Raw genomic sequence first — 55,300 nt, forward strand, 5'->3', positions numbered from 1 at the left:
TGCAGGACTACAAGCGGCGCATGGGGTGGTCGTTTCCCTGGGCGTCCTCGAATGGCGGCGAGTTCAACTTCGACTTCAACGTCTCGTTCACCGAAGCGCAGCAGCAGGAAGGCATCGATTACAATTTTCGGGGCGAAGCGCCGACCAGTGATGCGTTCCGGTGGCGTCCCGGCGAGGAAGGCGGCGGTGACGCGGCCGAGGCCAAGCTTGCAGCCATGTGCGGCGTCGACGCGCCCGCCTATCATCGCGACCGGCCGGGCATGAGCGCATTCGTGCTCGAGGATGGCGTCATCTACCACACCTATTCCGCCTATGCGCGCGGTGTGGACGCCTTTTTCGGCACCTATCGCTGGCTCGACCGGGCACCCAAGGGGCGCAACGAAACCGGCATCTGGTGGCGCCGGCGCGACGAATACGACAAGGCCTGAGCCTCCCGAATGGCAGTGACGATAGTTCGGCCGCGCGCACCGGTCGAGGCGTGCGGCCTTTCTCGAAAATGCGCACCGACTTTTGAAAGGATTGAGACAATGAGCGAACTGACAACCGGAACGCGGGAAGAATGGTTGACAGAACGGCTGAGGCTGCTCGAAGCGGAAAAGGAACTGACCCGCAAAAGCGACGAGGTTGCGCGTCTACGACAATCGCTGCCGCGCGTAGCGATCGACAAGGAGTACGTCTTTCAAACCGTCGACGGGCCAGCCAACTTGGCGGACCTGTTCCGGGGCCGCTCGCAACTGCTCGTCTACCATTTCATGTTCGGGCCGGATTATGGGGCAGGATGCCCGTCCTGCTCGTCCATTGCCGATGGCTTCAATGGCATTGTCCCGCACTTGGAAAACCATGATGTCGCCTTCTGGGCGATCTCGCGGGCGCCGCTGGAAAAGCTGCAGGCCTACAAGCGCCGCATGGGATGGAGCTTCCCGTGGGCCTCGTCGAACGGCAGCGATTTCAATTTCGACTTCAACGCCTCCTTCACGGAAGACCAGCAGCGCGCCGGCGACGCCATCTACAATTTTGAGCCATATGGCGCGATCTCGTCTAAGGCCACACCGGAGGCCCCTGCAAAACTGGCGGCGATGAGCGAGACGGATGCCGGAACTTATGCGCGCGAGCGCGAAGGAGTCAGTTCATTCGAATTGGAGGGCGGCAGGGTCTACCACACCTATTCAGGTTATGCGCGCGGCGTCGATGGCCTGTGGGGCATGTATCAGTGGCTCGACCGGGCGCCGAGAGGACGGAACGAGAGCGGTGTCTGGTGGCGCCGGCACGACGAGTACGACAAGGCCTGAACGGGATCAGTGCCGTGACGTCCATATCTCCGGCAAGGGCGCCTCGGTCTCACAAACATGGGGGCAGTCATCCTGGGAGGGCCGCCTCCCATCCGGGTTGAGTTCGCCATTCGAAAATCGGGCGTCCGCGGAAAACGCACCGGGAGTAAAGAAATGACACACATGCTGGGCAATAAAATCGGACCACCAGCCGTCAACAAGCTGGTCGCCGCAACGGCGTGGTGGCTCCGTCTCGCAGCGGCCCCGACATTCGCCCTCATGGCGCTTTTAACCGCTGCTTTCACCGATGGCCGGTTAGCCGTCATCTGTTCGGCCGCGGCAAGCGCGACGCCGATCGATGGCATGGTGCTCATGTATCTCTTGATGAGCGCGTTTCATTTGCCTCCCTGGCTGGTACTGATGGCCGGTGCGCGCAATATCCCCGAGGCTCGGTGAGCCCACTACGTGAGGACGATTGTAACATGAAACAAATATCGCCTCACCGAACGGTCGCCCAGAAAATGGGTGTGAAAACCGGCGGCCGAGCATATTTTGTGAACGCTGCTTCCGACGTGCTTGCGGCCATGTCACTGCCGCCGCTGGAGATCGTCAACACGGCAAGAGGCTTGTTCGACCACATCCATGTCTTCGTGGCCAACCAGGCCGAGCTCGACGCGGAATTCTCGAAGCTCAAGCCGCATCTCGGCGAGCGAGGCGCGCTGTGGGTGTCCTGGCCGAAATCTGGAAAGCTGGGAACCGATCTCAAACTACCCGAGGTCATACGCATCGGCTATTCGCATGGCCTTGTCGAAAGCAAGACCCTGAGCGTCAATGACATCTGGGCGGCGATGAAGTTCACCCACCCTAAAGCGGGTAAAACCTATTCGAACAGCTACGGGAGTCTTCCTCCCGATCAATGACTTGGCTATGTTCCGGGTGGCAGTTCACCACCATACCAGAAAGGGCCGCAGCGCCCGCGCGGTGACGCAGGCAGGTCAACCGGCCAAGGCCAGGCGGTGCTTTGGCGTCTCACGGTGCCAAGGCATATCGTACCCGGCCGGCCTATTGGCGACCGGCCACCAGCTGTTCCGCAAACTTGATGCAGGGTTGGCAGATCTGATGTCCACCCGCCGAAAGGCGCGGTGGCTCCGCTTCGCAGCGGCCCCGTTGTTCGCACTCATGGCACACGCGTTCGGCCCGCTGTTCCAGTTGCCGTAGGACGACAAGTAATTACGGAACCGTAGATGGTGTGACATTCAAATCGCGCCATATTTGTAACTCCCAGCGTTTAACCATCGGACTCTACAATTGCTCCACGCAGAGGGCAGCTCCGAAAGAAGAGAATATCTCCGGGAGAGTGGTTGAACTGGAGAACGGCATGCGGGAAGCGAGGCCAGAAAGTATTTTGATCCCTGCGAAGCTGGTTGACGGCAATTGCGCTTGCCATTGTCATCTTCGCGATCGTCAGCAGCGAATTGCTGCCTATTAGCTTGCTGATGCAAATGGCGCGTTATGTCGGCATTTCTGAAGGTCCGGCCGGCCAGACGCTAACATTGACCGTTCATTTTGTAAGTCTCGCGGTGCCGGTAGCCGTACTTGCCATCGAGTGTCTCGTCCGAAGGCTGATCATGTCGGACGTGTGCCTGATGCTGATCGCATCCAACATGCCGAGCGCTTTCCGGGCGCCGTTGCCGACCTAGCCAAATGGATTGTGGATGGCCGGCTGATCTACCGCGAGGACATTATGGGAGGCCACGAAACCGCGCCTGCGGTTCTACAGGGATTATTCGACGACCGGAACATCGGCATGCAGCTTATGCGTCCTTGCGACCCCAGTGAGGTGCGAACATGATCGGCCGGTCTCCAATGGATCTCCGGCGCCTGCGCTATGTCATAGCAGCGGCGGACACGGGAAGTTTTCGGAAAGCGGCTTCGAAGCTCAACGTACAACAATCAACCATAAGCCGCGCGATCCGACAGCTTGAAGACCAACTGGGCGTCTCGATCTTCGAACGGAGTCGAACGGGAGCTCGTCTGACGGAGGCAGGCCGTCGACTGCTGGAGGAAGCGCGCACAGCGGTCGAACTCCTTGACCTGGCGGCGCTGTCAGCAGGAGAAGCTGGACGTGCAGAGACTGGAATCGTTCGTGTCGGCATAATTTCCTCACTTGCCGCGGGCTTTCTGCGCGAGCTTCTCTCCAGCTATTTCTCAAAGCATCCGAACATAGATGTCGATATCCAGAATGGCCGCCGTGATGAACATATCACCGCTGTCCAGCGCCGCTGGGTCGATGTCGCGATTCTGGCGGGCGTGAGCGATGTCGAAGGGTGTGACACGGTCGTCTTGTGGGAAGAACGCGTTCACGTAGCGCTTCCATCAGATCACAGGCTTGCCAATCGTAAGCAGGTCGATTGGCCGGACCTGTTCGAAGAGACTTTTATCGTCTCCAGAATGGGACCGGGACCCGACGTCACTGACTTCATTCTTCGGCGTTCGGCCAGTCTGGGCGTGATGCCAAATGTTGTCTACAGAGCGGTTGTTCAGGAGACCCTCCTGCACCTCGTCGCGTTGGGACAAGGCATCACGCTTGTCTCGAGTGCTTGGATGGCGGTTCAACTGCCCGAGTTAGTGCTGCGACCATTGAGCGGGTCAGCTTCGGTCGTCCAGTTCAGCGCTGTATGGTCGACTCAGAACGACAACCCCGCTCTTCGCTGCTTCATCAGTGTGGCACATGTTTTGTCTGGTCGTGTACGCCGTGGTAATTCCGACTGGGTGCGGCATTCGGTATAAGGGCGGTAGTGTCGGAATGAGCGTGGCGTGTTCAAAATGACCGACAACGCCGGAAGCGCATGCATCCGATAAGCTGACCGTTCCGATCTGATCCTTGTGGGTGCTACGTTATATTCAGGCGGAACGCCGTCCTATCAACTTGGACCATCACGTGACGGCTCTGACCGCCTCGGCGTTTCGCATCGCTGATGATCTTTCCTGGCCTTGGCGAATCCCCGATCCGTCGCCATGAAGCGCGCCAGCATGGGTGCGATAAGTTTGGCCGGTTCATTCTTCTGTCCAGTCTCACGAGCCAGAACGTCAGCATAGGCTACGAGATCCCGGTGGACGTCGGCGGATAGTTCGATGTTCAGCTTAACGGGCTTGTCGTCGGGAATTGCGCCGAGTTTCAGCTTGGTCATGGATCAGCTCCGATAGGGTTCGAGGATGAGGTCGCGCGTGACCATGACGCGGACCGGAAAGCCGGGACGAATGGTCAGGGTTGGCGGAATGGAAATCTGACGGCGCACGATCTCATCACCGGCGCGGCCGACTGTATCCTGTGTCCCCTCGCGAATGGCGCGGGCAATATCACTCTCATTGTCGGTGCCAAGCTCCACACCGATATTGAGGACGGTGGCGAGACCGGCCGCCATGAACAAGCGGCCCCAATGATGATCGACGCCGTCTTCGAGCCCGGCGTAGCCGGCTTCGTCGGCGCCGGGCTGGCGTTCAAGAGTAATGGAGCGGCCATTGGGCAGGATCAGCCGGGTCCATACCAGAAGCACCCGGCTCTGCCCGAAGGCGACGCGGCTGTCATATTCGCCGATGAGACGCGACCCTTGCGGCATCAGGAGGAAACGCCCGGTCGGACTGTCATAGACATGGGATGTCACCTGGGCGGTAATCTGGCCGGGAAGATCGGAGCGAAGGCCAGTAACAAGTGCCGCCGGAATGACCGCGCCGGCTTGGACAACATAGGGGCTTGGCGGATCGGTGAGCCGGTCGGTACTCGTCGTGCGGCGATCGACAGGTTCGTCGAGAAAGGCCTCGCGCCGTTCCGTCGCGTCCGGCGCGGTGGAAGCCGCATTGGCAGGAAAGAATGACTCGGCGGTGGGCGGAGCGGCAGCCACTTGCGTGGTTTGCGGCTGTGCCTGCACGGTGGTGCTGGCTTCGGCAAAGAGTTGGCTGAGGCGGGCCGCTTCCATTTCCTGGGCGCGGCGCTGTTCCTCGGGATCGGCGGCCGGGGTGGTGACAACTGGCGCGGGGACCGGCTCGCCGCGCTGCCGGGCCGACAGGATCGGCCGTCCGAGTTCGCCAGGCAGCGGCGGGCCGAGCTGCGGCACATCCGTGTAATCCGCCGGCAGGCGCGACAGGCCTTCAGCCTCCTGAATGCGTTCCGTGGAATAGAGCTCTTGCGGGCCATCGACAGGCTCGAGGTCCTGCAGGGCAACGATCAGGATGGCGCCGAGCCCAAGACCGCCCACCGTTCCCAGAACCATGAGCGTCCGGCGTGAGAGCCGCATGACACGTGGCGGATCGGCGCGCAGTCTCAGCGACGCAGCGATGTCCTTCCCGTCTTCGATCTCCGGCCGTTCCTCTGTTTTCTCGCTCATTAGCGGCCTCCACCAGAAGAATGGTGTGCGGCTACGCTCTGCCGCACACCGTCGGTGCGGACGATCCGTACCCGTTTCTGTTCGTCGCCGAGGCGTAGCTCGGCGGCGGCGAAGAGCCGGTCGACGATCATGTAGTTGCGGCGAATGCGGTAATTGACGAGCTGGCCTTCGCCTTCGGGCCCAATGACAAAAAGCGGCGGCATTTCCCCCTGACCGACCCCGCGCGGAAACTCGATGAAGACCTGCCGCCCGTCATCGAAAGCGCGCCGCGGCCGCCAGGGCGCGCGGTCGCCTTCGATCCGGTAGCGGAAGCGCAGAGAGTCGAGCGCGACATCGCGTTCGATCGGCAGCGCGGCCTCAGCCTCGACATTACGTCGCCTGAGGGCGATCAGCGCGTCCTCGGCATAGGTCCAGGAGACCGACGCCATATAGGCGGACGGATTCGCCCTCAGTTCGAGATGATAGGTGCGCCGGTCGGTGTTGATGACGAGATTGGTCTGGAGATCGGGCCGTGTCGGTTTGACGAGGATATGGATGCGCTGGGAATCGCCCGAGCCGCTCTGCGTATCGCCGATGATCCAGCGGGCGGTGTCGCCGGCGGCGATCGGACCGGAGCCGGTCAGCTTCTCGCCGGGTTGCAGGGCGATGTCGGTGATCTGGCCTGGCGAGGCATAGACCTGATAAAGCGCACCCTCGCTATACGGATAGAGCTGGACGGCATTGATGAAACCGTCGCGCACCGGCTCCATTCGGGCGGCGGCGTTCGCCTCGGTCACGCGTTCGGCAGGATCGGCGGATTCCGGTTCTTCTTCCTCGCCATCGACCGGCTTGAGCTGTCCCGGCAGGGGCAGCGGTTCGGTTCGCTCGACGATCCGCACCGGCCGTTCCGGTTCCGGGAGAAGCGTCGCTTCGATGGCGGGTTCGTCATAGGCGATTTCCGGCGGCTTGAAGGTCGCGCATCCCGACAAGGCGGTGGCGGCCAAAAGGACGGCGATGGAGGCTTTGCGAGGCGGACGTGTTCTTGTCATTGGGCAGTCTCCCGGGACCAGTTGATGGCGTTGACGAAAATGCCGAGCGGATTCTTGCGCAGGCGCTCGGCGTCGCGCGGCTGTTGCAGGACGATGGTGAGAATGGCGGTCCAGCGTTCGGTCGCGGCGAGTTGCCCGTTCGTGTAACGGCGCTCGAGCCAGGCGACACGGAAACTGCTCTCCGAAGCGCGGATGACGCTTGAGACCTCAACCGAGACCTGCGTTTCGCCGACCTCGGCGAAGGGATCGTTCACGCGGGCATAGTCGTTGAGGGCGACCGCCCCTCTGTCTGTGGTGAAGTCATAGGCGCGCAGCCAGTTCTGGCGCAGCACGACGGGGTCGGCGGGGATCTGTCGCACATTCTCGATGAAACGCGACAGATGATAGGCGATCTGCGGGTCTGTCGGGCGGTAGTCTGCGGTTGCGGGCGCTACGGCTTGCGCCGCGCCGAGCCGGTCCACTTCGACGACATAGGGCGTGATCGTCCCTTGCGTGGATTGCCAGGCCAAGGCTGCGCTGAGCCCGGCCGACAGCAGCAGGCACCCGAACGCCATCAGCCGCCAGTTCCAGGCCTGGACGCGCGCCGAACCGATCCGTTCATCCCAGGCCTGGGCGGCTTTCTGATAGGGCGTGACGGGCTCGGGGGTCTTGGAATAGCGAACGCTCGGGCGACGGAACATCATGATTTCTCCGAAAGGCTGACAGCGGTCCCGCCGCCGCCATGATCGCCGGAGCGAACGACATGGGCGGCGGTGGTGGCGCCGTGGTGAAGGGTCTGCTGGTGTTTCATGCGGCGGGCCCAGGCGGGCGGCCCGCTTGGTGATCCTGGCGCGGACGCCGACCTTTCGGGGGCGTTGGTGAACCTGCCGCCGGTGGACTCGAAGGCGGCGCGCGAACCGGACCGGTAGCTCTCGCTCATCGAGCGGCGGAGCGGACTCGTCGCGGCACCGACACCGGCCTGTCCGACGCCGGCTATGCCTGCCGCGACACCGGGAGCGCCGCCGCCAGCGGCCGTGCTGCCCACGCGGTAGGCGGTCGATGCCCCGCCGGCCAGCGCCGCGGTGCCACGAGCCCCAGCGCCTGCCGCACCGGCGGCAAGCTTTGCGCCCGCCACGCCACCCATTGCCATGCCGCCTGCGGCGAGACCGGTTCCCACCGCGGCGCCAGCGCCGAGCTGTGGTCCGCCTGAGACGATCCCGTTGGCGATGCCGGGGCCGAAAATGCCGAGCGCCAGCATGGAGAGCGCGGCGAGCACGATCGCCATGGCGTCCTCGATGGTCGGCTCACCTGCGAAGCCTGCGGTGAACTCGCCGAAAATGGTCGAACCGATGCCGACGATCACGGCGAGCACCAGCACCTTGACGCCGGACGAGATCACCAGCCCGAGCACGCGCTCGGCCATGAAGGCGGTCTTGTTGAAGAGACCGAAGGGCACGAGGATGAAGCCGGCCAATGTCGCCAGCTTGAACTCGATCAGGGTGACGAAGAGCTGGATCGCCAGAATGAAGAAGGACAGGAGAACGACGAGCCAGGCGAACAGCAGGATCGAGATCTGGATGAAGTTCTCGAAGAAGGAAACGAAGCCCATCAACTCGGCGATCGAGGCGAGGATGGGCCGACCGGCCTCGAGGCCGATTTCGGCGATGCGGCCGGGCTGGAGAAGCTCGGTGGCGCTCAAGGCTCCGCCCGATGCTATGAGGCCCAGCCCGGCGAAGCTTTCGAAAACGATGCGGGCAAGCGTGTTCCAGTTACCGATGATGTAGGCGAAGACGCCGACGAAGAGCGTCTTCTTAATGAGCCGGGCGAGGATGTCGTCGTCGGCGCCCCAGGCCCAGAACAGCGCGGCGAGCGTCACGTCGATGACGATCAACGTCGTCGCTAGGAAGGCGACGTCGCCGCCGAGCAGACCGAATCCGGAGTCGATGTAGGAGGTAAAGACCTGCAGGAACCGGTCGATGACGCCAACGCCCTCCATCGTCTATTCCTCCTCGGTATTGTCGGCAGGCAGACCGAGGAAGCGGCGACGATGCTCGGCCCAAGCGGCGCGGCAGGTCGTGTCGGTGTTCATATCTTCCGGGGTCATCGTCCGGCACCGCGTCAGCTCTTCCTGCAATGGATCGTCGCCCGCCGACGGCTCCACCGGCACTTCTGGTGCGGCAGTGTTCGCCAACTCGACGGCTGCGAAGAGCGCCGTGAGCGCGCCGAGACCGAAGGAGACGAGCCGAAGAATACGGTCGGGAGAGCGGCGCATCGGTCCCTACCGGAACATGGTGACGGTGGTCGGCGCGTAACCGCTTCCATAGTCGAGGAAGCGATTAAGGTTCTCGCGGGCCTGAGCCTCGGCGGAGGCTCGGCGAGCCGCATCCAACGCCTGCGCGCGGTTCTGCGCGGCGATGGCGGCAGTCAAATCCGTTATCTGCTGGCTTTGCAGCGCGAGAAGCTGATTACCCGCCTGCGCCGCCTGCAGGGCGCCGGTCGCGCCCTGGCTCTGGGAGACAAGGTTGCTGAGCTCGGCGCGCGTTCCTTCGATATTGTCGACGACGCCCGCCTGAACCTTCAGGGCGTCCTCGTATCCGGCGACAGAGGTGCGCCAGCGCGCTTCAGCGTTGGCGATCATGTCGGCGAAATCGCCGTTCGCGGCCGCGTCGCCATACTGCTCGTTGAAAGCGGTCTCGATCTCGGAGACCTGATAGGCGATGCTCTGCGCCTCGTTCAGGAGATCCTGGGTGCGGGCGATCGTGGTCTGAAGCTGGGCGAGCGAGGAATGCGGCAGGCTCGCAAGATTGCGCGCCTGATTGATCAGCATCTGCGCTTCGTTCTGGAGCTGCTTGATCTGGTTGTTGATCTGTTCGAGCGTCCGGGCGGCGGTCAGCACGTTTTCGGCGTAATTCGACGGATCGAACACGATGTCGCCGAAGCCGAACAGTGCATGGGCCGGTTGCACCGGCGCGAAGGCGATGGCGCCGATCATCATGAGGGCGGCGAGTTTCTTACGCATCTGTATTCTCCTTGGTTTGAGGTGAAGGATCTGGATCGGGGACCGGGCCGAGCAGTTCGACGGCCCAGTCGAGTCCGCATCGGGTGAGCCAGGCGGCGGCGAAGCCGTCCCGCCCGTGTTCGGCGAGGATGTCGGTGATGGCGGCCTGGTCGGCCTTCGACGATGCGGCGGTGAAGGCGAGCGCGACCTCGCCGAGACCGAGCGAGAAGAGCCGATTGCCCCGTCGGGACTGGCAGTAATAATCGCGCTTCGGCATGGCCCGCGCGACGATCTCGATCTGGCGCTCGTTGAGACCGAAGCGCCGATAGATGTCGGCAATTTGCGGTTCGAATGCGCGCTCGTTCGGTAGAAAAGCCCTGGTCGGGCAGCTTTCGACAATGGCGGGCGCGATGGCCGAATTGTCGATATCGGCGAGCGACTGCGTGGCGAAGAGGACGGAGGCGTTCTTCTTTCTCAGCGTCTTCAGCCATTCGCGGAGCTGACCGCCGAAGGTGCCGTCATCGAGTGCAAGCCAGCCTTCGTCGACGATGATCAGGCTCGGGCGTCCATCGAAGCGCTCCTCGATCCGATGGAACAGATAGGCGAGCACGGCAGGCGTTGCGGCCGAGCCGATCAGCCCTTCGGTCTCGAACGCCTGAAAGTCGGCGGTTCCCAGTTCCTCGGTCTCGGCGTCCAGCAACCGTCCGAAGGGGCCGCCGAGACAGAATGGCGCCATCGCCTGTTTGAGCTCGGTCGACTGCAACAGAACCGAGAGGCCCGTCAGGGTGCGTTCCTCGACCGGCGCCGAGGCGAGCGAGGTCAGCGCCGACCAGAGATGATCCCGCGCCACCGGATCGACAGTGACGCCTTCGCGCGCGATCAGGCCGGACAGCCAATCCTGCGCCCAAGTGCGCTCGCTCGTCTCGTCGATATTGCGGAGCGGCTGGAGTTGGACGGCCGCCTCATCCTCCGACAGCGCCCCGGCGAGATCCAGCCAGTCGCCGCCGCAGGCGACGGTTGCACAACGGATCGAGCCGCCGAAATCGAAGGCGAACACCTGTGCGCCGGGATAGCGGCGGAACTGCAGCGCCATCAGCGCCAGCAGCACCGACTTGCCCGAACCGGTGGGGCCGACGACCAGCGTATGGCCGACATCGCCGACATGGGGTGAAAAGCGAAACGGGGTCGACCCTTCCGTCTCGGCGAAGAAGAGCGGCGGGCCGTCCAGATGATCATTGCGCGCCGGCCCCGCCCACACCGCCGAGATCGGGATCATGTGGACGAGATTGAGGGTCGAGACCGGCGGCTGGCGGACATTGGCGTAGAGGTGGCCGGGCAGCGAACCGAGCCAAGCCTCGATGGCGTTGACGGTTTCCGGCATGCAGGTGAAATCGCGACCCTGTATGACCTTCTCGGCCGCTTTCAGCTTGGCCTCGGCGACCGCTTCGTCCTCGTCCCAGACCGTCAGCGTGGCCGTGACATAGGCGGCGCCCGCCATGTCGGCGCCGAGCTCCTGCAGGGCTTCGTCAGCGTCGGCGGCCTTGTTCGATGCGTCCGAGTCGAGCAGCGTCGAGGCCTCGTTGGTCATCACCTCCTTCAGGATCGCGGCGATGGATTTGCGCTTGGCGAACCACTGTCGGCGAATGCGGGTGAGGAGCCTGGTCGCGTCTGTCTTGTCGAGGCAGACGGCGCGCGACACCCAGCGATATTCAAAGGCCTGGCCGTTGAGTTCGTCGAGCAGGCCTGGCCATGTGATGGTCGGGAACCCAATGATGGTCAGCGTACGGAGGTGGTCATCACCCAATTTCGGCGCCAATCCACCGACAAGCGCACTGTCGACCAGGAGCGCGTCGAGATGCATCGGCGTTTCCGGGACACGAACGCGCTGGCGCCGGGTTGAAATCGTCGAATGGAGATAGGTCAGCGTTTCCTCGTCGGAGAGCCAGGCCGCCTCCGGCATGAAGCCATCGAGGAGATCGAGCAGACGATCCGTGCGCGCGGTAAAGCTTGTGATATGCTCTTGCGGTTTCAGACCCTTGTCCGGGGCGTCCTCATAGAGCCAGCGTCCAGCGCGGCTGGCATCGTCCGCTGGCGGCATCCAGACGAAGGTCAGGAAATAGGCGCTCTCGAAATGGCTCGACGCCTCTTCGAACTGCGCTCGTCGTTCAGCATCGACCAGAGCCGAAACAGGATCGGGAAATTGCGAGAGCGGATAGTCCCGGGCGGGCAGTCGTTGCGCTTCGACGAAGACAGCCCAGCCGGAGCCAAGCCGGCGCAGGGCGTTGTTCAGCCGTCCCGAGACGGCGACGAGCTCCGCAGGCGTTGCGGAGTCCAGGTCCGGTCCGCGAAACCGCGCGGTGCGCTGCAGGCTGCCGTCCTTGTTGAGGATGATGCTTGGCCCGATGAGCGCTGCCCAGGGCAGGAAGTCGGCGAGCAAGGAGGCTTTGGAGCGATATTCGGCAAGGCGCATCATCGCTCAGACTCCGAACCAGGTTGGAAAACGAAGATGCCGCCGGGCAACGTCGACGATCTGGGCGTCATGCTTGGCAGCCCAGACCGCGAGCAGATGGCCGACGAGCCAGAGCGCGATCCCGACCACCCAGAGCCTGAGACCAAGGCCGACTGCGGCCGCGAGCGTGCCGTTGGCGATGGCGATCGCACGCGGCGCTCCGCCGAGCAGGATCGGCTCGACCAGCGCGCGGTGAACCGGTGCATGAAAGCCAGGGATTTCGGTCGCGCCCTCCATCAGATCAGCGCCCCGCCGCCGAAGGAGAAGAAGGACAGGAAGAAACTCGACGCGGCGAACGCGATCGACAGGCCGAAGACGATTTGCACCAGCCGGCGGAACCCACCCGAGGAGTCGCCGAAAGCGAGCGTCAGACCGGTTATGATGATGATGATCACGGCGACGATCTTGGCGACCGGTCCTTCGATCGATTCCAGGATCGATTGGAGCGGCGCCTCCCAGGGCATGCCCGACCCGGCTGCATGGGCGGGCGCAGCAAGTAGAACGCCGACTGCGAGGGCCGTCGCAAAGAGCGGCCAGCGTGGATAGAGAATGGTGGTTCTCGTCATGGATGGTCTCCTGTTTTGGGGTGAAGAAGGGGCAGGAGCCGATAGTCGCCGCTCGTATCGAGGCGTTCGATACGAGCGAGTTCGGACAACCGCCGCGCCGAGCCGCGTCCCGAGAGGACGGCGATCAGGTTGATCGTTTCGGCGATCATCGCGCGCGGTACGGTGACGACGGCTTCCTGGATGAGCTGTTCGAGACGGCGCAGCGCGCCGAGCGCCGAGCCCGCGTGGATGGTGCCGATCCCGCCCGGATGGCCGGTGCCCCAGGCTTTCAGAAGATCGAGCGCTTCGGCACCGCGCACCTCGCCGATCGGAATGCGATCAGGCCGCAGACGTAGCGAGGAGCGGACGAGATCGGAAAGCGACGCGACACCATCCTTCGTCCGCAGCGCGACGAGGTTCGGCGTCAGGCATTGGAGTTCGCGCGTGTCCTCGATCAGAACGACGCGGTCGGAGGATTTGGCGACTTCAGCCAGCAGGGCGTTGGTGAGCGTGGTCTTGCCGGTCGAGGTGCCGCCAGCGACAAGGATATTGGCGCGCGTTGCGATGGCCTCGCGCAATTCCGTCGCTGCTTGTTTCGGCATGATCCCGGCGCTGACATAGTCTTCGAGCGTGAAGACCGCGACCGCCGGCTTCCGGATCGCGAAGACCGGTGCGGCGACCACGGGCGGCAGCAGGCCTTCGAACCGCTCTCCCGTTCCAGGCAGTTCCGCTGAGACGCGCGGGGCTTCGGTATGGACTTCTGCGCCGACATGGTGCGCGACCAAACGAACGATCCGCTCGCCATCCGCCGCCGAAAGTTGTTCGCCCGTATCGGCGAGGCCTTCGCTCAGCCGGTCGACCCACAGGTGGCCATCGGGGTTGAGCATCACCTCGACGACGCCCGGGTCCGCAAGCCAGGTGGCGACATGCAGCCCAAGCGCCGTGCGAAGCATGCGAGAGCCGCGCTCGATCGCTTCGGTTCTGAAAGGTTGGTCGGTCATTCGCGGCCCCGCAATTGGTTACGGGGCTCATCAAGAAGACCGTTATTTGGTCAGCGGCAACAGCCGTGAAGGCGTAGTAGTGCCAGAGCGGGCAAAGACAGGAGAAGGCGGAGGCGCCCGGGTAGGATCAACATTTAATATTGAGAATATTGGGGTCGTTCATCACACAAGCGCAACGGATATGCTGGTCGGTAAGTGCAGCGGGCTATTCCAACGCCGAACGGAAGCCATGGTCGCCGTTTTCCATATCATCGTCGGGTGCCTCGCCCGCCTTGAAGCCGCAGTGCTCCATGAACATCCAAGCGCGCATCCAATTGTTGATCTCATTAATCTTAAGAACAGAGACATCCTCACCATACCCCTCGCCGGAGGCCTCGCGAGCGTAAAGGTCGTTGAGGTAGTCGACATAGGCTTCACGCATGATTCCGGTCGGCCGGAACGCGAAATTATGGGTGAAGACCACTTCCTGGCTCTCGGTGACGATCGCGCCCCAATAAGGGGTCTCGACATTCGCGCTATAAGCGTTGGTAAGGCAGTCCTTGATCGCCCGCTGGGCCAGCCGGATCAACCTCCCGTCGAAGGCCAGTTCAGGTGTTTCCAAAAAAGAAGCTCGCTCGCCTTCCGCCAACTGCGATTGGATCGCTTCGGTGCGTTCTGGCTCGGCGATGCGAAAAGGGTTGAGCGCGCACACAAATAGGCTGTTGCGATAGTAGCGGGGCATCTCTCGCCAAGGTTTGCGGATAAAGCAGAAACCATGTAGCCGCTCGGCTTCCATCAGTTGAGCGGTGTAGCCGCTGAGCGCCGACAGGTGCTTTCTAGTCCAGTCGTTGAGGCTGCCTCCTTCCTCTTCGCTGTCGAACCAGCCATCAAGATCGTCGAAGGAGATTACCACACAAGCCATTGCATCGTGCGACAGCAGCTCGTTTGTAAAGTGACGAAAATCATCGTCGCTTGGCAAATAGACGTCGAGCTGCAAGCTCTCCACATTTCCGCCAGGAAAGCTTGGCCGATAGACGATGATATCTCGCTCGTTGATCAGGAGGTCATAGAGGAAGGCCTGTTTGGTGATCTTGTTGTCGAGATTTGCGACCAAGACGTTGGTAATGTCTTGGTGCCCCGTCAGGGCGAAAATACCAGCGATGTAATTGCTGTAAGCGAACAACTCGGAGAACGCGTTTCGCTCTGCCGATCGTTCCACCTTTAGTTCCAATACGAACAGGCCATCCTCGTGTGTACCGAGCAGATCAAGCTCCATCGGCTTGGTATTGTCGGTAGGAAGTTTGATTTTGGTTCCAACGAAGGTCCCGTAGCGGATTGTCCTATGGAGACGTTCCAGCTTCGCAATTGCGCGTGCCTTGATGATCCGCCAAAGTTCGAAATCATAGTCGTCCGCGCGCTGCGCGGCGTCCGACATTCGGTCAACTTCGGGCAAGTCGAGCTCTGGGCAGTCGACGATCACGGTCTCTAAGCCTTTAGCATAGAGATGCTCATGAACATCGTCTTCGGAAAATGCCATGCTGGTCCTCTGGATGGTCTTTGCTCGCGCCGGGTCTTGGGCGGCGATCGCTCCCGCCGACCTGATCCACGCAAACATCCTATACTACACAGACTACCTCTGATGGACATCGCTCATATGGCGGCTACTGGGGTCATCTTCCGAAGTGAAGGTGTCATTGTCTTGCGTGAGCGCTATCAATATCCTCCGAAACCTCCTTCGCCAATGTGTTCCCCTTCGCGAGCCGGCGTCCTAACGTCTCCACAAAACCCTCATAGCGCTCCCGCCCTTTGGCTTGCGCCGCCTCGCGGTTTGTGTCGGGCAGCGGCGGAGTCGTTGTCAGCCAGAACCGGACGAAGAGCGCCAACGCTTCGCTGGTGATAGTCTGATTGCGCTCCAGGCGTTCGACAGCGCGGGTCAGGCGATCGAGACGCCGGGTGATGGCGGCCTCGCGCTGATCGGCGGCGTCCGGCGAGAGATAGGACGCGAGCGCGGCTTCGACGACCTGCGATTTGGAGACCTTTCGTCGTGCTGCCAACGCTTCCAGCTCCGCTGTCAGCGATGAGTCGAAATACACATTGAGCCGGTCCTTCTTCATGGCGGACCTCAGAGTTCGATGCCGTCATCGGGATCGAGCGAGGCTTGGCGCGCGACGCTTTTGAAGCGTCCCTGCATCTGCCGGGCACGCTGCGCATCATCATCCGGCTCATCGTGGAGGCCTGCGAATTCTTCCCGTGCCGGCGCCGTTCGTTCCGGTGCGATGTCTTCATGCTCGGGCAGTTCCGGTTCGCGACGGATGCCGCCGTCACTGTCCTCATTCCCGTAGCGGAAGGCCTTCTTCCCGGCCTTGGGTGCAGCGATAATAGCTCGTCCGCTCCAATCATCCGTTCCAGGTTTATCGGGCGCGGCGTGATCGGCAACCAGGTGCGGCGGTTCGACGATGCGTGACTTGAATTGCGGGTCGGCATAGTAACGTGCCTTCTTCCCCCGGATCGGCGGTGCGCCGGAGACGAGGACGATCTCATCGTCCGGCGGCAATTGCATGATCTCGCCGGGGGTCATCAGCGCGCGCGCTGTCTCCTGCCGCGAAACCATCAGATGGCCGAGCCAGGGCGACAATCTGTGTCCGGCATAGTTCTTCATCGCCCGCATCTCCGTCGCCGTGCCGAGGGCGTCGGAAACCCTCTTGGCGGTGCGCTCGTCATTGGTCGCGAAACTCACCCGCACATGGCAGTTGTCGAGGATGGCGTTGTTCTGGCCATAGGCTTTCTCGATCTGATTAAGGGACTGGGCGATGAGGAAGGCCTTGAGCCCATAGCCCGCCATGAAGGCGAGCTGGCTCTCGAAGAAATCGAGCCGCCCGAGCGCTGGAAACTCGTCGAGCATCAGCAACAGGCGGTGACGCCTGCGATCGGTGTTCAGCTCTTCGGTCAGTCTGCGCCCGATCTGATTGAGCACGAGCCGGACCAGCGGCTTGGTGCGGCTGATATCGGAGGGCGGCACGACGAGATAGAGCGTTGTCGGCCGGGCCCCGGAAACTAGATCCTCGATCCGCCAATCACAGCGGCTGGTGACCTTGGCGACGACCGGGTCACGATAGAGACTGAGGAAACTCATCGCGGTCGACAGCACGCCCGAGTGTTCGTTCTCGGCCTTGTTGAGCAGTTCGCGGGCGGCTTGCGCCACGACCGGGTGCGGCCGGTCGCCGAGATGGGGCGTGCGCATCATGGCCGTAAGCGTCGCCTCGACCGGCCGTCCTGGATCGGAGAGCAGGGCAGCGACGCCGGCGAGCGTCTTGTCGACTTCGGCATAGAGAACATGGAGGATCGCGCCGACAAGCAGCGAATGGCTTGTCTTCTCCCAATGATTCCGGCGTTCGAGCAGGCCTTCGGGGTCGACTAGAATATCAGCGATGTTCTGAACGTCACGCACCTCGCTGTCGCCGCGCCGGACTTCGAGCAGCGGATTGTAGGCCGCGCTCTTCGCGTCGGTCGGATCGAACAGGAGGGTGCGGGAAAAGCGCGATCGCCAGCCGGCCGTGAGATCCCAGTTCTCGCCCTTGATGTCATGGACGATGGCCGAGCCCGGCCAGGTCAGCAGGCTCGGCACGACAAGCCCTACGCCCTTGCCAGAGCGGGTCGGCGCGAAACACAGTACATGCTCGGGACCGTCGTGCCGGAGATAGCGGTTCTCGAAACGGCCGAGCACCACACCGTCCGGAGCGAGCAGCCCGGAGGCCTCGACATCCCTGCGTTCCGCCCAGCGGGCCGAGCCATAGGTGGTCACGTCGCGCGCCTCGCGGGCGCGCAGGATGGAGAGGAAAATGGCCACAGCGATCGCGGCGATCCCGCCGCTGCCGGCGATGATGGCGCCTTCGACGAACACGCGCGGTGCATAGGCGTCGTAGAAATACCACCAGACGAAGAAGCTCCAGGGCGGATAGACAGGCCAGCCGAGGATGTCCGTCATCGGCGCGCCCAGTTGCGGCTGGAAGCCGAGCCGCCATGCGGTCCATTGCGTTGCCGCCCAGATGAAATTGACGACGACCAGCGTGACGATGATGATCTGGCCCCAGAGGATTCTGGAAGCTTGTGTCGGTTGGGTCTTGATCGGCATGTCTTTTCCTTCCGGTGCAGCGCTCAGAGGCTGAGCCCGCGCTTGCGGCCGAGGCTCCAGTCGATCCCGCCGCCGGGCGTCATCGTTCCCGTCACGATCTGGCTGAGGTGACGTTCGAGCTGCGGTTTCCACGGGACGAGTTCGAAACCGAGGCCATCGTCGACCATGGCGAAGCGGCCCGAGGCGAGATCGAGCCGTCGGCGATAGGTGCCGGAGATGTGATCACCCTCGACGAGCTTGCGGCGAGGCAAGCCGGTCTCGGCCTCGATAGCCGCCGCCACCGTGTCGAGTTCTCGCTCGCTCAGCGTCTTCAGAAGGTCGCGGGCGAAGGTGATGCGCCGGCCGTTCCTGGTCGCTAGCCCCTCATCGACGAGATGATCGCCACGCCGGTTCAGCGCCTCGCGGACCTCGGCGCCGAACCCGCCCATGCTGAGCGGCGCGCGATCCCTGGCCAGTTGCAGGCGGTCGAGCCAGGTCGCGCCGTCGGCGCCGATCTGGGTTTCGAGGTTGAGATCGGAGCGGCCGACCATGGCCATGCGCTGGCGGCCGCTGTCGCCTGAACGCCAGACCCGCGTTTCGACAATGCCGCCTTCGGGCGTGTCGCCGGTAGCGTCGAGATCGTGGAACCGCAGATGATGGACCCGGCCGTCGACAGCGTCGATCACGGCATAGGCTTCGCCACTCAACTCATCATGAAGGCCGCGTTCGACCAGCCGGCCGAGCACGGGAGTGTCCGGCGCAGCCTCGATCGCGAAATCCGCCTGCGCCCGTTCGCGGCCACCCCCCATGGCGCGGTGCATGGTCTTGATGATGTCGCCACGCTCGGCAAGATCGCGCAGCGTCTGTTCTGCGCCGGGCTTCAGTGACCAGACTGCCGGCGCGAGCCTGTCGGCGAGACTGAGCCGTTCCAGCGTCTGCGCGCGGCCGATCAGCAATTTGCGCAATTCCGGATCGCGCGGCTCCGGTGCGCCGGGCCGCAGATCGGCGAGGCCGGCGCCGTCATCGGCGAGGCCCTGGAGCGCGCGGTCGAGGCCCGTCCAGCGCTCGGCCGTGACCTCGGCCTGAAGTCCCGCGGCAATTTCGCGTTCGTTGCGCGGCCCGAGCTCCAGTTCGACCAACGTCTCGGCGCGGCCGCGAAGACCCCGGCTGATATAGTCGCGAGCGATGACAAGGTCTTTTCCGTTCTCGGCACGGCCGCGCACCAGCACGTGCACATGCGGATTGTCGGTGTTCCAATGATCGGCCCCGATCCAGTCGAGCTTGGTGCCGAGATCGCGTTCGGCCTGTTTCATCAGGTCGCGCGTGAAGGCGCGGATATCCTCGAGGTGGTCGGCGTCTTCGGGCGAGACGATGAATCGGAAATGATGCCGATCGTCTTCGCATCGCCCGGCGAAGGCACGATCATCAATGCCGTCCGCGTCGGCACTGAACATACCGGCCTCACGGCCGTCGCGCGTCACGCCCTCGCGCTTGAGATAGGCGATATGCTTGCCGAGCGGCGCGGAGCGAAAGCGTGCACCGCGATGGCGGACGACGCGCGCCTTGACGACGACGCGGCGCTGCGTGCGGGACAGCTCGCGCGTCGCACCGGCGAACCGGCCGCGTCCGAATTGCGAGCCCCGCCCGCGTGCCTTCGAACCGCCCAGCTTGTATCCGGTGTGCCCGGCCTTGCGGGCGGCGCCCATGACCTGGCCGACGAAGCTTTGGGCCTTGCGAGAGCTCGTCCCCTTATTGCGGATGCGCCCCGGCCGGATACGCAGATCATTGTCGCGGTCGCTCATGACAAAGTCCTCGCCTGAAAGCGCGCGGCACGGGGAAACTCACGTGAAAGCAAGGATTTGGGTGGTTGGGTGGCACTGTGTTCATGACCGCGGCGGGCGAAATAGACAGCAACAACAACGACATAGAGCGCCTCAGTGCCGCGCCTTTTATCTCGCCCTCCCGTCGTTGTTGCGCCGTCCGTCCCCGCCTTCCGTGCCGGAGACACGCTGAAGCGCGACGGACCGCGCTGGAATGCGCTCCGCGGGATCATCGCTGATCCCCGCTTCCATTCGATGGGAAGAGGCTGCTCGGGGCGTCTGATGTGTGCAGAAAATAAACGTCTACACCGCTGCTCGGGCGCATTGCATCGGCAGAGTTTTGTCGGTCGGCATGCGTGGCGAAGAGCGGCGCCGCGCGCCAATCCACGACCACGACAGCGTTCTGTTGTTGCGGTTCTGCTGCATCCGGAAGACCAATAAGCGGTTCGAGCGCCGCCACGTAGGCGCGGGTCTCGCGGGGCAGCGGGCGGCCCGTCGCCAGGTGCTCGGCATAGCGTGTCGGTCCCGCATTGTAAGCGGCGAGAAAGCCTGGTGAACCGAAGCGATCGTGCAGTTCACGCAGGTAAGCGGCGCCGGCGAAAATATTGTCGCGCGGATCGAACGGATTGCGCCCCAACCCGTATCGCGCGCGCAGCTCATTCCAGGTGCCGGGCATGATCTGCATCAGCCCCATAGCGCCTTTCGCGCTGACGGCGCGCGCATCCCCGGCGCTTTCCACGCGCATGACGGCCGCGACCCAGTGCGCCGGGATGCCGAACCGCTGCGCAGCTTCGGCGATATAGGCCGCATAGGGATTGCTGCTTTGTGTCGTCCTAGAGGAGGCAGTTTCTGCACGCGTGGCATCGGAAATGATGGCCCCCGCGAGCAGGCCGCAGAGGACTATTCGCGCCACCAACGCGCGGTGTCGAGACGGCTTAGCTGCGGTCATCGCGCTTCTCGGGGCGCTTTGCGGGGCGATTCCAATGCAGCGCCCAATGTCCGTCCTCGACGTCCGTCTTGAAGAGATTGGCGCGGATCGGAAAAGCGAAGGTCGGATCATCGATCTGCAGAGAGATGTATTCGCCGGCCTTCTCGCCGGTGCGTTTCCAGCCGGCACCGATCTCCGGTCCATCATCACCGCCATGATGGATGCGATAGTCGGGAGCGTTCTCGCTGTCCGACGGCGCTGCCGGGACGAGGGTGAGTTCGCGGTAGAGAATGAGCGTGTGAAGGTGTCCGACGAAGCCAGTTTCCGTGCGGTTGAATTGGCCGATCTGAGCCATGGGAGGGTTCCTTTCATTTGCGATCGGAAGAATTTGGAAGAGCGCCGGCGTCGCGATCGACGCGCCAGACATACCGACCGTCGCCGTCTTCATCGGTGAGGATCGGAACGGCGCGTCCGATCACGGCGTCCGCCGGGAGCGCGCCGAAATAGCGACCGTCGAGACTGTCGGGATGGCTCGGATTCAGGAGGAATAGTTCCGTCTCGGCGACGATATGGCATCCTTGCCAAACGGGCAGTGCGCGGCCGAAGCGGTCGCTTGGTTGCGCCTGCGCCATGGTAATGTCGTCGACCGTGACGACGGCGCCGTCACGACAAATGCGCTGTCCGGGAAGCGCAACGATGTGCTTGAGGAGCGGTACGCCGTCGGGCAGGTAGCCGCGCTCGTCGAGGTAGCGCGCAAGCGATTTCGGAGGATCGACAACGACCAGATCGCCGACAGAAAGATCGTCGTCCGATGCGACGGCGTAGAGTCCGATCGGCGCGCTCGCGGAGGCGTTCCAGATCAGCTTCGGACTGACATGGACGAAGGCCAGTCCGCCGATCGCGAGCGCCGAGAAACAGGTCCACATGACGTAACCGAGCCGGGTCATGATATGCTCCCCGCCGTCGCGGTGCGCTGTGTCTGTGGATCGGGCGGACAGGTCTGGCGCAGCAGCCAGGCGCGATGTTGAGCGGCTGTGTAGGAGCGCGGCTCCAAGCCCGCAGACAGTCTGTTGTGAACGTGGCGCCAGTAGTCCGGCGCGGCGTCCGCCGGGTCGATGCCGAGCGCTTCGATTTCATCGCCGATCTGGAGAACCCGTTCGACCTTGGGCCAGCCGGACAGGCGCAGCAAACTGTCGCCGCCGGGTGTCACATACGGAACGGTCGCGTAGGGCTCGCCCGATCGGGGCGCACGCAGAATGTCGATCCGGCTTATCGCCGTGCCGAAGTCATTTGCCTGCCATCGGACGAAGGCAAAGACAGCGCCGGGATCGAATGCGGCGGTGCTGCGACTGCGGCTCTGAATCGTTGTCCGCGCGATGCGGCCGAAGCGAATCCAGTGCTCGATCCGCTTCTCGATCCAGACGAGTTCGACAGTGGCGTCGCCGCTCATGAGCGGGCCTTCCGCACATAGGCGGGCGAGATCGCGGCATGCCGCTTGGCGGGCAGAACCTCTTGGCCCGTGTCATCCGAGGTCGAATGCTTCTCACCGCGGCTGACCCAGGCCTGCAGATCCTCGATCGCATAGACCACACGCCCGCCGATCTTCGAATAGCGCGGCCCCGTGCCATAGGTGCGGTGCTTTTCGAGGGTTCTGCCCGACAGGCCGAGAAAACGGGCCGCCTCGGGCGTTCGCAGATAGCGTGGGGGAAGTCCGGCATTGGGGTCTGGCATGGGTCGCGTCTCCGGTTAGGTCGTCCCGCTGCAGGATGCGCGGGACTGTCGGAGACGAGAAAAGCGGGAGATGACCCCCTGGAGGGATGACGATCAGCGTACAGCGAAAACGTCACCCCCTAAACGACGGCAAAAAATGAAACTGCGGCGGGCTCGATCAGAACGGGATTTCGTCATCCAAATCGGCGGCGGGTTTCTGCCGCGAGGCTTCTATGCGTTCGATGAATGCAAGCGAGGCGAGGACGCAGTCGATGATGAACTGTGCTTCGGAAACCTCGAGAAGCTCATTGTCGTGCGCGAAGGAGCGCTTGTTGCGGGCCTGGTTCAGGCTGTTGAAGAGCTTGTGCTGAACGCGGAGTGTCGGCAGGGCGAATTCGCTCACCGCGCCTTCATCACGTAATGCCTTGCCATATGCACCGAATATGGCGTCGAGTGGGGTCTTTGCATCGACGGCCTGGTTGCGCGATGCGAGCAGATCGCGGAAACGTTTGACGCAATAGGTATGCACACGATCCAGTGCGACATCCGGTTTTTCTGCGACAAGATCGGCGGCGATGGACGCACGCAGTTTGGGAAGCGTTGTGTCGCGCGAGAAGTCCGTGAACGCGTCGTCGAGGTTCAGCGTAGATGCATTTTCAAGCTCACTCGTGAACTGCTCAAGCCATGCTTTCAGGCGCTCTTCTTTCGCGGCGTACGTATCCACGTAGCCATCGAGACTGCAGCGATACGCCCATAAGACGCGAAGAACCTGAGCGACGAGGCGCGGTTCCGCGACCTCGACGAAGCCTCTGAGTGTCTTGCCCTTGCTTGCGCCTTCGACCTGAAAGCGCTCCTGGAAGATCTGGATGTCGAAATTCTCTTCGAACCACTCGGCCATGGTTCGGTCGGAGAAGTCGAGGACGTAACCGCCGCCGCTGTGAAATATCTCGTCGAAGACGGTTCGTTGCTGAGACGGCAGCCGACGCGTGCGTCCGATAATCCTGGGAAGGCTGGAATCAAGGTTTTGCGAAGGCTGCGTCATCCGATGAACATACCGGAAACCTCCCGGAGCGCACACTCACTGTGAAATATCGGCAGCCTCAGCGATATTTGCCCTGAAGAAGTTGGCGATAGCCGCGAGCGATCATCATCCGCCCGTAAGCGGCCAACCGCGCAACCTGCGCCTTGAGCGAACTGGTCTTCCACGGTTCGACGGCTACGCGATCGGCGCCGAAGAAGGCCGTGGCAATCGCACGATAGCTGGCGCCGCTCTGTCGCCCGTCGATCGTGCGCAAGGCGCGTTTCAGTCGCTCGCGCCGATGTGGCGTAATCGGCGGGTCTGCGTTGCGCTCGATAAGCTGCCGATACAGCCTGTCAGCAGCAGCAAGCCGAACGGGCCAAGCCTCATCGAGAGGAAGTAGGACGCCTACGGGCTGATCATCGGCCTGATTGCCGACAAGATTCACACCGTTCTCCAGTCGCATCCATGACAGTCCGTCGGCGCCCGTTCTGCGCTCTGTGATGCTGTCGGTAGGAATGGCGGCGGTCACGCCGATGTCGGGCAGAGACGCTATCAGGTGAACCACGGCGGGTGCGGCGAAAGGCAGCCAGAAGACGGGAGCGCCAAGCGCGTTGAGCTCTGGGTCTACCGGGAAATCGCAACCCCCAATCGGCTGGAGCGCCGCCGCCCTCCTGCATCATGTCGTAGTCTTTGCGATAGTGCGTGTTCCGCCGAAGGCATTCCCAGGCGAGGCCCGAGATGCCGAGTTCGTCGAAATGAGCGTATTGGTTATCGTCGCGCCAATCGGCCGCCATGGCGAACTTCTCCCAATAGGGCGCCGAAAAAATAACGACGCCAGTTGCTTGGGATGTTTCGCTGCAAATCTGTGATTGCATAGCTTGGCTGCATGCATCATGCGATGCATCTTATGCATCACTCACCGCTTAGCGGACGGGAAAGCCACTTTTGAGAAGGTTGCGATACCCGTGCTCAGTCATCCAACGCGCGCGGGACAGGTGACTCTCGTGGACACGGCGAGCACGTTCAGGCTCCGCCTTGGCGTCGATACCGAGCAGCACCGCTGACACCTCTTCTAGCGTGGCGCCAGCCTCTTCGGCGTCGAGAAGCCGCATGTAAAGCTTGAGATGATCCTGATCGTAAGCCGTTACGGCCCGTTTGTCCGGTGGTGCATCGGCGATCTCTAGCTGGGTGGCGGTCATTCGGCTTCCTCGCAGATCAAGCAACCCAATTAATGAACCGGAAACCATAGCGCACGCAAGCGCCGGTCGGTTGAAAGTTACGGTACTGACCGCAGCCACGTGGCCGAGTGATCCTCGGGGCCGCGTATTATAATACGTCGCATCAAAATACGCGATCCGCATTTTCATTGCGGATGGATATTCGAACAGTTTTCGGCGCGAACCTTCAGTTTTTTCGAGAGAAAGCCGGTCTCAGCCAAGCCGCGTTGGCAGACAGGATGGGCGTTGATCGCGCGCACATAAGCGCCATGGAGCGCGGCCAGCAGAACGTCACCATCATCACGCTCTGGCATGTGGCCGAAGCGCTCGACGTTAAACCGGCGGCGCTTCTGGACGATCAGCGGAAGGGTTGAAAGCCATGAAAGACGCCCCGCCCGGGTTTTCGGGCGGAGCGCCGGAGGCGTCAGTCGCCGTTCTGACGGCGGGATCGCGACCAGATGAGGCTGAAGCTTTCGCTACCCTCGATGACGGTATCGTCGAAGAGGTTGGCGTAGATCGGCGCGGAGAAGCTCGGATCATCGAGCTTGAGGCTCAGATAGTCGCGGCCCTCGTTCGAGCGCTTGGACCAGGCGGCGCCGATCTCGGCGCTCCCGACGACGACGCGGTGAGAGGGAGCTTTGTCGTTCGTGCGGTCCTCTTCGGGGACGATGCGGACATTCTTCGCCTGAACGTTCAGGGTGACGATCTCGCCGACGAACTCGTTGCCGGTCTTCTTGAAGGTTCCGATGGTGGCCATGTCAGTTCTCCTTTTGGCTTTCGAGCCCGCGCCCGTCGCGGCCTCGATGGCGATCGACAAGGCCGGGGCGACCGCCGACGCAGTCCATGGACCCGGAGCGGATGCGGAGGACGGCGGGGCCGGAGTTTCTTGACGCGCGAGGAATGGGCGCAGCCCAAGGGAAGAAACTCCGGCCCCGCCGTTGCGGCCAAGGCGGTCGAGGCGTCAGCCGATTCCGGCCAGATCAGTCCATGAGAGGTCGTGACGTGTGTGGGTGCCGAGGTGTAGGAGAGTACTGGCCGCGGCCATTGGCGACCAAGGACTGACAGGGCATATGTCGGGTGATGAAGCACCGGCGCGATATTATAGGGAAAGATGGCGTCAATCGGAGAAGGTGAACGATCACTGTCCAGGCAATGGCGAAGAAGGGCGATCGAAGCTCACCTATCCAGAGCGTGAAAACGGCTACCGCATGCCACAGAGACGGCATTGGGCTGCTCGCATTGGAGAAGCCGACATGGTCCCTGTTGTCGACATCGACGGCAAAGCGGGACAGAGTGGTCACCGTCCGACGGATCGGTCAATGCCCGCTGACCGTCGACTTGCCGTTCGCGTAGCGCGATTCAAACAGATGATCGGATCAACCGCGAACCATCAGCATAGACTTGTGTCCACTCGATGATTGCGTAGGATTTGCGAAGCCCGGTCGGCCAAAACGGATCTTCTTGAACAAGCCGATCCACATCTTCCGCAGCGTCGGCCTCGACAATCCACAAGCCGTCTCGCCCCAGTCCGGCTGTGTCCGACAGCGGTCCTGCCGCCTTGATTTTGTCTGCGTTCTTCTCGAGGAAATCGAGATGTCGGACCATGTGGCTCTTCCGGATGTCCGGATCGGCTTCGGGGGCATCTTCAAATAGAATGATGAATTTCATTCTCCAGTCTCCTTGCTTTGACGTGAATAAGAATTTTTGCACAACAGAACTGACGATTGAGTCATCGAGTTTGCCATTCTACACTGCAATTATGCAGAGCCATGACTGGAACGATATCAGGTATCTCCTGGCACTTTACCGCACGGGAAAACTCAAGGACGCCGGGCGCGCTGTTGGCACGAGTGAAACAACGGTGGCCCGTCGGATTAAGAAGCTGGAGCAGGACTTGGGGGCGTCGCTGTTCCTGCAAAGCGCCAATGGTCGGTATGAACCGACGGATGCCGCCCTTCAAATCATGTCGCATGCCGAAGCGATTGAGTTGGAAAGCCTTGCGATTAGGGAGAAGTCCGACGAGGTCGCACAGCAGGTCCTGGGATCTGTGCGCATCAGTTCGGTTCCAATCATCGTGAACCGGGTGCTCGTTCCCAATCTCGGGTCCCTGACGCGTAAACATCCGCACCTGACGGTCGAACTGGTGCCGGCGTCGGGTAATCTGGACCTTTCAAAGCGCGAAGCAGACCTCGCGGTACGGTTTGCACGTCCCGCGGGCGGAGGGCTGCGGATCAAAGCGCAGAAGCTGGGCGAGATGAAGTTCGGACCCTATTCGGCAAGCTCGGTTACACCGGATCAACTTGCGACACTCGGCTGGATTACCTACGACGAAACGCATTCCGAATTGCCGCAAGCACGTTGGCTTGAAGTCGCCGCTAACAGTTCCCCCGAAGCACGCGCATGCCTCAAGGTGGCGGATGCTGAAACGGCACTGGAAGCCGTTGCCAACGGCGCAGGGAAATCACTTCTCCCGCAAGCAATTGCTGAGACGGACCCCCGTTTGCGATCCCTCTCGCTGACTCGCGATGCAGCACCCCCTGCCCGGGAAGTCTGGCTTCTCGCTCATGTCGACCAGACCTCAAGATCATCGATCATCGCGGCTAAGGAATGGCTGGCGAGTCTCCCCTGGATCTAGGACAACCAATCTGAGGGGCCATTCAACCATAATGCAGCATCCAACAATATGGGCTCGGAGCTGCCGATCGCCGCTCCATGCACGAATGTCGTCTGTTGCAAAGCGCTTAGGTGTGCTGTCGTGAAATGACCGCTTAGCTAGCGGCCAATGCCGCTAGAGTAGCCTACGCTGTTCGAATGTCGGCCGGTTCAATCGGCCGCCGCGAAATGCGCCATCTGGTCGGCATGGGCTTTCCGGAACGCCGGCCGTTCCGTCATCCGCGCCACATAGGCTTCCGTCGCCGGACGATCGCCGAAGGCACGAACCTTTTCGACGCGCAGCACATCGGCCATGATCAGGTCCGCGACCGTGAAGCGCCCGGCCGCCAGCCAGTCCCGCTCGTTGAGGACGCGCTCCACATGATCGAGGCGGCTTTCCAGCCAGCCTGTCAGGCCGTTGTCCTCGGCGCCGGACATTTCCAGAAACCACCAGGGGACTGAGACCATTTCGACCGAGTTGAGTGCGGCGATCGTCCATTGCAGCGCTTCGGCTCCCCCCACTGGATCGCGCGGCATCAGTTTTTCGCTCTTTCTGGCGAGGTGCAGCAAGCCCGCTCCGCTTTCGAAGATCGAGATGTCGCCGTCGGTGAGCCAGGGCGCCTGGCCGAAGGGCTGATGTTCAAAATGCTCTGTGCCTTTGTCTTTGAATGGTGTGCTCTTCACCTGATAGGGAAGGCCTGCCTCCTCGCATGCCCATCTCAGCCGCAGGTCGCGCACGAAACCGCGGGGCATTTCGGGCACCCAGTCATAGGTCCAGATCGTCAGGTCGCTCATTTTCCGTCCTCAAGATAGGTTTCCAGTTCGCCCGCCCAGCCGGTCCAGCCGGCACGGTGGCTCTCGATCGCTTCGTCGTTCGGCAGCTTCTCGTGCGTCAGGGTCAACTCGGTGCCGATGTCGATGGGCCGCAGGCGAATGGTGACCAGCGACTCCCAGTCGGGCCGGCCGGGCCATTCCCAGGTGAAGACGAGCTTTTCGTTCGGCACGACCTCCCGATAGACACCCGTCGGGTTGTGTTCCGAGCCATCCGTCAGGCGAAAGACGATGGAGTAGCGGCCGCCGGGGCGAAGATCGAGTTCGGCGCGGACGGCCGGTCCGGCATCCGGCCCCCACCATTGCAGGACCTTATCGACCTGCGTCATCGCCGCGTAGACCTTCTCCGGTGGTGCCTTGAGGCGGCGCACTATGGTTATGTCCGGGAGCCGGCCGTTCATTCCTCGCTGTCCTCCTCCACGAGGGCGGCCAGACGGTCGAGGCTGACGGTCCACAAGGCTTCGAAATGATGCAGCCAGTCCGCCGCCTCACTCAGCGGTTCCGCCGCCAGACGGACGGTTACGACGCGGCCGGTTTTCGTTCTTGAGATCAATCCCGCATCCGACAGAACGGCGAGATGTTTCATCAGCCCGGGCATCTTGATCGGCAGGGGCTCTGCCAGCGCGCTTATGGAGAGTTCGGGTTCCGACTTCAGCCGCTCGAGAACCTGTCGCCGCGTCGGGTCCGCGAGCGCAAAAAAGGTGCGGTCGATCGGTGTCTCGTGATACTTTGCCATATAGTAAAGTTTTCAGAGCGGCCGCGACTTGTCAATCGGTTTCTTTTGTTGCTGCAGCCTACGGCCACCCGAGCGGACAATGGCCCGCGGTGCGGCAGCACGGTGGGCGTGGCTCAGCGTCCTAAGTCGCTGTAACAACTTCGAACGGCGGCTTTTCGGGGCGCTTGGCGTGCATCTGCACCAGCGAGCGATGTGACGCGCATCCAAGCGGCAATGCCAACAACGGCGGCGCCGACGCTGGCGAAGACAAGCGTCCAAGGTTCACCCCCGCCACCTGTTTCGGAAAGCCCCTTGACCGCTTGGAAGCCAGCGACACCCGCTGGCAAGGCATAAAGTGCACCGAGCAGGAGACGGATGACTGGCGACCTGACCGCAGCGAAGGCCACTTGCCCCAGAATGAAAGCCGTGGCGCCGGCGAACAGGGCGAGAGCAATCGCGCCGAGCGTTCCCACGCCGTTTTCGAACGCGTAGTAGCCAACCGTGATGGCGACGAAGCATGGAAGCGCGTAGATGGCCAAGTTGAACAGCAGCCAGCACAGAAAACCGAGCCCGATGATGCTCAAAAACGCCGACAGGAACATGGGCGGTCTCCTTGTGGACAGAGCGCCTCTGCCAGCCGCCAAGGCGCCATTCGAAGCATAACGCAAAGCAGCGCGCCGGAAATTACCGGCGCGCGCATCGGGTGATGCATCCGATGCATCACGCTGGCTGTATGGTGCGTTTCGGAGACCGGAAATCGAAGAGCGGCACACCGAGCTTTTTGGCTTTATCGGCCAGGTTGTCGGTGATTCCGGACCCCGGAAAGAGGATGAGCCCGATGGGCATCGCCTCCAGGAGTGCGTCGTTGCGCTTGAACGGCGCGGCCTTCCCGTGGCGTTTCCAATCCGGCTTGAAGACGATCTGCTGGCATTTTCGGGCGTCGGCCCAGCAAGCAGCGATCTTTTCGGCGCCTTTGGGCGATCCGCCATGCAGGAGCACCATGTCGGCGTGCTTGGTCTTCACCCGGTCGAGCGCCGCCCAGATGGCGTGATGGTCGGTGACGTCGATCCCGCCGGAGAAAGCCACGCGTGGGCCAGTTGGCAGGAGAGGCTCGATCTCGGCGCGCCGCTTCGCTGTCAGATAGTCGCGGCTGTCGATCATGGCGGCTGTCAGCGTGCGGCGACTGATCCGTGATCCCGAGTGCGGACGCCAGGGCTGGCCGATAAGGGTCTCGAAGTGGTCGGCGGCGATGTCGCGCATGAGTTCGTAGGCATTGCGCCGCTCGATCAGCGTGACGCCCTGCGCCGTCAGGGCTTCGAGCTCGACGGAGCGCACTTCCGATCCGTCCTGTTCGCGCTGCGAGCGTTTCTGGGCCTGTTCGTTGTCGTCGAGTTCGCGGTCGACGCGGGCGGCTGTGCGATGGAACAAATTCGTTACGGACCAGAGCAGGTCTTCGAGGTCCGGTTCTAGACGCGTATCGCTCAGCGTTGCGGCGAGTGCGTCGAAGATGTCGGCCATCGCAGCCTGGAGGGCATCGGTTTCGGGCAAGGGTCTCGGATCGGGCTCGTCGGCGAAAGGCCGGTAGCCGTAGAGCTGCAATTCTTCGAGCGCGACGGCGGTTGCGGAACTGGCCATTGGTTCGGTGGTCTCGGCTGTCATGGGATCGTCTCCTGTTCGGCATGGGCCGCGCCTCTCGCGGCCTTCCCGAGCGACGGAAAAGCGGGGGCCGGCCGGGACTGCACCGCCGATCCCGGCGGCCGGAGCCAAAGGCGGAGGACGGCGGAGGCGGCGCTCTTTTGTTTCGCGCTGCAAAGCCGGGCGCAGATATGGTTTGTGTCCCCACGCGAAACGCGTGGGGTGGGCCCGGCGGCGGAAAAGAGCGCCGCCGCAGCCGTTGCTGGCCCGGCCGGGCTCCGCTCCGTCTTGCTCCTCTCGGAAGGCCGAAGGCGTGGCTTTCGGACAAGGAGACGACGATGCAGGCGAGAATGGCGACAGGCCTGCTCAACTGCTCAGGGATCGCAGGAAAGCAGCCGCGATAGATCGGCCGTGGCCAGTTGCTGACTGAGATGCACCTGGAGTTTATCCCGCCCGAGCTTGCGGAGGTCTTCGTTGAAGTCGTCGCCAAGGGGAGCAAGCCGGATCGTCTCGATGCCGACGGCATCTGCGCGTTCCGTCAGTTTGTCAGCCGCCATGGCGCCTGCTTCGTCGGCGTCGGCCGCGATATAGAGACGCCGAAGCCCTGCCGGCAGGATCAGCGCGGCGAGATGGTTGGCCGATAACGCGGCGATGATCGGCAGGTCGGGTAACCCCATGCGCAGTGACAGCGTGCTTTCCAGCCCTTCGCCGGCAGCAAGAATGTCGGTCGCGGCCCCGATCCGCACGCCATGGCCGAGCAGATTTCCCATGGCCTTGCGCGGCGGATTGAGCGGCGCCTTGCGGGCTGTCGCCGGATCGAGCCACGTGCGATGGACGCCAGTGAGGTTGCCGTGTCCGTCCGTGACCTTTGCAAGCAATGCAGGCCAAGTCTCTGGCGGCGCCTCTTTCGGCTGATCTTCGCGCCAATAGTAGCAATGCGGATGAAACCGAAGCGCTGGCGCATCGCCAAGACCGATGAGACGGCGTCGATGCAGATAGCGTTCGGCGAGCGTTCCAGCGACCGGCCGCCCCATGGCGAAGAGACGACGCGCCGCCTCCGGTGATCCGGCAGGCGCGGATTGGCGCTGACGTCGTGGCGGTTCGAGGCGTGGCAGACTCAGGAAGCGCCGTGCCTCATCGAGTGTCTCGCCGAAGGTGTGTAGTTGCCGCGCGGAAGCTATGAGGTCGAGCAGATCGCCATGTTCGCCCGTGGCGGCGTCGGTCCATTTCCCGGCAGCGCCCGGACCATGAGTTGGTCCTGTCAGGCGCACATAGAGACTGCGCCCCGGCGTGTTCCGGGCGTCGCCGACGATCCAGTAGCGGCCTTGCCTGCGGCCGTTGGAGAGATAATGGCGGCAAACGGCCTCCGCCTCGCGCGCGAGCCGTCGCGTGATGTCGGATGCTGTATCGGTCATCCACGCCTCCATATTGACAGCAAAAAAGAAGGAGCCCGCCACGATGGGCGGGCTCCAGGGGCGGCTGCGGGAGCCACGGGGGAATGGCTCCCGGTCACTCGGCCGCAGTGGCGAAGGCGTTGCCGGTGACAGGTTCATCGTCGGCGATGACGGCGGAATCGCCCATGGCCGTTTCGCCGCCGCCAGCCGCCGATTGCACTTCGCCCTCGGGAAGGCCCGGCATGCGCAGCACTTCGGGCAGCCAACCACTCCCGCTGAGGAGCTCTTCGGCCGCCGCGACCATGTCCGGCTTCTTGAGACCCGCGATGCGGTCGGCGGCTTCATCGCCCTTGGCTTCGCGCACGGCCTCCAGAATGCGGGCCTTGGTGACGCGCGCGAGATAGCTCTCGCCCGTCGGCGTCCAGCCGGCCGCCGCCATGTCGAGCCCGAGCTTTGCCGCCAGCACGTCCGCGTGGGCGAGCGCCCGCGGCCGGCGGTTGTAGGGTTCATGGACGGCATTGACGGTCATGGCGACGCAATGCGCGAACAGCGCCTCACGGCTGTCGCTGTCGAAACCAACCAGCGCATCCCACAGATCCTCAGGCGCTTTGGGAAGCGCAGCGAGCCACCTATCGGTGCGAGCGTCGATGTTGAGCGCATAGGCCGTGTCGGCGAGGCCCGACGCCTGAGCACCCAGACTTGAGCTGTGCGGCGTGATCTCGACGCAGCTATCCAGCGGATAGTGATAGAACAGCCGCAGCGTCATCGCGTGCAGGGCGGCGAGGAACGCCGTCTGCGGATCGTTGGCCAGCGCGTCGCGCAGGGCAAGCGTGCGATGCGCCGTCAGCTCCATGACGAGGCGGTCGGAGAGCGGCTTCAGGCCATCGTCTTCCTCTTCGGTCTCTGCGCTGGAATCCGTAGTCGTGGCATGATCGACCTCTTCATCGGCGGAGGCGTTAATCCCATCGACCTCATCCTGCCCATCGGTCTCGACCGGGGGTTCGTCCTCGGGGCGGACATAGCCGCGCTCCACACGCAAGCGACCGTCATGGCCGATGCTGACAAAGACGCCAGCCATGGCGATTTCGTCGGGCTCGAAGCGGACGGGTCGCTCCTGCAAGGCTTCCATCGCCGTTTCGATCTCGCCGAGCCGGATGTCGATCTCTTCCGGGAACTCCTCGGCGCTGGCGTACTCGTCTTCGAGCTGATCGTATTCAGCCTTGAGCGCTTCTAAGCTGGCCGTCTCCTCGTCGCTCATCGGCTCGGGCTCGCCGATAATCCGGCGCAGACCGTAGGTGTGGCCGTAAGGGAAGTCGGCGCCGATCTCGATCCATTTCCAGCCTTCGGCACGGATCGCTTGCGTCTCTGTTTCGAGCTTTTCAACGACGAGCTTCGCAAGCAGCCCTGCGTCCTGCAGCCAACCGCCATCGTCGGACTGGAAGAGATCGCGCAGGATGACGCCGCCGGCGGCTTCATAGGCGTCGAGCCCGACGAACTGCGCCCGGCGGTCGGAGGCCCGCACGGCGCCTTCGGTCAGCATGCGGCGGATCTCAAAGGGCTGCCTCGCGTAGGTCCGCTTGACCGATTCCCAGACCTGTTCCTGGCGCTCATGATCGGGATTGACCGTGAAGGCCACGAGCTGGTCGAGCGTCATTTCCTCTTCCGCATATGCGTCGAGGAGCGACGGCGAGACGGCGGCGAGCTTCAGCCGTTGCTTGACGACATTCGCGGAGACGAAGAAGGCCGCCGCGATCTCTTCCTCGCTCTTGCCCTTCTCCCGCATCGCCTGGAAGGCGCGGAACTGGTCGAGCGGATGAAGCGGCGCACGCTGAACATTTTCGGCCAGGCTGTCCTCTTCGGCGAGGCCGTCGGTGCGCACGATGCAGGGCACGGGCGCGGTGCGATTGAGCCGCTTCTGCTTGACCAGCAATTCGAGCGCCCGGTAGCGGCGTCCGCCGGCCGGGATCTCGAACATGCCGGTTTCCGCGCCGTCATCGTCCAGCACCGGCCGGACGGTGATCGAGGACAGGAGCGTGCGCCGGGCGATATCCTCGGCCAACTCCTCGATCGAGACGCCGGCCTTGACGCGCCGGACATTGGACTGGCTCAGCACCAGCTTGTTGAAGGGGATGTCACGCGAGGCGCTCAAGCGTATTTTCTGAGACTTTGTCATGTCAGTTCTCCGCGACGGGCCAGCCGGGAGCCTCTCTCTCGACCTCCGAACCCGTCACGAAAAAAACGGCCCGCCTCTTCCTCTCGAGGAAGCGACGGACCGAAGACAGACAGAGCGCCGATTTCAGACTACGCCGCGCGCTCCAGGAGTTTCTTCGCCTTGCCCTCCATATCGAGCCGGGCGTCCTGCTGAGGCTTCGACCGGGCCACGGCAGTGATGCCCTGCACGAAGTCGAACACGGACTCTGGCGGGCGGCCTTCCTCGACAAGGATCGTCTCGACGATCCTGGCCGTCTCCGCCTTGGAGAAGCCCCGCTTGCGGAGGAAGTCGGTGCGGTCGTCGTCACTGCGGGCGACGATCCGCTCGCGCGCCGCACGGATACCTTCGACGAAGGGGCGTGGCGAGGAGTCGGCGAAGCGGGTCAGCGCCGGCGCCGCCTCGTGCGCGAAGCGGTTGGCGGCGTATTTGGAATGCCGGATGCTAATCTCCTGGAAGTCTTCGACGCCCCAGAGATTGCGGTTCTGGCAGACGGCGCGGAGATAGAAACTGGCGATGCCGAGCGCCTTGGCGCCGACTTCCGAGTTCCAGCAATAAAAGCCCCGGAAATAGAGATCCGGCGATCCGTCCGGCAGTTTGCCTGCCTCGATCGGATTCATATCGTCGACCAGGAAGAGGAAGACGTCGCGATCGGAGGCGTAGAGCGTCGTCGTGTCCTTGGTGACGTCGACCATCGGGTTGTAGACGCCGCTCGACCAGTCGAGCATGCCGGGCACTTTCCAGCGCGTATCGCCGGTCCCGTTCCCCGCGATCTTCTGCACGGCGGCGACGAGTTCGTGGTCGTAGATGCGGCCATAGTCCGGGCCGGTGACGGCGCGCAGCTCGGTACGCCCATCCTCGGTTTCCAGCGTCTTGATCTGCTCGGCGCGGTGCGAGGTGAGCCCGTATTGCAGATTGATGCCCGCGAGCGGCGCCGGGAGCTGGCGCAGATAGGCTGCCGGGGCGCTGACCAGGCTGGCCAGCTGGCCGAAGCTCCAATGGGTCGGCGCGGCTGGCGCGTCGGCTTCGGGCAGGATGAGCGCCAGGTTTTCCGGGTCGTCGCGATGCGCCTCGACGCGGATCGCGGCGCTTTCGACCGTGCGCGTGCGGCTGCGCTCGGCGCGGCCCTTCACCGCCGCGAAGAGCTCCGACAAGGACAGGTAGCGCTCGTCATCGGGCCGCGAAAACCACTCCGAGGAGACGCGGCCAATCCGCTCTCCGCGAGATACATCGACTGTGTAGCCGCCGTTCGCGTCGCGCCGGCCGTCCAGGGTAAGGTTGGTCATGGGTCAATCTCCGCGACGGGCCGGCCGAGAGCCTCTCTCTCGACCTCCAAACCCGTCACGGCGAAAGCCGCCGAACTCTTACTCTCTGGGGGCGCTGCGGGGTCTCCCCGCGGAAGGGATCGGCCGAGACTTCCGGCTTAGCCGCAGGGGAAGGCCGTCCCCTTCTGGATGTTCAGGAAAACCGTAAATGTGTAGAGTCAGGGTATCAGGCATGTTTGGCGATGGCGGGTTGAATTATTTTCAACCTTGCTAGAGACGAAGTTATTTTAAGAAGATCACCAAATGACTCTGCGAGTAATACACACATCAGACTGGCAAATCGGCAAGGTATTTCGTTTCGTAGATCCTGCTATTATGGGCCTCCTCCAAGAAGCTCGCTTGCGCGCTGTCGGCAAGATCGGCGAGTTGGCGAAAGAACACGGTGTTCAACATGTGCTAGTTGCCGGCGACGTCTATGACATGGAAGCCTTGTCGCCGCGTTCGCTTAACCAGCCGCTGGAGCGGATGCGCAACTTCGCCGATACGCATTGGCACCTGCTCCCCGGCAATCACGACCCGCATCGCCCCAACGGACTTTGGGATCAACTCCTGCGCAAGGGGCTTCCCGCGAACGTCCATGTCTATACGGAGCCGGGGCCTGTCACCTTTGAAGAAGACTCGCTGTCGATCCTTCCGGCCCCTCTCTATCACCGCCGGCGGCTTGATGATCCGACGGCCTATATGGACGATGTGGCGTTGCGGGACGGGCTGTTCCGTGTCGGGATTGCCCACGGCACGGTGACCGGCTTCGGATCGGAGGATCGCGACGTTCCCAACTTCATTGCGCCAGACCGCCCGGCCCGTGCCGGCCTGTCATATCTTGCAATGGGCGACTGGCATGGACAAAAGAAGATCAACGAGCGCTGCTGGTACAGCGGTACACCGGAGACCGATGCCTTCGATGTGACCGGTGGCGGCCAGGCGCTGCTGGTGGAAATCGACGCTCATGAGCGCGCACCGGAAGTCACACCGCTGCCGACCGGCCACTACGAATGGCTCACGCAATCGGAGCAGATCAACAGCCGCGAGGACATAGACCGCCTCGCTGGAACGCTGCGGACGGTCGCCGCTGACCTGGATCGCGTGCTCATCCGTTTGGCGATTGAAGGCGCCGTGTCGCTTGATGACCGCCAATATTTCGAGAACGAAGTGGTGGATGGCGTATCAGCCGCGTTCTGTTTCATGCGCGTTGATGACCGGCGCCTGTTCCCGCACCCGACGGCGGAGGACCTTGACCGGATCGATCGCGGCGGCTTCGTCCGTGCGGCGGCGGAAGAGCTGAAACGCAAATCCGAGGAAGGCAGCGACGACGAACGGGCCATTGCCGCCGAGGCGTTGCAGCGTCTTTATATCGAGCACATGAAGCTCCAGGCGGGCCGCCAATGAAACTGCGGTCGCTTGCGCTGAATCAGTTCAAGAAGTTCACCAGCCCGGTGCGGCTCGATGGCATTGCGGACGGGCTGAATGTCATCGTCGGTCCCAATGAGATGGGTAAATCGACGCTGCTTGAAGCGCTCCGGGCGGCGCTGTTTGAGAAATACAGCTCGAAGGCTCAGCCGATTACGGCGTTGCAGAACGATCGCAACCAGGCCGGGCCGGTTGTCGAGCTTGCCTTTGAGCTGGATGACGGCGTGTACCGCATAACGAAACGCTTCGTCAAAAAGCCCTATGCCCGATTGTCGTGCCCCGATGGGCGAACGCTGGAAGGCGATGCTGCCGAAGATGTCCTGCGCGATTTGCTGGGGTTCGATGAGCCGGGAAAAACTGGCGCCAAAGCCGAAACGCTTGGCATGTGGAATGTGCTGTGGGTTCAACAGGGCCACTCGTTCGGTGCGCTCGACCTGCCGCAAAGCGCTAGAGCTAATCTGCATAGTGCCTTGGAATCCGAGGTTGGCACGGTGCTCGGCGGCCGTCGCGGCCGGGCGCTTCCGCAGGCCATCGAAAAGCAGCTTGGCGAACTGGTCACGGGCGGCGGCAAGCCGCGCGGCGCGTACAAGGAACTGATCGACAACACCGAAACTCTGCAAACCGATCTTGCGGATTTACAGGGCCGCCGCGAAGAGCTGTCCAGAACACTCGATCAGCTTGAGCAAGCGCAGGAGACGCTGGCGCGCCTGTCCACCGGCGATCGCGACGAAGCCGATGAGACGGAACTGGCGGATGCCCGGAAGCGCCACGGTCATTTGGCGGAACTGGAAGCGCGTATCGCCGCAGCGGACAGCGATCTTGCTCTGAAACAGCGCAATCTTGAGCAGGCCAACCAGGCCCTGGTCGCGCGCACCGCGTTAAGACAGGCTATTGCTGACGAAGAGGAGGCTGTGGAAACGGCCCGCAAGGGGCTAGATGATGTACGTGGCCGGGAAAAAGAGGCCCGTGCGCGGCTCGACCAGTTGCGGACCGCGGTCCGTGAAGCCGAGGCCGGCGTTACCACGGCAGATGACGCGGTATCCCATCAGCGGCGTATATTGGCAGCCGTCGAACGCAAGGGTCGCATTCGTGAGCTCGAAGGACGGCACGAAAAAGCGGCGGCGGCGGAAGAACGGCAACGCAAGGCCCGGCAAGAGGCTGCCGCCATTCTTGTCACAGACGAAACCCTGACGGAAATCCGCGATGCCGCGAAAGCTCTCGAGACCATCGACAGCCGCCTAAGCGCCGCCGCCACGCGCATTACGTTCGATATGGCAGCCGATGCCTTGTCGGGAATTGAAGTTGATGGCCGCAAGGTGGCCATCGATGACCCGCCCGTTCAGGCAATCGGTCCGACGACGATTACGATACCCGGCCAGGGCCGCATCACGGTCGAACCGGCGGTCAAGGACCGGGACAAGCTGCGCGATCAGCAACGCGAAGCGAGAACCGCTCTTGAGACCGCCTTGCAGACCGGGGGCGTGAAAACTGTCGATGACGCCGAAGAGCAGCACAGGAGACGGCAGAAGCTGGTGCAGGATGGAGAACTCGCCCGTCAGGAAGCCGTGCTGCATGCGCCGGCCACGGACGATCACGACGCCGGGGCCGAGGCGCTGGCGGGTTATATAGAGAGTTTGCAACTCATCCTGACGCGCGATCTCGCCGATCTTGAAATTGATACGCTTCCCGCAAAGCAGGAGGCCGACACGGCGCTGCGCGCCGCCCTTGAACAGGCCGAAGAGGCCCGAAGCGCCGTGGACATGGCCAGGGCAGCCCTCGGCGGTCCCGAAGATGCGTTGGGCGCACTTCAGACTCAACTCGGAACCGTCAGAACGCGATATGACGACAGCGGCGTCCGGTTGGAAAAGCGGCGCGCAGAGTTGGCGGCCGCCGAAGAAAATCAGGCGGACACCGCCCTGCAAGCCGCGATCGACGCCGCCGAAAAGGCAGTGTCAGACCAGGAAGATGCCATTGCCAGTCTCAAGGATCAGCGCACGGACGAAACCCTTCCTCAACTCGAAGCCCGCATCGGCCGTCTCGAACAGGCGTTAAGGGATCGCCGTGAAAAACGTGGCAACCTCAAGGAAACCATCGCCGGCCTGCGTTCTCATATCGAAGTCCTCGAAGGTGCCGGTTTGGACGAGGCCATTGAACAAAAAGCCCGTGAGCTGGAACGCGCGACGGACGAGCGCCACCGCGCCGACCGGGAAGTCCAGGTATTAAACTTGTTGCTGACCACCCTGCGGGCTGCCGAACAGGAGGCGAAGGAGCGTTACCTGTCTCCCGTGCTCAACCGCGTGCGGCCGTATTTGCAGCTCCTTTTTCCGGGCGCCGAAATCACAATCGACGAAGACTTGCGTATCGTCGGCGTCACCAGGGAGGCCGGATACGAGGAAGCCTTCCATCATCTAAGTATGGGGACCCAGGAGCAGATCGCGGTTCTGATTCGGCTCGCTTTTGCCGAAATGTTGGTCGAACAGGGCCATCCGGCAACCGTCATACTGGATGATGCGCTCGTGTTCTCCGACGACCACCGCATGAACCGGATGTTCGACATACTGAACATGGCCGCGCGCAACGTTCAGGTCGTCATCTTCACATGCCGCGAGCAGCTCTTCGAGGAGCTGGGTGGTCGGCAGCTCTCACTACAAGCCGGGAGCGCGGAGGAACTGGTATCGGCATGATGACAAAAGGATCGCCGAGCACGACCAGATATAAGGAATTATAACAATAGGATGGCCTGGCGGGGGATATGCACTTAAGCCAACTTCAACTCACAAATTTTCGTTCATTCGCCGAAGAGCAGGTTACGTTTGAGCGCAGCTTGACGGTGCTCGTTGGTGAAAACAACGGCGGCAAGAGTAATCTTATTGACGCCATCCGTCTTGTTTCGACGCCATTGAGCGGGCGCCGGGAACTCTATTGCGAACAGACAGACATACGCTTTGGGACCGCGACCCGAGCGTTCAGCATTCAGGCAATCTTTGAGGACCTGACACCGCCGCAGCAGGGACGCCTCATCTCGGCAGCAACCGACGATACGCTGAACGCGGCCTGCTTCGGCCTCACATATGAGGCCACCGGCAAACAATCACATATTCGCCCCAACCTGTGGGCAGGCCGCTTCAAAACGCCGCCGGAATCCGGCGCCCATGAAATGATCCGGCATGTCTATCTGCCGCCCTTGCGCGACGCCAAACGTGCTCTCGCGTCAGGCAATCCGACCCGTATCCATGCGTTGCTGAACCACTTTCTCGGCGACCGCGATCCCGACGAGATTGCCGGAAAACTGGCCCGCACCAGTGACGATCAGCTTCTTAAAGACGTGGACCTCGCCGTGGCCGGTGGTCTCGACATTCTGACCACAGGAGTCAGGCGGCAAAGCGCCAGCCTCGGCTTCAATACGGACGAAAAGCTGATCGATATTGCCCGCGACCTGCGATTCAAACTCGCCGATCACGGCATCGCCCCGGAGGACCTTCAATACTCCGGGCACGGCTTTGCCAATCTTCTCTACATGGCGACGATCGCGGTCGAGCTGGAAAAGACCGACAATGCCGAACTCACCTTATTTCTTGTCGAAGAGCCCGAAGCCCATCTTCATCCCCAGCTCCAGGCAGCAGTATTGAATTTTCTTGAAGAGCGGGCCGCGCAGTCGCTCAAACCGAAGGAAGACCAAAACGCGCCGGCGGGCCATCTACAGGTTGTTGTCGCTACGCACTCGCCGAATTTGTCGGCCTGGGTCCCAAGCAAGAATCTGGTATTCGTGCGGTCGGTTGCGCCCATCAGCGGAAAGAACGAAGGAACGGCGCAACAGGGGAGCGAACAAACCGAACATTCGGAAACGCCGCACGCGGTGGTTGCGCCGCGTGCGCAGTCTCGCTGCATTCCGCTTTCCAAGCTTGATTTGAGCGATCCGGAACGCCGCAAAATCGACCGCTATCTTGATGTGACCAAATCCGCCCTGCTCTTCGGTGGACGGGTCCTCTTGGTTGAAGGTATTGCCGAGGCATTGTTGCTGCCGGTCATCGCCAAACACCATGTCCTGAAAGATAACCCCTCGGCCTTTCGCACATTTCGGTCAGCCGTCTTCGTCCCGATAGACGGCGTGGATTTCAGCCCGTATGCGAAAGCGCTGCTATCGCCCTTTAACGATGTTCGTATTGCTGATCGTCTTGTGATTATTACGGACGGCGATAAGCAGACCGTCACCGCCGACAAACCGCTTCCCGGCGGCAATCGCAAATCCGCGCTCGACGCACTGGCTGCCGAAAGAGGCGCCGGCGCGGTGTTGGACGTCTTCACAAACACCTATTCGCTCGAAACCGAACTCGTGGCAGCAGGCAATGCAGACTGCCTGAAGGCCGTGTACCTGGGTTTGCATCCGCAATCGGAAGACAAGTGGAACGAGGCTGTGGCGAAGACGGGCGACGACCGGGCCCGTGCGATACAGGACCTCTTTAAGACAACGCCCAAGGGAGATTTTGCGCAGCTTCTAGCGGAGAAGGCCGCCAGCCCGTCTTTTGTCGTGCCAGATTACATCCGGCAGGCGATCGAGGCGCTTGTGAAATGAAACCGCAAGCCTTTCAGCCCACCCAGGAACAACAGGACATTATCGATCATGACGGCTCCGCCTTTGTGACGGCATGTCCTGGCGCCGGCAAGACGCGGGTTATGACCGAACGCGCGCGGCGCTTGTTCGCTGACATGCCGGCGGGCCGGGGCGTGGCGTTCCTGTCATTTACGCAGGGTGCCATTTTCGAGCTGGAAACACGGCTCCGGGAAGAAGGGATACTGCCTTCGCCCGTGTTTCCGAGCTTCATCGGCACGTTTGACAGTTTCGTCTGGCAGTTTCTTGTCGCGCCCTTCGGCATTTCGAATTGCGATGTTCGGCCGCGCCTGATCGCCGATATCGCAGACCTTGCCGTGACGCCCTTCAACGGCGCCCATCCCTTGCCGCTATCCTGCTTTTGTCCGGTTACCGGGACAATATTCGCGCAGGCAGCGAAACAGCGCGGATTCGACCTTTCCCAAAAGTCCAACCAGCAGATCCAGGCCTATGTCACAGCGGCGGCGAGTATCCGCGCCGGTCTGCGGACGCGCGGACAACTAGGGTTTGATGAGGCGCGGGGCGTTGCGCTCGAACGGCTTAGAGACGCCGCGGCCGCGCCCCGCATTGCGGCCGCCCTGGCGGGCCGGTTCAGCGAAGTCATCGTAGACGAAGCGCAAGACTGTAATCCTGACGATCTGCATATCATTTCATGGCTGCGGGATTCGGGACTGCCGGTGAAAGTCGTATGCGACCCGCACCAATCGATCTATGAATTTCGCGGTGGTGTTACAGACCAGCTTTTTGCGTTTGCCGAGACCTTTGACGAAGAGGGCCGCAAAGCTCTGACCGGAAACTTCCGGTCGGCGCCCAATGTATGCAAGACCACGGCGCAGTTCCGCCCACTCGCATCGCGTTCCGCACCGGATGAACCGCTCGGTCGCCACAAGGACGATGCCACACCGGTTCTCATCCTGTCCTATCCCGGCACCGCCGTTCCGGCGGCGATCGGGACGGCCTTTTGTGAACAGGTGGCACAAGCGGAGATCGACCTTGCCGAGTCTCCGGTCATTGCCGCGACCAAAGCCAGCGGCGCCGCCGCTGCAGGACAGCCGCGTCCGAGCAAAAGACGGGACCGGTCCGTGCGCCTCGCCCAGGCCGTGACGGATTTTCATTTTGCGGCCGGCTTCAACGATATGAAGACGGCGATCGACCAGATGCACCACATCCTGCTGGAGCTAGAGGGACGCCTGGGTGATCTCTCCTACCGGCAGTATCTTGCCGACAACGAGATCGAACAGGCGAGCTGGCGTCCCCAGGTCCTGTTTCTCCTGCGGGCGCTGCGCTTCGACCCTTCAAAACATGCCGATGCCAAAGCGTGGCATGCCGCTACCAAGGAATTGCTATCCCGGCATCTGACCTTGAACGACGGACCGTCACTGTCTCAAAGGCTTAAATGGAACAACGCCGTTTCCGCCGTGCTCGCGGCCGTTCCGGCAGCGACAGCGATGCCCCGCACAATACACGCGGTCAAAGGCATGGAATTTCCGGCCGTATGCGTCGTAACTACGGCTCCCACCCTCAAGAGCATACTCAACTACTTGGAAACAGGAGAACCTGCAGACAATGCCGAAGATGCCCGCAAGCTCTATGTCGCGGCGTCGCGTGCGGAAAAGTTACTCATGATCGCGGCGCCCCGGAGCCAAACTCAACGACTAGCTACCCATTTGAGGGCCCAAGGAGCGTTAGTGGAAATCCTTGAATTGTAAGATTGCGAGCTTGTGTTGGGCACTCGGAATAGAGTGGCAGTCGAAAGGACGGGTTTTGCTCATTTGTTCTAGATGTAGAATTTGAACGGAAGCTTAGGCTCTCCATCCATCGGCGCGGAAATGAGGACATCTCCGACCGCGTTGGCGAAACGGATCGTCACCGGTAATCGATCATTGTGAAGGCACGAATTGAAGTTGATCTTCGTGAGCCCGAGCACGTCGGCGAGGACCGTCGTCAATGGGCACTCGCCGCGAAGAACGCGAACCGAAATCGGGTTCGGGGTCTCAGGCCCCATATAGGTATCCAGCCGTGGCACATAGCCCGAGGTCCACAGCAGTGCGTGGCGTTCGCCAATCTGCAGCGCCGTGCCGCGAATGACGGGATACTCTCCAGGCCGATAGAGCTTCAGGTCATCACGAGCCTCGGCAATCTGCACACCGACGAGGTTGGTTTCATCTCCGCAGGCGGACGAAAAACCGCGCCATTCGTTGTCGGTAAAGGCGGACTTCGCGTGGATGAAGAGTTCGGTTGGTGGGCCATCGTGCAGGCGGGTGTACTCGCCAACCACCATCTTGATGAGGTTCCTTGCGGCATCCTTATCAAGGTGGAACTGCTTCGTATCGGTCTGGAACCAAGGGCCGAGCGCGCCGCGGAAGACCACGCCTTCCCCGTCAGCGAGAAACATTTGGGCTGCGCAGCAGGCATGACGCTTGTCGCTTGTTAGTTCGCTGCGTTTGTAGACCAGTCCGACATAACAGACACCCGGTCGAACATCGGCCAACTGCCAAGGCTTCCCGCCAGCCTTGTAGTAGGCGCCTGTTCCCAGCTTCCAGGCGATAGTCGCAGGATCCTCGATGCGTCTGATCGGCATGCCGCTCTCGCGACGGAAATCGCCGGGCGCCAGCGTCGTTTCACGAACGATCTGCGTGACAATCCGCTCCTTGAGGAGTCGTGCCTTTAGTTGCCGGCGGAAATGGGTCGCATATTGATAGACTTCGGCTTCGCGCTCGTCCTCGCCAAACAAGGTCGGTTGGCGCTGCAGCTCCTTTGCACGACGCTGGGAGATCGTCACTTCGCCCGCAACGCGATCGTCACGCCTGACCGTCGATTTCGGCCTGCCGAGTTCATAGACTTTTTCGGGAATGACGACGAACCAGAACTGTGGCGCGCTTTCGAGGCGATTGTTCTCGGCGACGAGGCGCGACACGAACAAGTCAACAGTGTTGCGCACCGCCTCATGACGGTTCGCGATCCTAAGCGTTTGTTCGATTTCATCGGGATCAAGAGTATCGATGATGCATGGTGGTTCAATGGGCCAGTCTGCATGGAAAGCCGCCGCAAAGCCGGGAAACGGAACATGCTGTGGTTCGACAGCGCGCGAACGCGGCCCGGGCGGCGGGATATCGATGAATCCTGCCATTGATTGTGCCCAGGCTTTGAAGCGACCTACGCCATCCGGTGTGCCAATCACCCCGTATCGGATCGTTGGCAGTTCCTTTGTGTCCCCGACAGGGCCATAGAGGTAGAGGCCGTCGCGGGGATAGACGAGGTGCTGACCGTAGCGGAATTCAAGTTGGGGCTCTTCCAGATAGAGCATCTGAGGCTTGAAGGATCGCGGCCTAGTCGTCATCGCCTGCCTCCTCGGAGCCCCCGTCGCCGCCTTGGCTACCGGATTCATCCGGTTCGTCATCGTCGCTGGGATCGTCGTCATCGGGTTCGGGAGCTTCCTCCTCGACCGGAAGACTGATCGGCACCTGCCAGGAAATCGGCGGTAGGCCGAGCACAATCCCTTCTTCAGAGCTGACCGGCACGGAGAGCGAATCCTTTCCGTCGGCAAGCCAGTGCAGGAAGGCGAGCAGCATGTCCCGCCAACGGGCATTGCGCCATGTCTTGGCAAAGGAGCGGCGGAGCCGATGCATTTTGGCGGGGTCGTCAAATGGCTTGTGGCCATCCTCAGTGAAGACGAGGCGGCTGACGATCCGAACATGGTGCTGTGGCGCTGAGCGAGCGGCGACGCTCACGCCGAAATGCCAGTTCATTTGCCGCTTGACCGACACCCCTTGTATTTGCCGAAGACCAGCGACATCGCCCCAACGAAAGGCAATCTTTGTCGTCGGCACGACGTCGACGGGCCCCCACCAAGCCAGTTGGGTGCCGGACAATTCGTAGGAACGAAGGCCGCGCTCAGTGAACAATTTTTCAAACGCTTGGCGAGCCAGGTCGCTGAACTGATTGCGGGCGTCGAGTCGTTCGATCCCGATCTTGTCCCAACCGGTGTTTAGGAAGCCGGCGACGCGACGCTGTGCCTTCTGGCCAATCGGTAGGTTCGGCCCAAAGTGGTCCTGCAGGTCATGGATGCGGGTGAAGGAAAGAAAGCCTCGTTGGAATGGTCGCAGAGGCCACGGTGCATCTTTCATCGCGGCCTGGGCTCGACGTTCGGATACCTGACCCTTAAATTCGTAGTAGCGGATATTCTCCGGCAACTGCTCGATCGAGAGCCAGTTTGAGATCAGGCGTTCGGGCTGGGAGACAAGGGTCTTGCCGTGGACGAGCTGGACTTCCCGCCAGATTGATTCGCCGCCGCTCGCATTGTGGGGCACATGATAGGTTTCCTGCAGCGTCTCCAGCAGCTCCGAGAGGCCGCGCGCCCAGCCGTGTGTGAAGTCAATATACTGCGCATGGGCGATCAGAAACGGCGCCTCGAAGGGTTCCATGCGCAGCGGAATGATGAAGGCGTTGTCGCCAACCTTGCGCGCGACCTCGGAGGCGATTTGGATTTCGTTGCGAACACCCTGCTTGTCGACTGCGCGGGGATTGGCGACCAGCAACATCTTGCAGGCACGCTGGCGAAGCGCGTTTTCGAGTTTGCGCTGCCAGTCGTCACCGCCCTTCAGGCGGAGCACGTCGGCCCAGACCTCGTAACCCATGGCGGCAAGTTTGGCGCCAAGCCAGATTGTGAACGCGTTGTCTTCGGGAGCGGCGTGGCTGATGAAGATGGCCTCACGCGGCGCATCCTTCGCTTCCGGCTCTGTATTTGGCGGTGGCGTCATCCGGCAGCCTCCAGATACATCCAAGGTCCGCCTGCGGGCCAGGATGCCAGCTCTTCTCGCGCCAATACCGGTCCCAGGAACGCCCGCAGATTGTCGGCGACGTCGATGAGGGAAGCAGGCGCAGCGGCCAGCCGATCACGCGCTAGGAATGCTCGCCACTGGGCGTCCTTCTCGCTGGCAAAGGCATCGCTAAGACCGGTGGGCAATTGCTCGGGCCAGGGTGTCCGACGTCGCTCGAAGGTTTTCTGGACGGCGTCTGTGAGAGCCTTGCCTTCGAAAGCGAACGTCTGCGAAACCATCCAGAGGTCGTAAAAATCCTTCATTCGGCTGTTGGCAACACCGAGCGAGACGATCGCTTCAGTCTTCTCGGCGATGACCGTTTCAGGCGGGTAGGCGCGCAGCATCGGTGCCGGGGCGTCCAGCAGGCTGGGGTACTCGATCTCAAGCGCGGCGGGTGTGATTGCGTCACCGAATCCGACATCGATCTGGATGGGAATGCGCGCGCCGGCGATCGTTGCGCTGGTTCGCACGCGCACGCCAGCATATTCGGCTTCGTCGCGGATAGGCGCGGCTTCAATGCCATCGATATCGAAGACAACGCCGTCGTCAGGCACGATGGCAGAACAGATTGATCGCACACTTTCGGCAATTGCGGCAGGCTCGGGGTCGCCGTGGCCAAGCAGATCTAAATCGCGTGTGGGGCGGAACGGATCGTCTCGCCACACTGTGAAAAGCATTGCGCCTTTAAGGACGAACTGCTCGCGATGGTCGGAGACGCTGAGGCGATAGAGAAGTCGTTCAAGAGCGTAGCGCGTGAGGAGAATCTGAAAATCCGATTTCTCCGCACGAGCGCGGTCCAACAGGCGGGCGCGCACAGATGCGCCGATATTTCGGACTTCACGCGCCATCGGCGACCATCGCTTCGACATAGGGCCGCATCACCGACCAGACGCGGGCGGAGCGTGCGAACTCCCACAATTGGTCAGGCGTCGCCCGCTTGGTGCGCAGCCCCTCGCGGAGGCCTTCCAGCGCGATGTCGAGTCCGATCTTGTTGCGGTATCGGAAGCAGTCGACGATCGTCTTGGCCGGCTCGAAGATCGGAACCTCAATTCCATCTATCGAGTGCCGCTTCACACCCTCCTTGAGAGCCTTGCTACCGAACCGCACGAAGCGAATCGGAGGGTATTCGACCTTGGGCTTCCATCCGGTCCGCTCAATCGCGATCCACACCGCAGAGGGCATTTGCAGCGTCAGCTCGTGGAATTGCAGTGCAGAGGTGAGGCAGATCACGCCTTTGGGCACAAGGGCTGAGGCTTCGGCGAAGCTGCGGCGGGGATCCGGCATTGCGTCGGTAAGCTGATAGAGCCCCCGCGCCACGCGCACCACCATACCCTCGCGTACCATGCGGGCGACAGTTTCGGCTCCAATGCCCGCATCGCGCAGATCGCGCATGCGAACGAGCCCCTTTTGTTGGAAGAGGCTTCGGGCTGTGTCGCGTTGTGTCGTAGCCGCTTGTGACATTTTCTACGCTCATACGGATAAGTGCAGAGGTTTTATCACAGGTATTGGAGCGCTTCAAATCTCTTTGAAGGTGTCGGTGGGAAAGAGGGGGGAACACTTGACGAACAAGCAACACAACTATATTGTTGTGTCATGATTCCTGACGTGGATTCCTCGACTGGCTACCTTCCTCCAGGCGTGCATGACGCACCGTGGAGCGAGGTCGCCCATCGATTTTGCGGGAACGGCCATCGAACCCGCCTTCTCGGCGGTTTGTTGGCGGCACTTCACAATTTGGCTGGTGCAGGGTGCCGGTTGATGCTCCTCGACGGAAGTTTTGTATCGCAGAAGGATTTGCCGGATGACTACGATGGCGCCTGGGACACACGCGGGGTCGATCCCTATCGAATTGACCCCGTCTTGCTCGATTTCACGAATGGTCGGGCAGCAATGAAGTCGAAATATCTGGGAGAGCTGTTCCCCGCGACGGCAATGGCGGCACCGGGGATCCTCTACCGCGACTTTTTCATGACCGATCGAAACGGTGTGGCCAAGGGGGTCATCAACATCGATCTCGGGAGCCTGCCATGATTACTAATGAACGGCAGTATAGGATCACGCGAAGTGAGGCTGAGAAGTTTCGCGAGACAATTGGCGCGCTTGCTTCGACGCCAGCAAGCGATGACGTGCATCCGCGCATCCTACAGGCGGAGCGAGAGGCAATGGAGAGCCAACTCGCTGATCTGGAAGCGGAACTCGCCGAATATGACAGTCTGAAGTCTACAGATCTGTCCGTGATCAATATCAACTCGTTCGACGGTCTAGCTGAAGGACTGATAAAGGCACGGATTGCTAATGGATTGAGCCAAAAGGCGCTCGCTGAACGATTGGGCCTGAAGGAGCAACAGATCCAGCGCTATGAAGCGGAGCGGTATGCCTCTGCCAGCTATCAACGCATGCGCGAGATTGCCGAAGCCCTGGGCCTGCGTATCCGCAACGAAATCCTGCTTCCAATTGCGCCAAATAGCTTCGAGGGGCTTGTCAGAAAGCTGCGCCAGGTGGGACTCGATCGCGACTTTCTATTGTCCAGGCTGTTGCCATCGGTGGACGCAGCGCGCGCCAGTGGCGAGGTTGGAAGCGAGGATGATGACTACGCTCTCGCCGTGAAGACGGGCTCCATATTGGAGCGGGTATTCGGCTGGACACATGAAAATGTGTTTGGTGCGCAAGCGCTTGTTGCCCCGCGTTTTGCTGCGGCGGAGGCACGGTTCAAGATGCCCGCTCATCGCGCTCAGGCGGCAACGAGTCTTTACGCGGCCTACGCCAACTATCTGGCCGTTGTTGCTCTTAAGGGTTCTCGTGCATTGCCAAAGTCGGACATTCCGACGGATGCTGCGGAAATGCGTCGACGTATTCAGCAAGCATACGGTGCTGTCGACTTGAAAAGCGCACTTTACACCGCCTGGGATATGGGCGTTGTGGTTCTTCCACTTCACGATCGTGGAACATTCCATGGAGCGTGTTGGCGCTATGATGGGCAGAATGTCGTTGTTCTCAAGCAGACGTCACCACACGAGGCGCGTTGGCTATTCGATCTCTTGCATGAGTTGTTCCACGCGGGACAACGCCCTGATGCTAAAACGCTCGAAGTGATCGAGTTCGACGAAACCTCGGCTGAACGGCGCAACTCGGATGAGGAAATCGCGGCAAGTCAGTTTGCCGGTGAGGTTGTACTTGGCGGCAAGGCTGAAACACTGGCCCAGGCCTGCGTGCGTGCCGCTCGGGGATCTGTTGAGAGGCTCAAGGGTGTCGTGCCTGAAGTTGCAAGAAAACATGGGGTCAGTGTGGGCGCGCTCGCCAACTATCTCGCATTCCGCCTGTCGTGGCAGGGTGTGAACTGGTGGGGGGCGGCAGCCAATCTTCAGGCGACGGATGGAGATCCTTGGGCAATCGCGCGCGACGTGTTCGTCGAACGCTTTCCCTATGACATCGACAACGAGCTCGATCGGCAACTTCTTGATCGGGCGCTTCAGTGAGAGTTGCTATGACTGAATTTAAGAAGCCCCCGCCGCTTGATATCAAATGCACCGCGACTGACTGCGAGAACGATCTTCATTGCTTCAAGCAGTTGAAGAAAATGAAGCCGGATGAGCGGGGAAAGTGTCGTGATTGTGGCGCGGATTTGGTCGACTGGAAGCGAGTGCACCGTCGTGACAAAGCCGACGCGAAGCACACCTTTGCTTCGCTTCAGCATGAACTGATCCGGCACCATTTCTTCCATCTTCCGGTGGATGATCAAGCAATACGTCACGCCCAGCGTAAGGGGCGGATCCAGCTAAAAGAAGCAGCACGTCACAGGCTCGCAAAATACCTTGCCGTAGCCGATCCGCCGCGTGATGGTCGACAAACCCCGATGAAAGGAAATGCAATCTTCTATGCACAACATGCGACAGCGACATGTTGCCGAACGTGCCTCGAATATTGGCACGCGATCCCGAAAGGCCGTCCGTTGACATCTGAGGAGTTCGACTATTGCGCAGCCCTTGTCGACCTGTTTCTCGATGAAAAGCTTCCCAACCTCGCTGACGACCCGATCAAGGTGCCGCGCCGGCTGCCTGAGGTCTTTCCCAAACCGGAAGAGCCCCACAAATGAAAGCCGCGACCAAATCCATCAACACAAAACGGTTCGCGTCGCAACTTCGCGACCGAGCGATCGACGTTGAGGGTGGTCGTGTTCTTATCTCGCGGCTTGCGGGCTCAGGACAGGAAGTAGACCTGACGCTCCCCGCGAACTGCAACGGGTACGGCCGCGTCCGTCATTTTCGGCAAGCGACGGCGGAGGGGTGGCCTGCAAATCCGCTTCCTATTGCACCCGCTTGTCGCGCGCTCGGGATTACACCCGTTCCCGACCTGATGACAGCTCTGGTGTTTCAGAATGCGGCTTGTGCGTGGCGCTGCTGGTATTGTTTCGTCCCGGATGAGCTTCTCAACGCCGATCAAAGTCGTTCCAAATGGTTCACCGCTGAGCAGCTCGTCGAGCTTTATGCCCAGATTCCTGATCGACCGCGAATAATAGACCTCTCCGGTGGTTCACCTGATCTCGTGCCGGAATGGACGCCCTGGATGATGCGCGCGTTAACCGAGAAAGGCCTAGCGGACACGACGTACCTGTGGACGGATGACAATCTCAGCACAACTTACCTGTTTGATGCGCTTTCGTCGGAGGATCTTGCGCTCTTGCGTAGGCACAAAAACTACGGTCGCGTTTGCTGCGTCAAAGGGTTCGATTCCCGGTCCTTCGCTTTCAACACACGTGCGGCGGCGCATGACTACGACCGGCAATTCGAAATCCTGCAACGGGTTATTGACCTTGGGCTTGACGTTTATGGCTATGTCACCCTCACATCTCCCTACGAAGACGGAGTGTCTGAAGGCGTATGCGACTTGGTGGATCGTTTGCAATCAATTGACCCCAACTTTCCACTTCGTGTCATTCCTCTGCGCATCCAAGTCTATGCGCCGGTGGGACAGAGGATTGCCCGCGATACCGATCGTGAAAGGAGCATAGCAGTTCAGGAGCAGGCCATCGCGGCTTGGACGGACGAGCTTCATCGTCGTTTTTCGGAGAGCGAGCGCGCCAGATCAATTTGCGATGTTCCGCTCGCGCGGAGGGAAGCATGAAGGTCGACCGGCGAACAAGGTCACAGAATGCATTTTCTGCGCGGGTAGATGAGCTAACTCATGCCGCTATCCTGGATGGTGCAACGGATTTCCAGGCGCTGTTGCACCGTCTCGCCAGCGTCTATCCGACTGATCTACTGGCATCGATTGATCGGTTGGCTCGTCGCGGATTGATCCCTCCCGCAGCAGCCGAGTCTTATCGTCTCCAGGCAAGTCGGAATGGTGCTGGTTCTACAGAGGGCCGCTCGCTGTTGCCGCTTCCGCATCCGTTGGACTTCGAATGGAGGTTCACAGCCGATTCCGCGCGTGAATTACTCAATCGTACTGCCGGCATGACGCCCGTCGGCGGAGACATTCTTCTGTTTGGGACACCCGGTCTTGCGGTTGAGGCAATGACCCTGCCGATCGCTAACAGGATCGCGTTTCTTGCAGAGAACAATGTCGTTACGAGTCGGATCTCAGCCCTAAATGAGGCGACGGGCTCGCCACTGTCCATCGCGTACTGCGGTGGCGGCCTCCCCATCGAGAGTGCCGACGCCGTCATACTCGATCCGCCTTGGTACCCCGATTTTTTACGGCCGATGCTACTGGCCGCCGCACATGCTTGCCGCATCGATGGAGTGGTCTTGATCAGCCTGCCTCCGGACGGGACCTGTGCCAGCGCAGAGGTCAACCGGAACTCAGCGATGTTGTTTGCAAAGGGACTCGGTTTGGAGGTGCTTGAGCATGATATAAAGGCGGTCTGTTATGAGTCACCCTTCTTTGAGAGAAACTCTTTGGCCGCGGAAGGTATTTTCCCCCCGCCACATTGGCGGCGGGGCGACATCGTCGTCTTTCGCAAGAAGCAAGCGCCAACACGCCCGGCACTACCCGCCTCGACGCGCCGAAAGGATTGGGTGGAAGTTGGCATAGGGCGCATGCGGCTCTTTATTCGCGCCAACAGTCAGCCCTTCTCGAACGATCCTAGCCTCGCCTCTATCGTAGAGGGCGATGTGCTGCGATCTGTGAGCCGGCGCGACCCCCGACGCGCGAAGGCTCAGATTTGGACCACTGGTAACCGCATCTTCCGTTCGGATAATCCACAGCTCTTGCTGGATGCGGCAATTACTTGCTCTGGCGAGAGATTGAACTCTGGCGTCCAACCCCCTCTGTGGGGCAGTATCGCGGAACGTGATTCAATTGAAAGAGTTGCCGATCAGCTGCTGGCCTTGGCGAAGCTAGAGGCACTTGAAGAACAAGGCTATCCGGTAGTGGTGGCGGAGCGGAACGGGACGTGGCGATCGAATACGACACCCTATTGGAGCAGGTTGAAGGCCACGATTTCTGGCTGAGCTACCTTTCGGATGCGCTGCAAGCCACAAGCGGCGTCGGCATCCATCTCGCTATTTTCGCTGAACCCTTTCTCTCGATGATTCTGTCGGGAGAAAAGACTATTGAATCTCGGTTCAGCCGCAATCGCTGCGCCCCCTACCGCGAAATCAGTGATGGAGACATCATTCTAGCCAAGGCGGTGGCCGGGCCGGTTCTCGGCATCGCGCTGGCACGACGTGTCTGGTACTATGATCTTGGTACGGAGCCGATAGGTCGTATTCGTGACCGCTTTGGGGCTGGCATTCGCGCCGACGAAGAGTTTTGGTCGTCACGATCTGACGCGCTGTACGCAACGCTGATCGAACTTGATACGCCGGCAGCGATTGCCCCCGTAAACTCCAGCAAACGCGATCGGCGCGGTTGGGTAGCATTGCGTTCTAGGCAATTGAGTTTTGATTTCCTATGAGCCTGCTGCTGTGCTTTTCGGGTCAGATCGGAAGCGGCAAATCTTCGGTGAGCGCGGAGGTTGCTTCGGTCCTTGGTTGGGCCCGCGTTGGATTTGGGGAATATCTGCGCAGCGAAATCCAGCGGCTTGGTGGAGATTCCGGGGCTCGCGAAGCTCTTCAGAAGCTCGGCCAAAAGCGCGTCGAAAGCGATGCAACGAAGTTCTGTCAGGATGTCCTTGACGCTGGGGGCTTTGTTCCTGGTGATGATTTTGTGGTCGATGGCATTCGCCACGTGAGGATCTTCGATATCCTGACCTCAATCGGCGCGCCATCGCAAGCAAAGCTTCTATATTTGCACGCACAGGAGACCACGCGTCTCTCACGTATCGGTGCTAGGGACGACGTTCAAGACTTTGCTCGAGCTTCGGTTCACGATGTTGAGGCGGAGTTGCGCGACGAGTTACCGGAACGAGCAGACGGAATCGTCAACGCGGGCAACTCATTTGAACAGGTCGTTGGCGATTGTCTTAGATTGGTCGAGAATTGGCGCAGAGAACTGCCTGACAGTCGACGCTAACGCGCAAAGGATCTGGGGCATCTGACCTCTGCGAGTTATGTTATATGGCGAGTTGAAGCGGCGGTATACGGCAACCAGTGTTGGTCGCCTGAGAAGTGTTTGTCAGTCCTCCCAATTTGCCAAGTTTAATAGAGAAACCGCCAAGAAAACATCGGACGCTGTTGTGATGATCGTTGACGGATGCGAGGACGACGGTTGTGCTCTATGGCACCGCTAGTTGTCATATTTGACGGCTATCACAGACATAGCTGCCAAACTTGGCAGATTGGACAGGTTGTTGCCAAACCTTTGCCAGGCCGGCGGTCGGACCGCTTAGGTGTCGCCCACCTAAAGCGCTGGACTTGATTCCGTGAGCATTTGTTCGATAGCGCTTTTCCGGGATTGTCGATCGAGCGTGTAGGTGTTTCGCCTGAACTCGACGCCTTCAAGCAGGGCCTTCACGTAGCCAGAAACCGTGTCCGCAGCCATGATCAGTGTGGAGTCGAGCGTGTGGACGTATTTGCTCGTGACCGATCCTTTGGCGTGACCAATCAGGGCGGCGATTGTGATCTCGGTGAAGCCTAGGTCATTCGCGATGCTCGCGAAACTGTGCCGAAGCACGTGAGGCGTCACGTCCCACAGTGGCGTGTCCTTGAACAGCTTCTTCCAACTCTGCGGGAAGTTGCCGACCACATTGTCGATGCCCTGGCCGGGAAAGACGTACGTTCCGGTTCTTTGCGGACGTTCCTTCTCCAGATATTCCACGACCGAAAGGCCCACCGGGCGAACCGAGGAGCCTTCCTTGCTATCGACCAGCCGCAGACAGCTACCCTCAAGATCGACCTCGCTCCATTTGAGGTTGACGATTTCTCCGCGCCGACACCCGGTTGTGATTTTTCATGGAATAGGGACCCCGTTTGAGGGGTAATTTTTATCCAAAAGGGACCCCTGAGACACAGGGGCATCAGACTGCCTCCGATTGTCATCGGAGGCATTTGTTTTTGGATGTTGGTTGTGGAAACGATCGCGAAGATACGCCGTGCCTATTTTGTCCATGGGAAGCCCATCAAGGCGATTTGCCGCGAGTTGAATGTCTCGCGCAAAGTGGTGCGCAAGGTAGTGCGCTCGGAGGCGACGGAGTTTCGCTACGAGCGCAAACATCAGCCGATGCCAAGCATGGGTGCCTGGCGGGATGAGCTGGAGCGGCTGTTGTCGGCCAATGCGGCGAAGCCATCGCGTGAGCAGCTGACCCTGATGCGGGTTTTTGAAGAGCTTCGGGGCCTCGGCTATGAGGGCAGCTACAGTTCGGTCTGGCGGCATGCGCAGGCCTGGAAAGAGAAGCGCGGCAGCACCTCCGTCGCCGCCTATGTGCCGCTGAGCTTTGCACCGGGCGAGGCCTACCAGTTCGACTGGAGCCACGAGATCGTGGTGCTGGGCGGTGCGACGACCACGGTGAAGGTTGCGCATGTGCGGCTGTGCCACAGTCGGATGCTGTTCGTGCGGGCCTATCCGCGCGAGACGCAGGAGATGGTGTTCGATGCCCATGACCGGGCGTTTGCCTTCTTCCGGGGCACCTGCACGCGCGGCATCTACGATAACATGAAGACGGCGGTGGAGACCGTCTTCGTCGGCAAGGACCGCCAGTTCAACCGCCGCTTCCTGCAGATGTGCAGCCACTATCTTGTCGAGCCGGTCGCCTGCACGCCGGCCTCGGGCTGGGAGAAGGGCCAGGTTGAGAACCAGGTCGGGCTGGTGCGCCGGCGCTTCTTC

Annotated in this window: 58 protein-coding genes and 1 pseudogene (2 of these 59 only partly in view); 20 read left to right on the top strand and 39 right to left on the bottom strand. The window is 61.5% G+C overall.

From position 1 onward, the window contains the following. The 6 genes from NTH_RS11335 to NTH_RS11360 all read left to right on the top strand — a co-directional run. Positions 1-428, top strand: partial view of a DUF899 domain-containing protein gene (locus NTH_RS11335; RefSeq protein WP_338530111.1) — the 3' portion only. 358 nt of this gene lie to the left of the window's left edge; the window shows 428 of its 786 coding nt (coding positions 359-786); the start codon falls outside the window, past its left edge; its stop codon occupies positions 426-428. 99 nt (positions 429-527) lie between these two features. After that, the gene (locus tag NTH_RS11340; protein ID WP_338530112.1) at positions 528-1,289 is read left to right on the top strand and encodes a DUF899 domain-containing protein; all 762 of its coding nucleotides are present in this window, start codon (positions 528-530) and stop codon (positions 1,287-1,289) included. Between the two features lie 153 nt (positions 1,290-1,442). Further along, entirely contained in the window at positions 1,443-1,724 is a 282-nt protein-coding gene (locus NTH_RS11345) for a hypothetical protein (protein WP_338530113.1), read from the top strand. A 26-nt stretch (positions 1,725-1,750) separates the two neighbouring features. Further along, complete coding sequence (locus tag NTH_RS11350) at positions 1,751-2,188, top strand: hypothetical protein (RefSeq protein ID WP_338530114.1); 438 nt, start codon at positions 1,751-1,753, stop codon at positions 2,186-2,188. A gap of 504 nt (positions 2,189-2,692) precedes the next feature. Further along, positions 2,693-2,968 (top strand): hypothetical protein, encoded by a 276-nt coding sequence (locus NTH_RS11355; protein ID WP_338530115.1) that lies wholly within the window; start codon positions 2,693-2,695, stop codon positions 2,966-2,968. A gap of 148 nt (positions 2,969-3,116) precedes the next feature. Next, positions 3,117-4,058 carry a LysR family transcriptional regulator gene (locus NTH_RS11360; RefSeq protein ID WP_338530116.1) on the top strand — a complete coding sequence of 314 codons (942 nt, stop codon included), beginning with the start codon at positions 3,117-3,119 and terminating at the stop codon, positions 4,056-4,058. Positions 4,059-4,192: 134 nt separating this feature from the next. On the opposite strand, the gene NTH_RS11365 is transcribed toward NTH_RS11360, so the two are convergent. From NTH_RS11365 to NTH_RS11475, 24 genes are all read right to left on the bottom strand, one after another. Continuing rightward, entirely contained in the window at positions 4,193-4,459 is a 267-nt protein-coding gene (locus NTH_RS11365; protein ID WP_338530117.1) for a DUF2274 domain-containing protein, read from the bottom strand. A gap of 3 nt (positions 4,460-4,462) precedes the next feature. Beyond that, the gene (locus NTH_RS11370) at positions 4,463-5,653 is read right to left on the bottom strand and encodes a TrbI/VirB10 family protein (RefSeq protein ID WP_338530118.1); all 1,191 of its coding nucleotides are present in this window, start codon (positions 5,651-5,653) and stop codon (positions 4,463-4,465) included. Next, on the bottom strand, positions 5,653-6,681 hold the full coding sequence (trbG, locus tag NTH_RS11375; protein ID WP_338530119.1) for a P-type conjugative transfer protein TrbG: 1,029 nt from the start codon (positions 6,679-6,681) through the stop codon (positions 5,653-5,655). Before trbG ends, NTH_RS11370 begins: the two co-directional genes overlap by 1 nt. Continuing rightward, entirely contained in the window at positions 6,678-7,361 is a 684-nt protein-coding gene (trbF, locus tag NTH_RS11380; protein ID WP_338531884.1) for a conjugal transfer protein TrbF, read from the bottom strand. Before trbF ends, trbG begins: the two co-directional genes overlap by 4 nt. After that, the gene (trbL, locus tag NTH_RS11385; protein WP_338530120.1) at positions 7,361-8,656 is read right to left on the bottom strand and encodes a P-type conjugative transfer protein TrbL; all 1,296 of its coding nucleotides are present in this window, start codon (positions 8,654-8,656) and stop codon (positions 7,361-7,363) included. The genes trbF and trbL overlap by 1 nt, the downstream gene beginning before the upstream one ends. 3 nt (positions 8,657-8,659) lie before the next feature. After that, a complete protein-coding gene (gene trbK-alt, locus NTH_RS11390; RefSeq protein WP_338530121.1) occupies positions 8,660-8,932 on the bottom strand; it encodes a putative entry exclusion protein TrbK-alt in 273 nt (90 codons plus the stop codon). Positions 8,933-8,938: 6 nt separating this feature from the next. Then, entirely contained in the window at positions 8,939-9,679 is a 741-nt protein-coding gene (gene trbJ, locus NTH_RS11395; protein WP_338530122.1) for a P-type conjugative transfer protein TrbJ, read from the bottom strand. Continuing rightward, the gene (gene trbE / locus NTH_RS11400) at positions 9,672-12,131 is read right to left on the bottom strand and encodes a conjugal transfer protein TrbE (RefSeq protein ID WP_338530123.1); all 2,460 of its coding nucleotides are present in this window, start codon (positions 12,129-12,131) and stop codon (positions 9,672-9,674) included. Before trbE ends, trbJ begins: the two co-directional genes overlap by 8 nt. 3 nt (positions 12,132-12,134) lie before the next feature. Continuing rightward, positions 12,135-12,404: a VirB3 family type IV secretion system protein gene (locus NTH_RS11405; protein WP_338530124.1), complete on the bottom strand. Its 270-nt coding sequence runs from the start codon at positions 12,402-12,404 to the stop codon at positions 12,135-12,137. Continuing rightward, entirely contained in the window at positions 12,404-12,733 is a 330-nt protein-coding gene (locus tag NTH_RS11410) for a TrbC/VirB2 family protein (RefSeq protein WP_338530125.1), read from the bottom strand. The genes NTH_RS11405 and NTH_RS11410 overlap by 1 nt, the downstream gene beginning before the upstream one ends. Continuing rightward, positions 12,730-13,713, bottom strand: a complete 984-nt coding sequence (gene trbB, locus NTH_RS11415; protein WP_338530126.1) for a P-type conjugative transfer ATPase TrbB — start codon at positions 13,711-13,713, stop codon at positions 12,730-12,732. Before trbB ends, NTH_RS11410 begins: the two co-directional genes overlap by 4 nt. A gap of 205 nt (positions 13,714-13,918) precedes the next feature. Beyond that, on the bottom strand, positions 13,919-15,229 hold the full coding sequence (locus tag NTH_RS11420; RefSeq protein WP_338530127.1) for a hypothetical protein: 1,311 nt from the start codon (positions 15,227-15,229) through the stop codon (positions 13,919-13,921). 154 nt (positions 15,230-15,383) lie between these two features. Continuing rightward, complete coding sequence (locus NTH_RS11425; protein WP_338530128.1) at positions 15,384-15,806, bottom strand: CopG family transcriptional regulator; 423 nt, start codon at positions 15,804-15,806, stop codon at positions 15,384-15,386. A gap of 8 nt (positions 15,807-15,814) precedes the next feature. Continuing rightward, entirely contained in the window at positions 15,815-17,824 is a 2,010-nt protein-coding gene (locus tag NTH_RS11430; RefSeq protein ID WP_338530129.1) for a conjugal transfer protein TraG, read from the bottom strand. Positions 17,825-17,847: 23 nt separating this feature from the next. Further along, positions 17,848-19,605 (bottom strand): relaxase/mobilization nuclease domain-containing protein, encoded by a 1,758-nt coding sequence (locus NTH_RS11435; RefSeq protein ID WP_338530130.1) that lies wholly within the window; start codon positions 19,603-19,605, stop codon positions 17,848-17,850. A gap of 247 nt (positions 19,606-19,852) precedes the next feature. After that, on the bottom strand, positions 19,853-20,572 hold the full coding sequence (locus tag NTH_RS11440; protein WP_338530131.1) for a lytic transglycosylase domain-containing protein: 720 nt from the start codon (positions 20,570-20,572) through the stop codon (positions 19,853-19,855). Next, the gene (locus tag NTH_RS11445; protein ID WP_338530132.1) at positions 20,559-20,906 is read right to left on the bottom strand and encodes a DUF736 domain-containing protein; all 348 of its coding nucleotides are present in this window, start codon (positions 20,904-20,906) and stop codon (positions 20,559-20,561) included. The genes NTH_RS11440 and NTH_RS11445 overlap by 14 nt, the downstream gene beginning before the upstream one ends. 13 nt (positions 20,907-20,919) lie before the next feature. Next, entirely contained in the window at positions 20,920-21,498 is a 579-nt protein-coding gene (locus NTH_RS11450; protein ID WP_338530133.1) for a S26 family signal peptidase, read from the bottom strand. Continuing rightward, the gene (locus tag NTH_RS11455; protein WP_338530134.1) at positions 21,495-22,001 is read right to left on the bottom strand and encodes a DUF2840 domain-containing protein; all 507 of its coding nucleotides are present in this window, start codon (positions 21,999-22,001) and stop codon (positions 21,495-21,497) included. The genes NTH_RS11450 and NTH_RS11455 overlap by 4 nt, the downstream gene beginning before the upstream one ends. Continuing rightward, complete coding sequence (locus NTH_RS11460) at positions 21,998-22,282, bottom strand: helix-turn-helix transcriptional regulator (RefSeq protein ID WP_275567795.1); 285 nt, start codon at positions 22,280-22,282, stop codon at positions 21,998-22,000. The genes NTH_RS11455 and NTH_RS11460 overlap by 4 nt, the downstream gene beginning before the upstream one ends. 157 nt (positions 22,283-22,439) lie before the next feature. Then, positions 22,440-23,303: a hypothetical protein gene (locus NTH_RS11465; protein ID WP_338530135.1), complete on the bottom strand. Its 864-nt coding sequence runs from the start codon at positions 23,301-23,303 to the stop codon at positions 22,440-22,442. Positions 23,304-23,361: 58 nt separating this feature from the next. Then, on the bottom strand, positions 23,362-23,811 hold the full coding sequence (locus NTH_RS11470) for a DUF2285 domain-containing protein (RefSeq protein ID WP_338530136.1): 450 nt from the start codon (positions 23,809-23,811) through the stop codon (positions 23,362-23,364). Next, the gene (locus NTH_RS23125; RefSeq protein ID WP_422392387.1) at positions 23,699-24,157 is read right to left on the bottom strand and encodes a transcriptional regulator domain-containing protein; all 459 of its coding nucleotides are present in this window, start codon (positions 24,155-24,157) and stop codon (positions 23,699-23,701) included. The genes NTH_RS11470 and NTH_RS23125 overlap by 113 nt, the downstream gene beginning before the upstream one ends. Positions 24,158-24,205: 48 nt before the next feature. Beyond that, on the bottom strand, positions 24,206-24,481 hold the full coding sequence (locus NTH_RS11475) for a DNA -binding domain-containing protein (RefSeq protein WP_338530137.1): 276 nt from the start codon (positions 24,479-24,481) through the stop codon (positions 24,206-24,208). Between the two features lie 173 nt (positions 24,482-24,654). Between NTH_RS11475 and NTH_RS11480 the strand changes: the two genes are divergently transcribed. Continuing rightward, on the top strand, positions 24,655-24,873 hold the full coding sequence (locus NTH_RS11480) for a helix-turn-helix transcriptional regulator (protein WP_338531885.1): 219 nt from the start codon (positions 24,655-24,657) through the stop codon (positions 24,871-24,873). 50 nt (positions 24,874-24,923) lie between these two features. Here the strand turns inward: NTH_RS11480 and NTH_RS11485 are convergent, their stop codons facing one another. Both NTH_RS11485 and NTH_RS11490 read right to left on the bottom strand, forming a co-directional pair. After that, the gene (locus NTH_RS11485) at positions 24,924-25,256 is read right to left on the bottom strand and encodes a DUF736 domain-containing protein (RefSeq protein WP_209170262.1); all 333 of its coding nucleotides are present in this window, start codon (positions 25,254-25,256) and stop codon (positions 24,924-24,926) included. A gap of 602 nt (positions 25,257-25,858) precedes the next feature. Further along, positions 25,859-26,167, bottom strand: coding sequence for a YciI family protein (locus tag NTH_RS11490; RefSeq protein WP_338530138.1), 309 nt, complete (start codon positions 26,165-26,167; stop codon positions 25,859-25,861). On the opposite strand from NTH_RS11490, the gene NTH_RS11495 reads away from it, so the two are divergent. Further along, entirely contained in the window at positions 26,154-27,134 is a 981-nt protein-coding gene (locus NTH_RS11495) for a LysR family transcriptional regulator (protein WP_338530139.1), read from the top strand. The two genes, NTH_RS11490 and NTH_RS11495, sit on opposite strands and share 14 nt — an antisense overlap. A 188-nt stretch (positions 27,135-27,322) precedes the next feature. On the opposite strand, the gene NTH_RS11500 is transcribed toward NTH_RS11495, so the two are convergent. The 8 genes from NTH_RS11500 to NTH_RS11535 all read right to left on the bottom strand — a co-directional run bounded on the left by NTH_RS11500 (position 27,323) and on the right by NTH_RS11535 (position 35,221). Continuing rightward, positions 27,323-27,946, bottom strand: coding sequence for a glutathione S-transferase family protein (locus tag NTH_RS11500; RefSeq protein ID WP_338530140.1), 624 nt, complete (start codon positions 27,944-27,946; stop codon positions 27,323-27,325). Beyond that, entirely contained in the window at positions 27,943-28,383 is a 441-nt protein-coding gene (locus NTH_RS11505; protein WP_338530141.1) for an SRPBCC family protein, read from the bottom strand. Before NTH_RS11505 ends, NTH_RS11500 begins: the two co-directional genes overlap by 4 nt. Beyond that, a complete protein-coding gene (locus NTH_RS11510) occupies positions 28,380-28,718 on the bottom strand; it encodes an ArsR/SmtB family transcription factor (RefSeq protein ID WP_338530142.1) in 339 nt (112 codons plus the stop codon). Before NTH_RS11510 ends, NTH_RS11505 begins: the two co-directional genes overlap by 4 nt. Before the next feature lie 113 nt (positions 28,719-28,831). Continuing rightward, positions 28,832-29,299 carry a hypothetical protein gene (locus tag NTH_RS11515; protein ID WP_338530143.1) on the bottom strand — a complete coding sequence of 156 codons (468 nt, stop codon included), beginning with the start codon at positions 29,297-29,299 and terminating at the stop codon, positions 28,832-28,834. 118 nt (positions 29,300-29,417) lie between these two features. Further along, positions 29,418-30,356: a DUF2493 domain-containing protein gene (locus tag NTH_RS11520; protein ID WP_338530144.1), complete on the bottom strand. Its 939-nt coding sequence runs from the start codon at positions 30,354-30,356 to the stop codon at positions 29,418-29,420. Positions 30,357-30,706: 350 nt separating this feature from the next. Beyond that, on the bottom strand, positions 30,707-31,747 hold the full coding sequence (locus NTH_RS11525) for a DUF7146 domain-containing protein (RefSeq protein ID WP_338530145.1): 1,041 nt from the start codon (positions 31,745-31,747) through the stop codon (positions 30,707-30,709). A gap of 94 nt (positions 31,748-31,841) precedes the next feature. Next, positions 31,842-33,899 (bottom strand): ParB/RepB/Spo0J family partition protein, encoded by a 2,058-nt coding sequence (locus NTH_RS11530; RefSeq protein ID WP_338530146.1) that lies wholly within the window; start codon positions 33,897-33,899, stop codon positions 31,842-31,844. A 128-nt stretch (positions 33,900-34,027) separates the two neighbouring features. Then, positions 34,028-35,221, bottom strand: a complete 1,194-nt coding sequence (locus tag NTH_RS11535; protein ID WP_338530147.1) for a DUF932 domain-containing protein — start codon at positions 35,219-35,221, stop codon at positions 34,028-34,030. Between the two features lie 282 nt (positions 35,222-35,503). On the opposite strand from NTH_RS11535, the gene NTH_RS11540 reads away from it, so the two are divergent. The 4 genes from NTH_RS11540 to NTH_RS11555 all read left to right on the top strand — a co-directional run bounded on the left by NTH_RS11540 (position 35,504) and on the right by NTH_RS11555 (position 42,985). Further along, a complete protein-coding gene (locus NTH_RS11540) occupies positions 35,504-36,646 on the top strand; it encodes a metallophosphoesterase family protein (protein WP_338530148.1) in 1,143 nt (380 codons plus the stop codon). Then, complete coding sequence (locus NTH_RS11545; protein ID WP_338530149.1) at positions 36,643-39,351, top strand: AAA family ATPase; 2,709 nt, start codon at positions 36,643-36,645, stop codon at positions 39,349-39,351. The genes NTH_RS11540 and NTH_RS11545 overlap by 4 nt, the downstream gene beginning before the upstream one ends. Before the next feature lie 68 nt (positions 39,352-39,419). Further along, positions 39,420-41,240 carry an ATP-dependent nuclease gene (locus NTH_RS11550; RefSeq protein WP_338530150.1) on the top strand — a complete coding sequence of 607 codons (1,821 nt, stop codon included), beginning with the start codon at positions 39,420-39,422 and terminating at the stop codon, positions 41,238-41,240. Then, entirely contained in the window at positions 41,237-42,985 is a 1,749-nt protein-coding gene (locus NTH_RS11555) for a UvrD-helicase domain-containing protein (RefSeq protein ID WP_338530151.1), read from the top strand. The genes NTH_RS11550 and NTH_RS11555 overlap by 4 nt, the downstream gene beginning before the upstream one ends. Positions 42,986-43,053: 68 nt before the next feature. Here NTH_RS11555 and NTH_RS11560 read toward each other — a convergent pair whose 3' ends face one another. The 4 genes from NTH_RS11560 to NTH_RS11575 are packed head-to-tail and all read right to left on the bottom strand — an operon-like array spanning position 43,054 to position 47,557. Further along, positions 43,054-44,583: a hypothetical protein gene (locus NTH_RS11560; RefSeq protein ID WP_338530152.1), complete on the bottom strand. Its 1,530-nt coding sequence runs from the start codon at positions 44,581-44,583 to the stop codon at positions 43,054-43,056. Positions 44,584-44,605: 22 nt separating this feature from the next. After that, positions 44,606-46,036, bottom strand: a complete 1,431-nt coding sequence (locus NTH_RS11565) for a toll/interleukin-1 receptor domain-containing protein (protein WP_338530153.1) — start codon at positions 46,034-46,036, stop codon at positions 44,606-44,608. Beyond that, complete coding sequence (locus NTH_RS11570; RefSeq protein ID WP_338530154.1) at positions 46,033-46,944, bottom strand: nucleotidyl transferase AbiEii/AbiGii toxin family protein; 912 nt, start codon at positions 46,942-46,944, stop codon at positions 46,033-46,035. Before NTH_RS11570 ends, NTH_RS11565 begins: the two co-directional genes overlap by 4 nt. After that, a complete protein-coding gene (locus tag NTH_RS11575; protein WP_338530155.1) occupies positions 46,934-47,557 on the bottom strand; it encodes a type IV toxin-antitoxin system AbiEi family antitoxin domain-containing protein in 624 nt (207 codons plus the stop codon). The genes NTH_RS11570 and NTH_RS11575 overlap by 11 nt, the downstream gene beginning before the upstream one ends. A gap of 132 nt (positions 47,558-47,689) precedes the next feature. On the opposite strand from NTH_RS11575, the gene NTH_RS23130 reads away from it, so the two are divergent. The 7 genes from NTH_RS23130 to NTH_RS11610 all read left to right on the top strand — a co-directional run bounded on the left by NTH_RS23130 (position 47,690) and on the right by NTH_RS11610 (position 53,551). Further along, positions 47,690-48,127, top strand: coding sequence for a DUF6932 family protein (locus NTH_RS23130; protein WP_422392388.1), 438 nt, complete (start codon positions 47,690-47,692; stop codon positions 48,125-48,127). 131 nt (positions 48,128-48,258) lie between these two features. Then, on the top strand, positions 48,259-49,572 hold the full coding sequence (locus NTH_RS11585; RefSeq protein WP_338530157.1) for an XRE family transcriptional regulator: 1,314 nt from the start codon (positions 48,259-48,261) through the stop codon (positions 49,570-49,572). Positions 49,573-49,580: 8 nt separating this feature from the next. Next, positions 49,581-50,189 carry a DUF4186 family protein gene (locus NTH_RS11590; RefSeq protein WP_338530158.1) on the top strand — a complete coding sequence of 203 codons (609 nt, stop codon included), beginning with the start codon at positions 49,581-49,583 and terminating at the stop codon, positions 50,187-50,189. Then, positions 50,186-51,217, top strand: a complete 1,032-nt coding sequence (locus tag NTH_RS11595; RefSeq protein ID WP_338530159.1) for a radical SAM protein — start codon at positions 50,186-50,188, stop codon at positions 51,215-51,217. Before NTH_RS11590 ends, NTH_RS11595 begins: the two co-directional genes overlap by 4 nt. Further along, positions 51,214-52,548: a hypothetical protein gene (locus tag NTH_RS11600; protein ID WP_338530160.1), complete on the top strand. Its 1,335-nt coding sequence runs from the start codon at positions 51,214-51,216 to the stop codon at positions 52,546-52,548. Before NTH_RS11595 ends, NTH_RS11600 begins: the two co-directional genes overlap by 4 nt. Further along, positions 52,491-52,994: a hypothetical protein gene (locus NTH_RS11605; protein ID WP_338530161.1), complete on the top strand. Its 504-nt coding sequence runs from the start codon at positions 52,491-52,493 to the stop codon at positions 52,992-52,994. The genes NTH_RS11600 and NTH_RS11605 overlap by 58 nt, the downstream gene beginning before the upstream one ends. Further along, entirely contained in the window at positions 52,991-53,551 is a 561-nt protein-coding gene (locus NTH_RS11610; RefSeq protein WP_338530162.1) for a hypothetical protein, read from the top strand. Before NTH_RS11605 ends, NTH_RS11610 begins: the two co-directional genes overlap by 4 nt. A 327-nt stretch (positions 53,552-53,878) precedes the next feature. Here NTH_RS11610 and NTH_RS11615 read toward each other — a convergent pair. After that, positions 53,879-54,418: pseudogene (locus NTH_RS11615) on the bottom strand (tyrosine-type recombinase/integrase); the annotation flags it as partial. A gap of 117 nt (positions 54,419-54,535) precedes the next feature. Between NTH_RS11615 and istA the strand changes: the two are divergent. Next, positions 54,536-55,300, top strand: the 5' portion of a protein-coding gene (istA, locus tag NTH_RS11620) for an IS21 family transposase (RefSeq protein WP_338528863.1). 735 nt of this gene lie beyond the right edge of the window; 765 of the gene's 1,500 nt are visible here — the first part of the coding sequence; it begins with the start codon at positions 54,536-54,538; the stop codon falls past the right edge of the window.

Origin of the sequence: Nitratireductor thuwali (genome assembly GCF_036621415.1) — a bacterium.
GTDB classification, from domain to species: Bacteria; Pseudomonadota; Alphaproteobacteria; order Rhizobiales; family Rhizobiaceae; genus Chelativorans; species Chelativorans thuwali.

Excerpts from the sequence above, each read along its gene's own strand:
- NTH_RS11340 (WP_338530112.1), top strand. The coding sequence starts at position 528 with ATGAGCGAACTGACAACCGGAACGCGGGAAGAATGGTTGACAGAACGG.
- NTH_RS11345 (WP_338530113.1), top strand. The coding sequence starts at position 1,443 with ATGACACACATGCTGGGCAATAAAATCGGACCACCAGCCGTCAACAAG.
- NTH_RS11350 (WP_338530114.1), top strand. The coding sequence starts at position 1,751 with ATGAAACAAATATCGCCTCACCGAACGGTCGCCCAGAAAATGGGTGTG.
- NTH_RS11360 (WP_338530116.1), top strand. The coding sequence starts at position 3,117 with ATGATCGGCCGGTCTCCAATGGATCTCCGGCGCCTGCGCTATGTCATA.
- NTH_RS11365 (WP_338530117.1), bottom strand. The coding sequence starts at position 4,459 with ATGACCAAGCTGAAACTCGGCGCAATTCCCGACGACAAGCCCGTTAAG.
- NTH_RS11370 (WP_338530118.1), bottom strand. The coding sequence starts at position 5,653 with ATGAGCGAGAAAACAGAGGAACGGCCGGAGATCGAAGACGGGAAGGAC.
- trbG (WP_338530119.1), bottom strand. The coding sequence starts at position 6,681 with ATGACAAGAACACGTCCGCCTCGCAAAGCCTCCATCGCCGTCCTTTTG.
- trbF (WP_338531884.1), bottom strand. The coding sequence starts at position 7,361 with ATGTTCCGTCGCCCGAGCGTTCGCTATTCCAAGACCCCCGAGCCCGTC.
- trbL (WP_338530120.1), bottom strand. The coding sequence starts at position 8,656 with ATGGAGGGCGTTGGCGTCATCGACCGGTTCCTGCAGGTCTTTACCTCC.
- trbK-alt (WP_338530121.1), bottom strand. The coding sequence starts at position 8,932 with ATGCGCCGCTCTCCCGACCGTATTCTTCGGCTCGTCTCCTTCGGTCTC.
- trbJ (WP_338530122.1), bottom strand. The coding sequence starts at position 9,679 with ATGCGTAAGAAACTCGCCGCCCTCATGATGATCGGCGCCATCGCCTTC.
- trbE (WP_338530123.1), bottom strand. The coding sequence starts at position 12,131 with ATGATGCGCCTTGCCGAATATCGCTCCAAAGCCTCCTTGCTCGCCGAC.
- NTH_RS11405 (WP_338530124.1), bottom strand. The coding sequence starts at position 12,404 with ATGGAGGGCGCGACCGAAATCCCTGGCTTTCATGCACCGGTTCACCGC.
- NTH_RS11410 (WP_338530125.1), bottom strand. The coding sequence starts at position 12,733 with ATGACGAGAACCACCATTCTCTATCCACGCTGGCCGCTCTTTGCGACG.
- trbB (WP_338530126.1), bottom strand. The coding sequence starts at position 13,713 with ATGACCGACCAACCTTTCAGAACCGAAGCGATCGAGCGCGGCTCTCGC.
- NTH_RS11420 (WP_338530127.1), bottom strand. The coding sequence starts at position 15,229 with ATGGCATTTTCCGAAGACGATGTTCATGAGCATCTCTATGCTAAAGGC.
- NTH_RS11425 (WP_338530128.1), bottom strand. The coding sequence starts at position 15,806 with ATGAAGAAGGACCGGCTCAATGTGTATTTCGACTCATCGCTGACAGCG.
- NTH_RS11430 (WP_338530129.1), bottom strand. The coding sequence starts at position 17,824 with ATGCCGATCAAGACCCAACCGACACAAGCTTCCAGAATCCTCTGGGGC.
- NTH_RS11435 (WP_338530130.1), bottom strand. The coding sequence starts at position 19,605 with ATGAGCGACCGCGACAATGATCTGCGTATCCGGCCGGGGCGCATCCGC.
- NTH_RS11440 (WP_338530131.1), bottom strand. The coding sequence starts at position 20,572 with ATGACCGCAGCTAAGCCGTCTCGACACCGCGCGTTGGTGGCGCGAATA.
- NTH_RS11445 (WP_338530132.1), bottom strand. The coding sequence starts at position 20,906 with ATGGCTCAGATCGGCCAATTCAACCGCACGGAAACTGGCTTCGTCGGA.
- NTH_RS11450 (WP_338530133.1), bottom strand. The coding sequence starts at position 21,498 with ATGACCCGGCTCGGTTACGTCATGTGGACCTGTTTCTCGGCGCTCGCG.
- NTH_RS11455 (WP_338530134.1), bottom strand. The coding sequence starts at position 22,001 with ATGAGCGGCGACGCCACTGTCGAACTCGTCTGGATCGAGAAGCGGATC.
- NTH_RS11460 (WP_275567795.1), bottom strand. The coding sequence starts at position 22,282 with ATGCCAGACCCCAATGCCGGACTTCCCCCACGCTATCTGCGAACGCCC.
- NTH_RS11465 (WP_338530135.1), bottom strand. The coding sequence starts at position 23,303 with ATGACGCAGCCTTCGCAAAACCTTGATTCCAGCCTTCCCAGGATTATC.
- NTH_RS23125 (WP_422392387.1), bottom strand. The coding sequence starts at position 24,157 with ATGCAATCACAGATTTGCAGCGAAACATCCCAAGCAACTGGCGTCGTT.
- NTH_RS11475 (WP_338530137.1), bottom strand. The coding sequence starts at position 24,481 with ATGACCGCCACCCAGCTAGAGATCGCCGATGCACCACCGGACAAACGG.
- NTH_RS11480 (WP_338531885.1), top strand. The coding sequence starts at position 24,655 with ATGGATATTCGAACAGTTTTCGGCGCGAACCTTCAGTTTTTTCGAGAG.
- NTH_RS11485 (WP_209170262.1), bottom strand. The coding sequence starts at position 25,256 with ATGGCCACCATCGGAACCTTCAAGAAGACCGGCAACGAGTTCGTCGGC.
- NTH_RS11495 (WP_338530139.1), top strand. The coding sequence starts at position 26,154 with ATGATGAATTTCATTCTCCAGTCTCCTTGCTTTGACGTGAATAAGAAT.
- NTH_RS11490 (WP_338530138.1), bottom strand. The coding sequence starts at position 26,167 with ATGAAATTCATCATTCTATTTGAAGATGCCCCCGAAGCCGATCCGGAC.
- NTH_RS11500 (WP_338530140.1), bottom strand. The coding sequence starts at position 27,946 with ATGAGCGACCTGACGATCTGGACCTATGACTGGGTGCCCGAAATGCCC.
- NTH_RS11505 (WP_338530141.1), bottom strand. The coding sequence starts at position 28,383 with ATGAACGGCCGGCTCCCGGACATAACCATAGTGCGCCGCCTCAAGGCA.
- NTH_RS11510 (WP_338530142.1), bottom strand. The coding sequence starts at position 28,718 with ATGGCAAAGTATCACGAGACACCGATCGACCGCACCTTTTTTGCGCTC.
- NTH_RS11515 (WP_338530143.1), bottom strand. The coding sequence starts at position 29,299 with ATGTTCCTGTCGGCGTTTTTGAGCATCATCGGGCTCGGTTTTCTGTGC.
- NTH_RS11520 (WP_338530144.1), bottom strand. The coding sequence starts at position 30,356 with ATGACAGCCGAGACCACCGAACCAATGGCCAGTTCCGCAACCGCCGTC.
- NTH_RS11525 (WP_338530145.1), bottom strand. The coding sequence starts at position 31,747 with ATGACCGATACAGCATCCGACATCACGCGACGGCTCGCGCGCGAGGCG.
- NTH_RS11530 (WP_338530146.1), bottom strand. The coding sequence starts at position 33,899 with ATGACAAAGTCTCAGAAAATACGCTTGAGCGCCTCGCGTGACATCCCC.
- NTH_RS11535 (WP_338530147.1), bottom strand. The coding sequence starts at position 35,221 with ATGACCAACCTTACCCTGGACGGCCGGCGCGACGCGAACGGCGGCTAC.
- NTH_RS11540 (WP_338530148.1), top strand. The coding sequence starts at position 35,504 with ATGACTCTGCGAGTAATACACACATCAGACTGGCAAATCGGCAAGGTA.
- NTH_RS11545 (WP_338530149.1), top strand. The coding sequence starts at position 36,643 with ATGAAACTGCGGTCGCTTGCGCTGAATCAGTTCAAGAAGTTCACCAGC.
- NTH_RS11550 (WP_338530150.1), top strand. The coding sequence starts at position 39,420 with ATGCACTTAAGCCAACTTCAACTCACAAATTTTCGTTCATTCGCCGAA.
- NTH_RS11555 (WP_338530151.1), top strand. The coding sequence starts at position 41,237 with ATGAAACCGCAAGCCTTTCAGCCCACCCAGGAACAACAGGACATTATC.
- NTH_RS11560 (WP_338530152.1), bottom strand. The coding sequence starts at position 44,583 with ATGCTCTATCTGGAAGAGCCCCAACTTGAATTCCGCTACGGTCAGCAC.
- NTH_RS11565 (WP_338530153.1), bottom strand. The coding sequence starts at position 46,036 with ATGACGCCACCGCCAAATACAGAGCCGGAAGCGAAGGATGCGCCGCGT.
- NTH_RS11570 (WP_338530154.1), bottom strand. The coding sequence starts at position 46,944 with ATGGCGCGTGAAGTCCGAAATATCGGCGCATCTGTGCGCGCCCGCCTG.
- NTH_RS11575 (WP_338530155.1), bottom strand. The coding sequence starts at position 47,557 with ATGTCACAAGCGGCTACGACACAACGCGACACAGCCCGAAGCCTCTTC.
- NTH_RS23130 (WP_422392388.1), top strand. The coding sequence starts at position 47,690 with ATGATTCCTGACGTGGATTCCTCGACTGGCTACCTTCCTCCAGGCGTG.
- NTH_RS11585 (WP_338530157.1), top strand. The coding sequence starts at position 48,259 with ATGGAGAGCCAACTCGCTGATCTGGAAGCGGAACTCGCCGAATATGAC.
- NTH_RS11590 (WP_338530158.1), top strand. The coding sequence starts at position 49,581 with ATGACTGAATTTAAGAAGCCCCCGCCGCTTGATATCAAATGCACCGCG.
- NTH_RS11595 (WP_338530159.1), top strand. The coding sequence starts at position 50,186 with ATGAAAGCCGCGACCAAATCCATCAACACAAAACGGTTCGCGTCGCAA.
- NTH_RS11600 (WP_338530160.1), top strand. The coding sequence starts at position 51,214 with ATGAAGGTCGACCGGCGAACAAGGTCACAGAATGCATTTTCTGCGCGG.
- NTH_RS11610 (WP_338530162.1), top strand. The coding sequence starts at position 52,991 with ATGAGCCTGCTGCTGTGCTTTTCGGGTCAGATCGGAAGCGGCAAATCT.